Consider the following 57,052-nt stretch of genomic DNA (forward strand, 5'->3'; position numbering starts at 1 on the left):
GGCTGGGGGTGGACAACAGAGAGCGAAGACAAACAATCTGCCGGTCGGTAACCATTTTCGCGTGTATCTCACCGCACTATCATCGGCATGTCCGTGCGCGGATTCCTGCTGGTTCGCCGTAGCGCTGTGTGATGAGGTGCCGGGCTGCTGGTGCTGGCCGGGTGGTACAAGGTGCGCGCTCAGGTGGCGGGTTGTCAGCCGCGGGGCAGTGGTGGCCGGGTGCGGGTCCAGTCGGTGGCCCGTTCGTAGGCGCGAGCGGCTCTGAGTACGAGTGCGTCGGCGTGGCGAGGGCCGACGATCTGTAAGCCGGTTGGAAGGCCGCCGGAAGTGAATCCGCAGGGCACGCTCGCGGCCGGCTGCTGGGTCATGTTGAACGGGTAGGTATAGGGAGTCCAACTGGTCCAGTCCACCGAATGCCAACCGTGTGGGACGTCCCTACCTTTCGGGAACGCGGTGATCGGCAGGGTCGGTGTGAGCAGCAGATCGTAGGACTGGTGGAAGCGGCCCATCCGTACGCCGAGATCCGCCCGTAGCGCGGTCGCCTCTAGATAGTCCGCGGTACTGACGCCAGCAGCCCGTTCCACGCCGCGGCGCAGGCCGGGATCTACGCGCCGCGGGGCGTCCGTTCCGTAGGCCTCAAGGACCTTGGCCGCGCCCGCGAACCACAGCACATGGAAGGCCTCGACCGGATCCGCGAAACCGGGATCGGCCTGCTCGACGTGCGCACCGGCATCGGCCAGGACCGCGGCAGCGGCCCGCACTGCGGCCTCGACCTGTGGATCGTTGCGCGCGTAGCCCAGATCCGGTGAGAACGCGATGCGCACGCCGCGCACGCCGTCGTCCAGTCCGTCCAGGAACGACGCGGTCGGGGTGGGCAACGCCGACCAGTCCCTCGAGTCAAAGCCGGTGAGGATGTCGAGCATCAAAGCGGCATCGGCGACGCAGCGGGTGATCGGGCCGGCGTGCGAGAGGGTCCCGAATGGGCTCGCGGGCCATACCGGGACCAGCCCGTACGTCGGCTTGATCGTGACCGTACCGGTGAACGCGGCGGGAATGCGTAGTGATCCACCGCCGTCGGTGCCGACCGACCACGCACCCATGCCGAGCCCGACCGCCGCCGCGCTGCCCCCGCTCGATCCACCGCAAGTCAGCGCGGCATCCCATGGATTGCCGGTGGGGCCGTGGCGCAGCGAGTCGGTGACGCCCTTCCAGCCGAACTCCGGCGTGGTGGTCTTGCCCAGCAGGACAGCCCCTGTTTCCCGGAGCCGGGCCACCGCCGGGGCGTCCTCGGTCCATAACCCGCGCTCATCGATCAGGTTTGTGCCGCGCAGCGTCGGCCATCCACGGCAGTACAGGAGGTCCTTGATCGAGGTCGGTATGCCGTCACCCGGCCCGAGAACGCTGCCGCTACGCCAACGGGCCTCGGACCGCACGGCGGCAGCCACCGCACCGTCGGCATCGACCAGGACGAAGGCGTTGACGTCGTCGTTGCCGGCATCGATCGCGGCCAGCGTGGCCCGGGTCACCTCAACCGGGGACACGCTACCGTCCCGGTACGCGGCGATCAGTTCAGTGGCCGTCAGGCGGGTCAGATCGGTCATCGTCTACCTCACGCGTGGCCGATGATACGAACCCGAACCGGGCGACACGTCGCTGCCACCCGCCCAGTATCACCCCACCGACAGCCTCTTCCCGCGGCGCCCGCCCGCGCCGCACCACCATCACCAGGGTGTCTTCTGCGGTCGCACGCCTCCGGCGAAACACACTGCTCGCGGCATGAGAGTAAGCAGACCGCATCAAGCGCCGCGCACGATCTGATCAATCAAGGCACTCACATCGGCATGACAGCGCACTCGCGTACGAGAGACACTCACGCGGTGTAGCGATCATCCGCAGCCAAGCACCCACGGTCAATACTAATGACCTTGGTTGGGAAGTTAATGCACGATGCAGGGTGCCTCGAAGTCGCGGTTGTCGATGACGATGTCGGCTCGTTCGGCCGGGCGGATCTCGGCCAGGTAAAGCTCCTCGCCGGGGATGTAGTACGTGCGGTACCGCGCCGCCGCCGCCTCCGGCGAGTCCATCCACGCCTGATCGCGGATCGTGCCGCGGCGCAGCACCTCCGCCGTGTCAATGTGGAGGTAGACGCGCAAGTCCCAGTGTCGTGACAGGGCCGGCTTCTGCAGGAACCCGCCGTCCGCCACCAGGATCGCGTCGTCCGGGGCCACCTGGACGCCGGAGTCGATGGGCGTACGACCGCTGACGTCCATGATCTGGCTCCGGTAGCGGCGGTTGCCACCCGGACCGAGCGGCACCAGCAACTCGTCGCGGATGGCATCGACGTCGAACATCTCGAAGTAGTAGCTCTCCGGCGACCCGGGCGGATATTGCGTACGCAGGCCGACATGCCGTTTGAAGTGATCAATCGTGACCCGGAGCACGGGCCGCGTCGTCCTGCTACGCAGGATGGCGGCCAGTTCGTCGGCCAGGGTCGTCTTGCCGGCCGCGGAGTGGCCGTCGATCCCCACGCGTATCGGGTGATCCAGCCGCAGCGCGAGGATCCGGTCGGACACCTCGCCAAGCACCTGTTTCCGGATCGCAGTCATCGACGCGATGATGCCAGAGGCCGCATGGGACCGGCACACAATCGCGTCAACGGGCAGGCCCGCAAACGGTTCTGTCGGAGGCGGTTGTCGCCGTGCTTCTGCGATGACCCGGCACCTCGCGCACTCACATCGGCTATAGCTGGACGCCGGCCATGGCGTTGCCCACAGGCGCGGAGAGTGACCGCTGCGCGTCAAAGTCACGGACGAGACGACCGCGTCGGCACGCATCCAGGACCCCTCACGTGCGGCTGCGGCGGAGCCGGTCGGAGATGGACGCGAGCACTTCATAGGACAGCCGCCGATCCGCGTGGTGGTACACCGGTGTGGTCACCATTAGCTCGTCAGTGCCGGTGCCGTCGAGCACTTCTCGCAGGCGCTTGGTCAGCGTCTCCGGGCCACCGACGAGGACACCGCCGGCGCGGGCTGCGATCTCGACGCGGTCGTCGTCGGTGTAGGGATAGGCTGCGGCGTCGTGCGGGCTCGGCAACAAAATCCGATTCCCCCGTACGCGACTGAGCACCTTCAACCGGGTAGAGCCGGCAAGCCATTCGGCGCGCTCATCGTCCTCTGCCGCGATGACGGAGACGCTGACCAGCGTGGTCGGTGTCGCCGTGTGCTGTGAAGGACGGAATCGCTGCCGGTAGAGGCGTGTGGCATCCACCGCCGAAGCCGAATTGAGATGGTGGGCAAACGCGTACGGCAGACCGAACTGCGCGGCCAGTTCGGCGCTGGCGGTCGTAGAGCCGAGCAGCCACACTGACGGCACGTTTCCGCCGAGCACGGGGATCGCCGCGAACGGCGCGTCCTGAGCCGGTTCGAGGTGGGCCAGGAGCTCCTGCAACTGCTGGCGAAAGGGCTTCGCGGTCCGCTCCGCCTCGGAACGGACGGTCTCCACCACGGCCCTGGGCCCGCCCGGCGCGCGGCCGACGCCCAGATCGATACGTCCTGGATGGAGCGCGGCGAGCGTGCCGAACTGCTCGGCCACCACGATCGGGGCATGGTTGGGCAGCAGCACCCCGCCCGCGCCGACCCGGAGACGAGCCGTGACGTCGGCCAGGTGGCCGACGAGAACGGCGGGAGCGGAACTCGCCACGCCGCGCATGCCATGATGCTCGGGCACCCAGTAGCGGTGATACCCCAGCCCATCGGCCAACGTCGCCAGATCGACCATGTTCTGTAACGCCTGCCTGGGCGTCGACCCCTGGACGATCGGCGCGGTATCCAACACCGACAGCCGTACGTTCGAGGCCGGCTCAGGCCCTGCCGATCGCGACATCGGCAACAGCCTACTCACGGCGCCGAGACGGGTGGATTCGATGGTCGCGAGTTTCGGACCCACTCGGGCCGGTGGGAGTATCGCCGGGTCTGGACGGGAGCCCGCCGATGCCGTTGATGTCGAAGGTTGACCTGTTCGCGGCGATCCGCCGGGACTCGCGGACGGGGACGTCGGTGCGGGCGATCGCCGGCCGCTGACCGGGGAGTTGGAGTTTCTCGCCGAAGGGTCCGGCGGTGAGCCGGTTTGCGCGACTGCGGGGCGGGTGCGGCGGGGCGTGCTGGCTGTCTTCTGAACGAAACTGTTTCGTTCAGCAGAGCGCCGGGTGGGTGCGGCGGCGGCGAGGGCCTGACCGCCGCCGCACCCGGTGTTGATCAGGCCTGGGTGCAGACCGACGGCGCGGTGAAGTCGGTGGTGCTCTGGTAGCTGCCGCCGGGGAAGTCGGTCCACACGGCGATGTACTGCAGGTGGGCGCCCGTGCTGTCGCCGGGGATGCGCTGGATCGCGTGCTCGGTGGCGCCCGCCCCCGGCGACGGGAGACTGGTCAGGGCGTGGTCGGACGGGGTCGACGAGGTGAGGATCGTCAGGGCGTTGGTGTCCGAGTTGTTGGTGATGGCCCAGTCGACCACCCACTCGCCGGTGCCGGTGTCGCAGGTGCCGGAAACCGTGGTGGTGAACGTGCGGGGCGCGGCGGCCAGGGCGGGAGCGGCCGAGGCGGTCAAGGCCACGAGTCCACCGAGGACGGCGGCGGCAACAATGCGAGACTTCAAAATGGGTCCCTTTCTCCGGTAACGGACGGATATGCCCGCAAAAGCGAGCTGCGCTCACAATGTAGATGATCGGGACACACCACGCCCGATAACGCGGCACATGTCACAGTGTCACCGTAGGTGATCTTGAAAGTGGCATCCCATCGTTGCTCTCCGATTTACGGAGGAGACGTTGCCCCGGCTGATCGTGCTGACCTCAGGTTCTCGCCGCCGTCAGGTGTGGCGGCTCGACGAAGAAGTTGGTGCCCAGTCCGCCGGACCACCCGTAGCGGCCGCCCGCCCGCTCTCGGTGTCGACACCGACGCCGAAGCCCCAGCCGGTCCGATCCCAAAAGCCGGGGATGAAGCTGTCCGATGTCTTGGCGGTAGCCGGCACCTGGTCGCCGGTCATCAGCCGCAGGTGCTCCTCGGACACGATTTGCCGCCCTTCGAACCGGCCGCCATCGGCCAGCATCCGGGCGAAGCGGGTGTAGTCGGCCACTGTCGAGACGAGTTCGACGTGACTCACGTCGAACGGCGGGTGCCCGGCGTAGAACCCACCGGCGGCCGGTTCGAGTTGGACCAAACCGGAGTCGGTGTGCCGGTAGCTGGCCGGCAGCCGGGTGACGCTGCCTACGGCCACCGACAGTCCGGTGTCGCGCAGGTCGAGGGGTCGTGGGGCTGGCTGGGAAAGGTCGCAGGGCCCGCTCTCGACGCCGGGCCGTACGGCCAGATCGACGATGATGTCTCGTACACCCTGCCCTGGGGTTGCGATCCCGCCGCCATCGGCGCCCCGGTCCGGCTGCTGCACGGGACCGAGGACCGGATCATCCCAGCCAGTCACGGCTCGTGGCTGGCCGCGCACTGCCCGACGGCCGAGCTTCGGCTCTGCCCGGGCGACAGCCACTTCACCATCGTCAACCACGCTGAATCGGCCCTGGAATGGCTAGGCCGACAGGTCTGAACGCGAGCGCGGAGCACAAGAGGTGAGCGACATGCACGATCCTCGGGAGATCCGCCCCTTCATCATCGATGTTCCCGATGGCGACCTCGCCGACCTACGCGAACGGTTGGCGAGGACACGCCGGGCGCCCGCTCTGGCGGGTGAGGCCGGGCGGTACGGCGTCTCCGGCCTGGATACGTGAGCTTTCGGAGTACTGGCGCGACTCCTACGACTGGCGCACCTGGCAGGCACGACTCAACCGGTATCCGCAGTTCCACACCACGATCGACGGGACCAACGTGCATTTCCTGCATGTCCGGTCGCCGGAGCGGGGGGCGCTGCCGCTGATCCTCAGTCACGGCTGGCCGGGAACGGTGGTCGAGTTCCTGGACGTGATCGAGGCGTTGACCGATCCGCGCCGATACGGCCACGACCCGCAGGTCGCGTTCCATCTGGTCATCCCGTCCCTGCCGGGGTTCGCGTGGTCCGGTCCCACCCCGGACACCGGTTGGGGTCCACGCCGTATCGCCCATGCCTGGGCAGCGCTGATGGATCGCCTCGGCTATCGGCGGTACGGCGCGGCCGGCAACGACTGGGGATCGCACATCGCTCCGGAACTGGGCCGGGCCGCTCCGGACGCCGTCGTCGGCGTGCACGTGACACAGTTGTTCTCGTTCCCCGACGGCGAGTGGCTGTCCTACCCGCCAACCGTCGAGGCCGACCACGAAGACATGACGCCGGCCGACCGAGCCGCACTGGACGGGCTTCGCCATCTTCAACGCCATGCGGGCTCGTACGCCCACGTTCACGCCCAGCGGCCGGACACACTCGGATTCGCGCTCACCGACTCACCCGTCGGCCTGCTCGCGTGGAACGGCCAGGTGTTGCACGGCCTCGATCGGGAGACGCTGCTCACCCACGTCACGATCTACTGGCTCACCGGTACCGCCACATCAGCGATGCGGATCTATGCCGAACACGGCCGGGAGTCACCGCCCCCCGGCCCCACCACCGTGCCCCTGGCCCTGGCCCAGTTCCCGCACGACCTCCAAGCAATCCGGACGTACGCGGAGCGCGACCACGCCAACATCGTGTCCTGGAACACCTACGACCAGGGCGGCCACTACGCAGCACACGAGACGCCCGACCTCCTCGTCCGCGACATCCGCACATTCTTCGCCGGCTCGATCCTCAGGAGAACCTCGTAAACCTGCGCCCCGAACGGCAGAGGGTAGCTCTGACTGAACCGCCGGACACCTGTCTGGTTCCGGAGCCTTGGTGGCACTACATGGATCTACCGCGTTCTCTGATTCGTCCAGCGGTGTATGGCATATCTGCGCTCTTTGTCCTCAACGAACTCGGGTTCTTCATTGGTGGGACGGAATCCGGCTGAGCGTGCGACCGAAATACTTCCGACGTTGTCTGCTTCGATTTCGAGGTACGTCCGCTGCAGGCCGAGGACGTCATAGGCATGCGTGACGAGCCGGGCAACGGCACGTCTTCCCAGGCCCTGGCCTCGATACGAGGCTCCGACGACGTAGGCAATGCTGGCTGTGGCGAGGTTCAGCATGACTTCGCCCCGCGGTAGGTCGTCCACCGTGATCGCCAGGTGGAGTCGCGTGCCGGCCTGTCGCGCCTGACGAACGCTGCTCAGGTAGGCCTTCGCAGCCGCATTGTCGAAAGGGCTCGCAATCGGTGTTCGATACGCGATCTCCGGGTCGTCGAAGACCAGAATCATCTGCGGTAGATCGGCTTCGGCCCACTCGCGCAGCACGATGTCCCCGTCAAGAAGTGTCGTCTCATCGGTAGCCACGCCACCATCCTGTCATCGGCATGTCCGATTGTTGCCCGCGATGACAAGGCGTCACGGCATCGTTCCCGACCTCGTCCTGCGACACAGCAACGCCCGGAATCGGCTGCACACCGTCTCCGCACCCTCCAGCCCCGGCGAACTCAACATCGGCGTGTGCGTCCGACGTGCGGACCTCCACCGCCCACTGGTCGCCGCCGCATGGGCGGCCACCGGATACGACCAACTCAGGACAACGCCGAAGTACGAGGCTTAGCCGCCTGGGACTTGCTGCGTGCGCTGTCATCGGCATGAGAATGAGGGAGATGGGCTACCCGCTGCCGGGGAGTCGCGTGCCGGAGTTGCTGCGAGCTGGGTTCGGTGCCGGGCAGTTCTCGCTGACGTGCCGGACCTCATACTCGCGGTCGTCGGTGGTGATGCCCGATGGCCGGCCGGCGAAGTACGCCTCCACCTTCTGCCGGCCGATCCTCTGCTCGTAGTGCAGGTGCGCGGCGCCGGACCGGCCGGTGCTGCCGACCTTGCCGATCTGCTGACCGATCTGCACGCGCTGCCCCTGCTCGACCATCGGTGGCTCCAGCAGGTGCAGGTATTGCGTCTGCCACCGGCCGCCATGGTCGAGCCGTACCCAGTAACCGCCGCCGGTGCCTCGAGGACCTTTCGGGTTCTGTTGGGTACGGGCGCCGAGCGTGCCGTTGATGCCGGCCTCGATCACGGTTCCCGCGTACGAGGCCAGCACGGGCCGCCCCCACGCTGGTCCCCTGGCCGGGAAGAGGTCGATGTCGAAGTCGTCGTGGCCGGGGTAGGTGCCGAGCAGCCATGCCTCGCCGCAGGCCACCGGCAGTTGGAAGGCTGGTCGCGGTCCGGACTCGAAGATCCGCGGCGCGAACACCCAGCCGGCCAGGGCGAGGGCGGCGGCGATGCCACCAGCCATGAGCACAACGGTTCGGCGCTTCACTACCCGATCTTGACGGATGTCGGCTACCCACACCAAGTGGTACCCGACTGCGGGCCCCGCCATTGCCGTCAATTCCCCTTTGAGGCGACGTCGTGCGAAGAAACCCGTTGGCTTGGGCGTCAGTCCGGGTCTGGGTTGCGTGGCGGTGGCGTGCGGAGGGTGAGAGCGAGGATGGCGACGTCGTCGCTGCGCGGGTGGGGGCCGACGTTGGCGTTCAGGATGTGCTCGACCAGATCTGCGGGGTCGTCCGTGGGCCCGGACCGGATCGCTTCGGACAGTTCGGTCAGGCCGCGGTCGACGGTGTAGCGGCGGTCCTCGATGAGTCCGTCGGTGTACAGCACGATGCTGCATCCCGGTGGCAGCGGAAGTATCTGGTCGCGATAGGTGGCCCGCCGGGTGCCCAGCGGTGGTCCGGGTCGCACGTGCAGTGGCCCGGTGTGGTCGTCGGACCGCAGGACGGGCGGGGGATGGCCGGCGAGGACCGCGGTGGCGATGCCATGGGACAGGTGGAGTTCGAGGTAGCAGCAGGTCGCCATGGCCTGCGGTTCGTAGCGCAGCAGGTGCTCGTTCGCACGGCGTATCACCTCGGCGGGTGGGCTGCCGTCAGCGGCGTAGGCGCGTAACGCGCTGCGCAGCTGCCCCATCGTCGCCGCGGCTTGAGGGCTATGGCCGGCGACGTCACCGATCACGATGGCGGCCCGGTCGGCGTCGATGTGGATGGCGTCGTACCAGTCGCCGCCGACATCAGCACCGTGGGTCCAGGGTAGGTAGCGGACCGCGTGCTGGGCGCCGGGGATGCTGGGCAGGGCGGCGGGCAGCAGTGCGCGTTGCAGGTCCGCGGCGATGGACAGCTGGGCTTGGTAGAGCAGGGCACGCTGGAGTGCTTGGGCAGCCAGCCGGCTGAAGGCCGTCAGGTTGGCCCGTTCGTCGTCGTCGAAGTTCCGGGGCCGCTGGTAGCCGATCACCAGCGTGCCGAGGACCTGTCCAGCGGTGGTCAGCGGCAGGAACGCCCACGCTTTGCGGTTGCCACCGGAGATGGCTGCGGCGGGGTCGGGTTGGGCGGCGGCGAATTCCCGCGGGGAGCTGAGGTAGCGGGGTTGCCCGGTGCGGGCTACGCCGGCTGCGGGGTACGGGTGCGCCATCGGCACCTGTCTGAGCTGGTCGACGACGTGGATCTCGTAGCCGGCGGAGTACCGCAACGCCAGCCGGCCCTGCTCGATGAGCAGGACGGCGAGGCCGTGCCCGCCGGCGGAGGGCCGGAGGACGGTGCCCATGGCCCGGTAGACCTCGTCCGGGGTGTTGGCCGCGACCAGCGCCGCGGTGACGCGCTGCAGCGCCGTGGTCCGTTGCGCCGCAGTGCGGGCCTGCGCGGCGCTGTGTTCGAGTTGCCGCTGGTGATCGACCTGCTCGGTGACATCCCGATAGGAGACGGCGACGAAACCGGTGTCGACGCGGATCGCCTTGAGTTCCCACACCTGCGCGGTGCTCGACGAGGTCACCTGGTGATGCCACGTATCGCCGGTCTCGGCAACGGTTCTCAGGTGTGGCACCAGGTCGACCTCCGCGGCGCCGGACGACTGCGCGGCGATCCGCTTCCCGATGAGATCCTCGACGGGACGGCCGGCGAGTTTCGCACCGACCTGATTGACGTACTCGCGGGTGAAGTCGACGATCACACCGTCGTCGTCGCGGATGGCTCGCAGGAGCGCGAACCCGTCGAAGGCCGCATCGAGCGCGTCGTAGAGCCGGGCGCCGCCCTCGCTTTCGGATCCCATCGTGAGCTTGGAAAGATCGACGAACCGGGCGACGAACCCGTCGCCGAACGGCATGACCCGAATTTCGAAGTGACCGGCCACGGTCGCCCGGTCGTAGTAGACGGTGCGTACTGTCGGCACCCGCTCCTGCACCACCTGCCGGTACAGCGGGAGCGTCCCGTCGGTGACGGTCTCGGGCCACAGCTCCCGATATGTACGGCCGATGAGCTCGTCGCGGGGTCGTTGCAGGAACCGGCTACCGGCTTCGTTCAGGTAGGTGAGGGTGAAATCGATGATGTCGCCGTCCTGACCGCGGACCGCTGTCGCCAGGGCACATCCGTGCGGATCGCCTTCCAGCAGACCCACGAGCTCCGCCGACGGCCACGCGCTCATTGCATCCCCACTCATCGGCCGTCGCGATCACCTACCAGCGTAACCGCCCACCTGGGCCACCGGACGGGTGACTTTTCACGGCTCACGCCGGGATGCCGTGCCGCGGTGGCGCGGCTGGAGGTGACATGTGGTGCCGTCCCGGTCACGGCTCGCATCCCCCGAGGCGGGGCCGTCCGGCGCGCGGTCCGATGAAAGGCGGATGGGAATCATGGCGACACGGCCGCCTACGCGGCCGTCAGCCGCTCAGGGCGACGCCCCCGTCGAAGCGCCAGCGGTGACCTTCCGGATCCACCACCGTGAAGGTGTAGACGCCGTTGAACTCGTCCCCGTCGTCGTAGCCGCCCACCTCGACGTCGACGACCTCGGCGCCGGCCGCCCTCGCCCGGTCGACCAGCCGGTCCATCGCATCCGAGTTGGCGCCCATCAGGAACCGGCCCTGGTAGTGCTCTGACGGGGGCTCCACCCGGCCCGGCTCGGCCCGGGTGGCGATGAGCCGGTCGGAGGTCTCGAAGACGAGCTCGACCCGGTCGGGCTGCACCGACCGCTCGACGAAGCCGAGGGCCTCGGTGAAGAACCGGCGGCCGGCATCGAGGTCCCGGTAGGCGCAGGAGACGTCCCGGAAGTATTTCATCACCCGATGATGCGCCTGAGGCGCAACGAGAGCGGCCGGTCACCGCCTCGTCTCGCCGGCAGTGGGCCGGTCCGGAACGCCTGGGTGGGCGAGCACGGCGTCCATGTGGTTCTCGGCCCAGGACTTGAGGCCGCGGGTCAGCTCAAACAGGGAGAGGCCGAGGTCGGTGAGCTCGTAGGAGACCGTGACCGGCACGGTCGGCACCACCGTACGGAGGACCAGCCCGTCCTGTTCCAGGGCGCGCAGCGTCTGGGTCAGCATCTTCTGGCTCACCCCGGCCAGCAGCCGGGACAGCTCGGAGTAGCGCATCGGGCGCGGCTCGCCGGCGCAGTCGGGACCGCTGCCCAGGGCGGCCAGGATCAGCGTGACCCACTTGCCGGAGATCCGTTCGAGCAGTTTGCGGCTCGGGCACACGGCCAGGAAGGCGTCGTAGTCGGCCTTCGCCCGCGCCCGCTTCTGGGCTGCTGTCGCCATCGCCACTCTCCCGGGTCTGGTGCGTTACGCACCTTCAGGTGCCTACTTCCCAAAAGAAAGTTACCCCATCAGAGTGGAGTCCATGACCTCCACTTCTCTTCCCGGCGGCACCTGGACGCTGGGCGACCTGACCGTCACCCGGTTCGGCTACGGCGCCATGCAGCTCGCCGGCCCCTGGGTCATGGGACCGCCGGCCGACCACGACGGCGCGCTGGCCGTGCTCCGCGCCGCGGTCGAGCTCGGCATCACCCACATCGACACCGCCGACGCGTACGGGCCACACGTCACCAACCGGCTCATCCGCGAGGCCCTGCACCCGTACCCCGGGTCGCTGCACATCGTGACGAAGGTCGGCGCGACCCGCGACGAGCAGGGCGGCTGGCCCCCGGCCCGCGACCCGGCGAGCCTGCGCCGGGCCGTCCACGACAACCTCGAGACGCTCGGCCTCGACGGGCTCGACCTGGTCAACCTGCGGCTCGGCAACGCTGAGGGGCCGCAGCCCGGCTCGCTCGCCGAGGCGTTCGAGACCCTGGCCGACCTGCGGCGGGAGGGCCTGATCCGGCACCTCGGGGTGAGCAACGCGACGCCCGAGCAGGTCGCCGAGGCCAAGGCGATCGCGCCCATCGTGTGCGTGCAGAACATGTACAACCTGGCCCACCGCCAGGACGACGACCTGATCGACGGGCTCGCCGCCGAGGGCATCGCGTACGTGCCGTTCTTCCCGCTCGGCGGATTCAGCCCGCTCCAGTCGGCGGCCCTCACGGCCGTGGCCGACCGGCTGGGGGCGACCCCGATGTCGGCGGCCCTGGCCTGGCTGCTGCGACGGTCACCGAACATCCTGCTGATCCCGGGCACGTCGTCCGTGGCCCACCTGCGCGAGAACGTCGCCGGCGCCGGGCTCACCCTCTCCGCCGACGACCTGGCCGAGCTGGACAAGATCGGTTCATAGTGACCCGCCTCGCATTACTTGCCTCTGACGTCAATGTGAGGTTTTAGCCTGGTGGCATGCAGATCAACGGCTCCAAAGCCCTCGTAACCGGCGCCAACCGCGGGCTCGGCAAGGCCTTCGCCGAGGCTCTTGTCGCCCGCGGCGCCACCACCGTCTACGCCACCGCCCGCCGCCCCGAGAGCATCAACATCCCCGGCGTCGTTCCGCTCCGGCTGGACATCACCGACCCGACGTCCATCGACGCCGCGGCCGCCGAGGTGGGCGACCTCGATCTCCTCATCAACAACGCCGGCATCTCCACCGACGCGCCCCTGCTCGGGCCCTCCACGGACAACATCCGCCGCGAGTTCGACACCAACTTCTGGGGCACCCTCAACGTCACCCGCGCCTTCGCCCCCCGACTCGCCGGTGGCGCCATCCTCAACGTCATCTCGGCGCTGAGCTGGTACGCCTTCGCGCCCTCCAGCAACGGCTACGCCGCCTCCAAGGCCGCGGAGTGGTCGCTCACCAACGGCGTCCGGCTCGAGCTGGCCGACCAGAAGACCCAGGTCACCGCCCTGGCCCTGGCCATCGCCGACACCGACATGATGGCCGCGGTCGACATCGCCAAGCTCCCGCCCCACGAGGTCGTCGCCACCGCCCTGGACGGCCTGGAAGCGGGCCAGATCGAGGTGATCGCCGACCGTCCCACCGCCAACGTCAAGGCCTCGCTCTCCCGCGATCCCGCCGACTTCTACGCCGACATCCCCGGCGCCCTCTTCAGCTGACACCTGGGCCGTGTTTCAAAACCCGGGCTAGTCGTAGTGGATGAGCGACGGCCAGACGGCGGGCCAGCCGCCCGCCGGGCCGTCGCACACCTGCAGGAACGCGCCCTGCTCGTCGTTGTCCAGCCCGTACCCGTTGTCGACCCGACCGGCCGTCCGGCACCCCGGGAAGAGCCGGCTGGCGCGATCGCCCGGGGTGAAGCCGAGCAGGATGACCGGGCCGGTCGCCGACGCGGGCGGTGGCCAGAACGCGTACCCGTTGTGGCCGCTGTAGGCCGGCGGCAGGCCGCGGCCCAGCTCGACCGCGGCGGCCTCGGCGTAGTTGGACGCGAACACCACCGCGCGGGCCCGCTGATCCGGCGGCAGCGTCCGAGCCGCCGCCCGGACGGCCTGGCGGAACTCCGGCCAGCCGACCTGCTCCCCCGCCTCCTGGTTGAGCTCGTTGATGCCACTCGCTTGCAGGTCCGCGGCCGGGGTCACGGCGAGCCCGTTGATGGCGTTGAGCACCAGCGACACCGCGACCGCGACGCCCACCAGCGCGGTCCGGAGCCGCCGCCGGCCGCGGGCGAGCCAGCCGTCGGTCGCGATCCCGGCCGAGGCGACGATCACCGGCATCAGCCCGGCCGCGTAGTACCCCTTGCCGCCGGCCAGGAGCAACAGCACGATCAGCGCCGTGTACGCGTACCCGAAGGCACGCCCCGGCCCTGCGCCGCGCCGCAGCAGGCGCACCAGGCCGGCGCCCAGGAACGGCGCCAGGAAGATCGACACCAGCACGAGCTGGATCGGGATCACCGCGATCCGGTTGTCCTCGCCGGCGATGGACGCCGCGACCGCCGACTGGGGCCAGCCGTGTGCGGTCTGCCAGATCAGGTACGGCAGAGCGCCCAGCACCGCGAGCAGGCCTCCGGCCAGGGCCGGCCATCGGAGCAGCGGCCGTCGCGGCCCCAGGACCAGCACCGCCGCACAGATCAGCGCGGCCACGAACCCGACCATCAGCTTGTTCAGCAAGCCGGCGCCCAGCACCGCGCCGGCCGCGATCAGCCAGCCCGGCCGCCCGGAGGTCAGCGCCTTCAGCAGGCAGGCGATCACGCCGGCGGTGAACATCACGTCGAACGTGGCCGTGCTGACCAGATGGCCGGTGACCAGGGCGGCCACCCCGACCGCCCACATCACCGACGCCAGCAGCCGCGCCCGCTCCGACCCGCCGAGCAGCCCCGCGATCACGCCGGTCAGCACCACGGTCACGGCCGAGGCGAGCGCCGCCGCCGTCCGCAGGACGACCAGCGAACCGCCGCCGAGCCGGTACAGCCCGGCCGACAGCAGCGGGGTCAGCACCGGCTGGTCGGGGTAGCCCCACGCCGGATGCCGCCCGGCCACGACGAAGTACAGCTCGTCGCGATGCCAGCCGTACCGCGAGCTGGTCAGCACCAGCAGCACCAGCAGCGCGACCGCCGCATACCACTCTGGACGGACTCGGCGCACAAGGCAGATTAACCCCCTACCTGGCGAAGTGGGCCTCGCTCAGGGCCAGGAGTTTCCGCTGGGTGGCGGGGTCGTGGGTGACCGGCGGGGTGGTCGCCTCGTGGTCGCGGTTGAAGTAGCGGCCGGTGGTGTCGGCCAGGCCCGGGTCGGTCGCGAGGCGCAGCGCGGTGCTCGCCCCGTCGGCCGGGCTGAGCAGGCCGCGGCGGATCAGGGAGCGGAACGGGCGCAGGCCGGTCGGCACCAGGTCGTCGATGATGTCGGTGGCGACGATGCCGGGGTGCAGGGCGTTCACCGTCACCGAGTCGGGCGCGAGCTGCCGGGCGAGGGCGAAGCCGGCGGTGACGGTCATGAGCTTCGCGCGGGCGTAGGCCTCGAAGGGCACGAACCCCCGGGCCGGGTTCAGCTCGGCCAGGTCGCCGACGCCGGTCAGGTCGAGGGTGGCCGGGCGGGGCCGGCCGGCCAGCTTGACCTGGCGGGTGTCGTTCAGGGTGTCGCTGGCCACGTTCACCACCCGGGCCCGGCCGCGCCGCAGGGGTTCGGCCAGCAAGGTCATGAGGCCGTACGCCGCGAGGTAGTCGAGGGCGATGTGCATCTCGATGCCGTCGGGCGAGACGCGGTGCTCGCCGAAGTGGGCGCCGGCGTTGTTGACGAGGAGGTTGATCTGCTCGTGGCGGCCGGCGATGAGCTCGGCCGCGCTGCGGACGTCGGCCCGGCGGGAGAGATCCGCGGTGACGACGTCGACCCCGTGCTGGGCGCGCAGAGCCTCGGCGCGCGCGGGGTCACGGACGATCGCGACCACGTGGACGCCGGCCTGCGCGAGACGCTCGCCGATGACCCGGCCCATGCCACCGGTCGCGCCGGTGACGACCGCGACGCTCATCGGGTGATCCGGGGATGGGCGCGCACGTACCGCGGGCTCTCGGCCTCGTCCACCAGGAACGCGGCGAGCCCGGCCCGGCCGATCGAACTCCACAGCCGAATGGGCAGATCGACGCCGGTCCGGTGGTCGCCGGCTGCGTCGTGGTCGGACAGCGCGGGCGGCCGCACGATCGTCCACTCCAGACCGGAGACGGTGATCAGCGGCTCCATCGTCTCCTTGTCGCGCATCCGGTCGGCCACCCCGGCCCACACCGCACGCGAGTACAGCGACTTGTCGTGCGTCTCCAGCACGCCGTGCGCGCTGACGGCGATCAGGCGCGTCACCCCGGCCGACCGCATCGCCGTCACCGCCGAACGGATGCCGTCGGTGCACACCGTCGTCGGCCCCTTGCCCGCGCCACCCAGGGCGCTGATCACCACGTCGGCGCCGGCCAGGGCGCCGGCGAGAGCCGAAGCGTTGGTGACGTCGAGCCAGAGCGCTTCACCGGTTTCGAACGTGCCTGGCCGGCGCACCAGGGCGATCACCTTGTGCCCGCGCCGGCGCGCCGTCGACACCACCTGCCGTCCGGTCGCGCCCGAGGCGCCGAGCACGGCCACCGTCATCTTCTGCGATACATTCTGTCTCACAGTTCGAGGATGCCCCATGCCGAACTATGCGTCAAGCTGTCTCATAGATGCGGGCTTCTGAGACACCTGCCGCCGAGGTCTTCCCACTTCGCCCGATCGCGGAACAGCGGCTCCCGTCCGGGCCTTCGACCCGGCAGAGATCACGTTGCCGAGGCAGAGGAGCCGTTGATGTTCGCCGTGCAGTTCGACCGGTTCGGTGGTCCGGAAGTGCTTCACCTGGGTACGGCCGACGTGCCCGAGCCGCGTGCCGGTGAGATCCGGGTCCGCGTGCGGGCCGCCGGGGTGTCCCCGGTCGACGCCGGCCTCCGGTCCGGAAGCACGCCGATGAGCGCCCGGCTGACCCTGCCGCACATCCCGGGCGTCGACGCGGCCGGCGTGGTCGACGCGATCGGCGACGGCGTGGCCGGTGTGGCCGTCGGCGACGACGTGTTCGGCCTGGTGGACGTGGCGACACTCGGCGGCGCCAGTGCCGAGTACGCCGTGCTTCAGATGTGGGCCCCCAAGCCCGCCGCCGTGCCGTGGACCCAGGCCGGCGCGGCGGGCACCAGCGTCGAGACGGCCACCCGGGCCCTCGACCGGCTCGACCTGCGGCCGGGGATGACCCTCCTGGTCGACGGCGCGGCCGGCGGGGTGGGCAGCATGGCGGTGCAACTGGCCGCGGCCCGCGAGGTCCGCGTCATCGGCACCGCCCGGGCCGGCAACCACGACTTCCTCACCGGGCTCGGCGCCACGCCGGTCGCCTACGGACCCGGACTGGCCGGCCGGGTGGCCGCCCGGACGGTGGATCGGGCCCTGGATGTCGCCGGCGCCGGATCCCTGCCCGACCTGATCGCGCTGACCGGCGACCCGGCGGCGGTGCTGACCCTGGCCGACTTCACCGCCCGGGAGCACGGCGTGCGGCTGTCCATGGGCCGGCTGGCCGGCGAGCCCGACGGCCGGCACGGCCTGAGCGCCGCGGCCGAGCTGTTCACCCAGGGCCGGTTCGCCGTGCCGGTCGAGGCCGTCTTCCCGGTCGAGAAGGCGGCCGACGCCCACCGGGCGATCGAGCGTGGCTCCCGGCGCGGCAAGCTCGTGCTCAGCCTGGAGCAGGACCGCCAGGCAGCGCGTAGTAGTCCTCGGTGATCACCGGCCGGAAGCCGAGGGAGGTGTAGAGACGCAGGGCCCGGTCGTTGCCGGTGGCCACCTCCAGGTGTACGGCGGTGGCGCCGTCCCCGAGGGCCGTGCGGCACAAGCGGTGCAGCACGTCACGCCCGTAACCCTGTCCCTGGTGGTCCGGGTGGATGACGAAGCCGTAGACACCGGCCCGGTCGCCTTCGCGGATCAACCGGGCGGTCCCGATCAGCCGGCCGGCTCGTTCGACCACGAACGCGTCCGGGTCCGGGCCGGCGACCTCGGGAGGCTCCCAGCCGAATCCCAGGCGCAGGAGTTCCCGCACCGCCGGCTGGTCGGCGGCAGCGGCGGTGCGGACGGTGAGCCGGGGATCGGCGGGCACCTCGACCGGCGCGCCGAGCAACTGGAGCGCATGCTCGGAGTGCTCGAGGCGGCCGTGCCTCCGCTGCGCCAGGGAGCGTCCGGCAACCGAGTGCCGGGGCACGACCAGCAGGATGGAGGCGTGCTCGCGCTGCCGGCACTGACGTAACCCGGCGTCCAGCAGCGCCGCGCCGATGCCGCGCCGGCGCGCGGCCGGGTCGACCATGCCGGCCAGCTCGAGGTCGGGCGCACCATGGCGGTAGATCCCCAGGAAGCCCAGCAGCCGCTCGCCGTCCCACCACAGGACGTCCTCGATGTCCTTCCCGGACCGGCGGCGCAACGCGTTCCACTCCAGTTTCAGCCGCCCGCCGTCGGCCTCGACCACACGGCGTTCCAGATCTTCGATGGCGCTGAGGGCCGTCGGGGTGAGTCCTGCGGAGAGGGTGACCACGCCGCCACTCCATCACGCCGGTCAACCCGATTTCACCCCGGCCGGGCCGTACGAGAACGGGTCGTAGCCGTTGCTTGCCGGAGTAGGTTCGTGGGCGAGATGCTCGGACTCTTCCTCGTCGCCGCGGCGGCCGAACTGGTCGCGGTGGCGGCGGATCTCACCGTGCTCCAGTGGATCGCCAAGCCGTTGCTCGCGCTGTCCCTGATCGGCTATCTGCTCCGGGCCGGGCGACGCGACCTGGTGACCGTCGCGCTGGTCCTCGCCTGCGCCGGCGACGTGGCCCTGCTGGCCCGGGGCCAGACCTGGTTCCTGGTCGGCATGGTGTTTTTTCTGGGTACGCAGATCTGCCTGCTGGTGGCCTTCCTCCGCCGGTCGCGGCCGCGGTGGCCTACGTTCGTGATCGGCGGACTGTTCTGGCTGACCGCCAACGCGCTGCTGTGGAACCACCTGGGCGGGCTGCGTGTCCCGATCCTCCTCTACAGCCTGGCCCTGGTCGCGATGGCCGCCGCGGCCACCGGCCACGGTCGTCGCGTCGGGGCCGGGGCGGTCCTCTTCGTCGTCTCCGACCTGCTGATCGGCCTGCGGTCGGCCGGCTTCCCGCTGCCGGCGCACGACGTGCTGGTGATGTCCACCTATGCCGCCGCGCTGGCCCTGATCGCCACCGGCTGGGCGAACGCACCGGAACCGGCGAACCCGATCGACTGAAGCCCGGTCCGGATAGCGGCGGATTGTCGGGCCTGGCGGGTTTCACGAATCTGCGATCAAGCCCGTCGCTGTGACAGTTTCGGCCGGCCCGACCAGCCACCGGAGGACAGCTTGTTCGGACTACGCCGCGCGACCACCACCCGCACCGACCCCATGGTGGCCACGATCGCCACCGAGGTGGTGACCGCGGCCTACCCGGACGAACTCGACCTGCTGCCACGAGAGCTGGCGACCGGCGGCACCGACCTCCGGCGGCTGCGGGCGCCGGTCGGCACCGGCATCGACCTCGCCGCGGCCACGCCCCTGCTGGTCTCGGCCCTGTCGTTCGTGGCCGCCGCGGCCGCCACGAACCTGGTCGAGGGGGCCATGTCACGGCTGAGCGCCGCGGCGTACGAGAAGATCGCGAAGGTGTTCGGCCGCGGCGCAGCCGCGAACACGGTCGGCACGGACCCCGAGGCCGTCTGGGACGAGCTCACCTCGCTCTGGGTCACGCTGCTGGTCGAGCGCGGCATGCGGCCCGAGCTGGCCGAGGCGACCGCGACGCAGATCGTGGCCGCGATGCGACGCCGGGACCGGCCCGCCTGATGACGATGGCCGCGCCCCGGCTCCCGTCACCCGGCGTGGCCCGGTACGGCGCGATCCTGCTGCTGCTGGCCGCGGCCGGCCTGTTCGCCGGGCAGACCACGTTCAACGCGCTCCAGGGTCCGCGGTGGCTGAAGGTGGTCAAGGGGTGCGCCGCCGGACGCCCGCTCGACGCGGTGCCCGACGTCGCCACCAGCGCGATCTACCTGCGGTGCGTGAGCGCGGTGGAGCAGGACCGGGCCGGGTACACCTTCGCCGGGGCGCTGGCCGTGCTGCTGCTGGGGGCGATGCTGATGGTGCTCCTGCCGTACCGGCTGCTGCGGCGGGCCGGACCGTTACGCCCGGCCGAGGCCGAGATCGCCGGCCGGTTCGCCGAGGCGGCCCGGCGCCTCCGGCTGCCACGCCCGCCCGCGGTGTTCTTCGGCGGCGGGCAGTTGCAGGAGGCGTTCACCGTACGCACGCTCCGCGGCACCCGGATCATCCTTCCGCGGGGCCTGCGCCGCCTGCCGCCCGGGCAGATCGACGCGGTCCTCCGGCACGAGGCCGCCCACGTCCGCGCCGGCGACGTCACGCTGGTGTGGCTCACCCGCGGCATGTGGTGGGCGCTGATCCCGGCCCTGCTCACACCCCTGCTGCTGATCAACCTCCCAATCCTGCTGACCTATCGGGCCGAGCTGGCCGACGACCCGCTGGGCGCGCTGCGTAGCATGTTCGCCCGCGCCTTCTACCTGAACTACACGCTGCGCAGCCTGCTCCTGCTGCTCGTGGCGGCCACCGTGGCGGCGGCTGTGCTCCGGTCCCGGGAGCACGAGGCCGACCTGGCCGCCGCCGCGGGTGACGAGGCCGGGCTGCGGGGCCTGCTGGGCGACGCGCCGGCGCCGCGGCCCTCGTGGTGGCGCCGCCTCCAGGCGATCCACCCCTCGCCCCGGCGCCGCCTCCAGGCCCTCGACGACCCGCATCGCACCATGGAACTGCGTCCCCTGGACGCCGCGGCGGCCGGCCTGCTGATCGCGATGATGACGCCGGTCCTGCATCTCGCCCTGCCGGTGAACCCCGACAACGGCGTGCTCTCCCAATCCACCCACCTGACCGGCCTGGTCGCGGGCATCCTGTTCGCGCTGGCCTGGGGCACCGCGTTGTGGCGGGCCGCCCTGGTCGCCGAGCGCACCGGCCGGCCGATGCGGCTGCGCGCCACCTCGGTGGCCCTGGCCGCCGCGACCGCCGCCGGCCTGCTGGCCCACGTCGCCGGGACGCCGGCGGTCGGGCAGGGCGTGTTCGACAGCGCCCGGATGCTGGCCATGCTGCCGCCGGCGATCGGCGCGGCCGCCACCGTGGCCGGCCTGCTGGCCCGCGCCTGGGCCCGGCGCACGGCCGGCGCTCCCGTGGCCGGCCCGACCTGGGCGGCGATCGCGGTCCTGAACACGCTGCTGTTCACCGGCGCCCTCTGGATCAGCTGCGACATCTTCTCGCTGGTGCCCGCGTCCGGTGGCTGGGCGGCCGGGGTGCGGGACACCCTGGGCTACTACGCCATGAGCCGGCCCGGCGCGCTGACGGTGGTGGTGTTGGGGGTGCTCGCGTTCCGCTGGACCGCCGATCGGCCCGGCCGTTCCCGGGCCGCCCTGCTGGTCCTCGTGCCCGCGGCCGCCGCGCTGGCCGTCCGGTGGCTGGTCGTCACCAGCCCCGCCGACCAGGCGACCGTCCTGCACCGCGACCTGTGGGCGATGATGGCGGCCGGCGGCGCGGTCGTGGCCGTCCTGCTCGCCCGCCGCGGCGCGGCCGGGCTGGTCCCGGCGATGGCCCTCGCCCCGGCCGCCACCCTCCTGATCGGCGCGGCGATCTGGCTGCGCTGGGCCCAGGACTGGGGCCACCCCGGCGCGGCGGCCGGCCAGTACCTCACCTCGGCGCTCGCCGCGCTCGGCCCGGTCTATCTGGCCGGCGGGCTGATCGCCCTGCTCCTACCGGCCCGGCGCCGCCACCCTCAGTAGTGCCGCGTACGGCGGGAGGGCAATACTCACCAGCCCTCGCTGAGGACGCGGCCGAGGGTGTCGGCGAAGAAGTCGGCCTCGGCCCGCCCGATGCCCAGGGGCGGCTTGATCTTCAGCACGCACATCCGGTCCGAGGTCGGCTGCATGATGACGCCGAGTTCGCGCAGGCGTTCACAGATGGCGGCGGTCTCCTCCGGCGCCGGTTCCAGGGTCCCGCGGTCGCGGACCAGCTCGACGCCGAGGTAGAGCCCCATCCCGTGCACCGCGCCGATGATCTCGTGCCGGCCGGCCAGCGCGAGCAGCCGCTGCCGCAGGTGCTCGCCGACCTCGCGGGCGTTCTCCTGCAGGCCCTCGTCGCGCAGTGCGTCGAGCACGGTCAGGCCGACGACGCTGCTGACCGGGCTGCCGCCGGCGGACGAGAAGAAGTAGCCCTGGCCGCGGAAGCCGTCGGCGATGGCCCTGGTGGTGATGACCGCGCCCAGCGGGTGCCCGTTGCCCATCGCCTTGGCCACGGTCACGATGTCGGGCACGACGCCCTGCTGCTCGAAGCCCCAGAAGTGGGCGCCGAGCCGGCCGTACCCGGCCTGGACCTCGTCGGCCACACACAGGCCGCCGGCCGCCCGGGTCGCGGCGTACACCCGGGCCAGGTAGCCGTCCGGCAACGGCACTCCCCCGGCGTTGCCGTAGAACGGCTCGGCCAGGAACGCCGCCGGCGGCCGGCCGTCCGCGACCATCCTTTCGACGTACGCGACGGCGTCTTCCGCGTACCGGAAGGCCCGATCTCCGCGGTGTTCGCCGCGGAACGAGTTGGGCGCGGCGACCGTGTGGACCCAGGGCGGGCGGCTGCCGAGCGCGCCAGGGTTGTCGGCCACCGAGGTGGAGATCGCGTCGGTGGCGTAGGACCAGCCGTGGTAGGCCTCGCGCACCGCGACCACGTCCTGCCGTCCGGTGTTCGCCCAGGCCAACCGCAGGGCCAGGTCGACCGCCTCGGTGCCGCTGTTGACCAGGAACACGGTATCCAGCGGATCGGGGCAGAGCGCGGCCAGCCGCTCGGCGAACTCGACCACGGCCCGGTAGTGGAACCGTGAGTTGGTGTTGAGCAGCCGCCACTGCTGCTCGATCGCCTCGGCCAGCCGCGGGTGCCCGTGGCCGAGGATCGCCACATTGTTGAGCATGTCCAGGTACGACCGGCCGTCCATGTCGAACAGGTGGTGCCGCCAGCCGCGCTCGATCTGTGGCGGCGCCTCGAAGTAGTGCTCCTGAACCGTGGCGAAGGCCGCGTCCCGCCGGTCCAGAAGAGCGCCGTCCGATGGCGGAACTCCGCCGGCCGAACCGATCAGCGGCGTCGGATCAGGGCAGACGGCCGCCCACGCCCGCGCCATCGCGGCGGTCACGAAGAACGGCGGCCGCTCGGCCAGCGAACAGAGCTGGATCCTGGCGGGGCCACGCCCGATCGACTGCCCCGGAGAAACCGGCGCGCCATCAGCGAGATCCGCCCCGCTGAGCCACAACGTCGGGCGATCCGTAGCGCGGATCGCGACGGCGTCATCGTGTCGCTCGGCGACGCCCGCCCAGGGGGCATGCAGGCTCTCCCGCGCAACGACTTCGACGCCCAGCCCGACCGTCGCGGGCGTGGTGGCGGCGTTGAGGACCGTCCTGGTCAAACGCGGCTGGAGGTAGGGCACAAACCCGTCGGGCGGTGTGTACGAGAGGAAAGCACCGCCGTGCAGTGCGGGACTGGTCGTGGAGAGGTCGAGGGGCGCACCCCCGCCGACGATGCGGTCACCGGCGATCGGCGCCGGCGACTCACCGGGGCGAAGCGCACCGCGGATCAGGGCGGTCATCACCTCGATCGGCGCCGAGACCGCCCGCTCGAAGATGCGCCACTCGCGGTCCAGGTTCCCGGTCGCGTAGGCGTTCTCCCGGTCGATGTGCGCCTGGTGCTGCCCGCTGACCACGAGCGACGCGGCCCGCAGCACCACCAGCGGCCACAGCGCGGCCAGCTCGTCGTCGGAGATCGGCCGGATCCGGTCGTACGCGCGGACGGCCGGGACGACCACGCTCAGATCCGGCGCGTCGTAGGAGAGCAGGCAGGAGAGGGTCACGGCCAGCTCGGCGATCGCCCAGCTCCGGGTCAGGTCGCCGAAGTCGATGACACCGGCCGGATGCCGCCGTCCGGCCCGATCCGCGGCGGCGATCACGTTGTCGTCGGTGAGGTCGCCGTGGATCGCCTGCACCGGAAGGCTTTCCCGGTACGGGTCGAGCACCCGGCCGGCCCGCGACGCGGCGGCACGCACCAGGTCGGCGCCGCCCGGCACGGCGACGTGGCCGGCCAGCTTGATCACCACGCCGGCGGCATGGCGCAGATCCCATTGCAGGGCCCGAACCGGCACCTCGCCGTCGAATGTGGACAGCGCCCGGGACACCCGACCGGCCAGATCACCCAACGAGGAGACGACGGCCGGCGCCAGGTAACGGCTCTCGCTGAGCACTCCCCCGTCGAGGAAGCTCATCAGCCGGGCCACGGCCGGTCGGCCACCGACCGTCACCATCTGCAGCGCCCGGCCATCGAGACCCGGCCGCGAGGAGGGCACCAGCAAGCCGGGTTCACAGTCCGCGAGGTGCGCCGCGACGCTCTCCTGGGCCGCGGCATCGGCCTCGGTGAAGGCCGGGTTGGCGATCTTCAGGACGTACGCGCCGGCCGGTCCGCCGACCCGGAAGTTCGCGTCCTGCTGGCTGCCGAGCGCGGTGACCGTACCCTCGATCCCCCACCGGTGGGCCACCAGCGAGCGCGCCTCATCCACCGGCAGGTCGGGCGCGGGCAGCGCGTCGTGCTCGAAGAAGTCGAACGTGCTCGTCATGGCTCACCCGTCCCGGCCCCAAAGGTCCTCGTCATCTCCCACGCAACAAAGATGCTACTTGCGTTGTAGCATAGGAGCATGCTGTACGCGATGCCCACGCTGGACGCCGCCGACGCTCGGGTTCTGGACGAGCTGAGCGAGATGCGGTCCGAGCTTCGCGCCCAGCTGCGGTCCAAGCCTCGCTGGGAGGGCCAGCTGCGCCGAAGCCTCTTCGCGGCGGCGATCCAGGGCTCCAACACCATCGAGAACATCACCATCAGCGGCTCGGACGCCCGGGCCCTGGTGGAGCACGCGCCCATGTCCACCGAGGCCGGCGAGGAGACGCAACAGGCGGTCATCGGCTATCGGGACGCGATGACCTATGTGCGACAGACACCGGCGATGGGCTTCTTCGACTACTCGGAGACGCTGCTCTCGGCGCTGCACTTCATGATCACGAAGTATCAGCCCTCGAAGTGGCCGGGCCGCTACCGCGCCGGCGGGATCTATGTGAGCGGTGGCGACCCGCTGGAGCCGGCCTACACCGGTCCGGACGCCGAGGTGGTCCCGGGGCTGATGGGCGAGCTGGTCGAGTGGCTACGGAGTGGAGATCTCGACGCGCCGGCGTACGCGCGAGCGGCCCTGGCTCACCTGAACCTGGTGGGCATCCACCCCTGGCGCGACGGCAACGGCCGCACGGCACGAGCGCTGCACACCACGGTGCTGGCCCGCGTCGGAGAGCTGGCCCCGGAATTCTCCTCGATCGAGGAATGGCTGGGCGACCAGATCAACACCGTCCGGTACTACCAGGCGCTCCGGTCCGTACAGCAGGGACGTTTCCGGCCGGAACGCGACGCCCACCCGTGGCTCAGGTTCGTGTTCAGCGCCCATCATCAGCAGGCCCAGCGGGTGAAGCGGCGGTACGACTGGACCGTTCGCCTGTGGAACGACCTCGCGCGCCTGGCCGGGGACCAGGGGCTGCCCGAGCGTGTGGTGTCCGCCCTCTACGCCGCGGCGCTGGGCGAGGTCCGGCGGACCACCTATCAGCAGGACGAAGGTCTCAGCCGTGACCAGGCCATCCGGGACATCCAGGCGCTGACGCGGGCGAGGCTGCTGGCCCCGCGCGGCAACGCGACGACACGGGTCTACACGCTGGGCGGCGCGGCCGTCGATGTCGCGGAGGCGGCCGCCGCGGCCGTTCGCGGACCGGGGCGCGATCCGTACGAGGACGCCTAGCGTATTGCGGTCCTGGGCTCCGTGCCCTTACATCGATGAGCATGATGAAGACCATCCTGGCCGCCGTCGCGGGGGCGGCGACCGCGCTCGCCCTTGCGGCGGCGCCGGCGCAAGCAGCGCCCACCGCCCCGCACGTGCGCGGGACCAGCACAGTGCCGGCCTATTCGTACGAGAACGCCATCCGGGAGAGCGTCTGGGTGCAGACCACCCTGGACGGTGACCTCGACGGCGTTCCGGACAAGGTCGCGGTCGATCTCGTCCGCCCTCGGGAGACGGCGGCCGCGCACCAGCGCGTGCCCGTGGTCATGGAGGCCTCGCCCTACTACGCGTGCTGCGGCCGCGGCAACGAGGGCGAGCTCAAGGAGTACGACGCGAACGGAACCATCGCCAAGGAACCGCTGTTCTACGACAACTACTTCGTGCCCCGCGGGTACGCCTTCGTCGCCGTCGACCTGCCGGGCACCAACCGCTCCACCGGCTGTGAGGACGTCGGCGGCCGGAACGAGGTGCTCGGGGCCAAGGCGGTCGTCGACTGGCTCAACGGCCGGGCCCGGGCCACGTACGCCGACGGCAGCGCGGCGGTGGCCACCCGGTGGACCAACGGCAAGGTCGGCATGATCGGCAAGTCGTGGGACGGGTCGATCGCCAACGGCGTGGCCGCGACCGGCGTCGAGGGGCTCGAGACGATCGTGCCGATCGCCGGCATCTCCAGCTGGTACGACTACACCCGCTTCAACGGCGTCATCCGCTCCCCGGGCTACGCCACCTTCCTCAGCGAGTACGTCAGCAGCCGGCCCGAGGCGTGCACGGCCAACCTGGCGGAGCTGGCCACCGGGAGCGGGGACGACACCGGCGACCTCAACGCCTTCTGGGCCGAGCGCAACTACCGCCCGAAGGCGAGCCGGGTGAAGGCCAGCGTGTTCGTGGTGCACGGCGTCAACGACACCAACGTCACCACCTCGCAGTTCGCCCATTGGTGGAGCGCCCTGCGTACGCCGAAGAAGATCTGGCTCGCGCAGCAGGGCCATGTCGACCCGTTCGACTTCCGCCGCGCCGCCTGGGTCGAGACGCTGCACCGCTGGTTCGACTTCTATCTGCAGGGGCTGCGCAACGGCATCGACCGGGCGCCGCAGGCCAGCGTCGAGACCGCGCCCGGCACCTGGGTCGACCAGCGCACCTGGCCGGCCGCCGGCACCCGCCCGGTGCGGGTCGGCCTGGGCAACGGCGACGGTGTGACGGGCACGCTCGGCGGCTCCTCCGGAAACGCGAAGCGCACCTGGACCGACAACCCCGACCTGTTCGAGGCCGAGGCCACCGCCACCCCGAACACGCCGGTACCGGGCCGGGTCGCCTTCCTGTCCGCTCCCCTGCGTCGCGACCTGCGGCTCTCCGGCATCCCCACGGCCACGCTCAAGGTCAAGGTGGACCGGCCGACGACCGAGCTGACCGCGCGGCTGGTCGACTACGGCACCGCGGCCCGGGTGAACTACCAGGGACCCGAGGAGGGCATCACCACGCTGGGCACCGAGTCGTGCTGGGGATCGTCGACCGCGGCCGACGACGCCTGCTACCTCGACACGGCCGAGGACGTGGTCACCGATGACCACGCGGTGCTGACCCGCGGCTGGCAGGACGCGGCCCACCACGTGTCGCTGCGGTTCCGGACCCCGCTGACGCCCGGCCGCTGGTACACGATCGACGTTCCGCTGCAGGCCACCGACCAGATCGTGCGCACCGGGCACGTCCTCGGGCTGATCCTGCAGCAGAGCGACAACGAGTACTCGACCCCGTCGACCATGGGCGCGACCCTGAGCCTGGACCTGGCCGGCAGCTCGCTCACGCTGCCGGTGGCCAGTGGCTCACTGCCGCCGGCGGGCGCCACGGCGCCCCAGGTGAAGACCGCGCCGGCTCCGGCCACGTCGTCGCTCCGCCGCCCGGATCTGCGTCAGCTGCCCTGATGGGCGGTCCTACGAGGCGCAGATGTCGATCAGCTCCTGGCGGTCGACGACCTTGATCCGCTTGCGGTCGTGTGGCACGCCGAGGGCGATCTCATGCGCGTCCAGGCGCTGCCACCCGGCCCAGGTGGTGTAGCGCACGCCGCGGCGGACGAGATGATCGAGCACGGCCCCGGGGTCACGCTCCGGGGCCGGCTCGATCGAGGGCGCGTCGGCCAGCAGGCTCTTCACCGTCTTACCTACGAACAACCAGGGTGCGACGTTGCAATCTTGGTCACACCTCGATGTGCGAACCCATGATGACGGTGCGGTCCCGGGGGAGGCCGAAGTACTCGGCGGCGTCCGCGGTGACGTAGGAGGTGGCCACGAACAGCCGCTTCCGCCACGCCGCCATCGTCGGCCCGTGGCCCGACCGGAGCTCGATCTTCGACAGGAAGTACGACGCCTGATCCAGCTGCAGCGGCCCCTCGGTCGCCTCGGCCGACGAGGTCGCGAGGGTGCGCAGGGTGGCCGGCACGTCCGGGGTCTCCATGTACCCGAACCGGGCGATGACGTGGATGATGCCGTCCTCGTCGTACCCGAGGTCGTCGACGCTGATCCGGTCCTCGGCCGGCACCCGCGGCACCGGCTCGGTCTGCAACGACAGGATCACGACCTGGTCGTGGCGGACCCGGTTGTGCTCGACGTTGGCCCGCATGGCCAGCGGCGCGGTCAGCTTGCCGCGGTTCAGGAAGACCGCGGTGCCCGGCACCCGCGCGATCGACGACGCGTTGTCCCGCAGGTCGTCGATGAACTCGCGCAGCGATCCTTCGCGCCGCTCCCGCTCGGCCGTGACGATCTGCCGGCCGCGCTGCCAGGTCGTCATCAGGGTGAACGCGGTGAGCCCGATCAGCAGCGGCAGCCAGGCCCCGTGCGCCAGCTTGGTCAGGTTGGCCGCCACGAACAGCAGGTCCACCAGCAGCAGGGCGGTCGCGCCGACGCCGATCAGCCACAGCGGCGCGTTCCACTTCCACCGGGCGACATAGAAGAACAGCAGCGTGGTGATGGTGATCGTGCCGGTGACGGCCATGCCGAAGGCGTACGCCAGCGCGGCCGAGGAACGGAAGGCGAAGACCAGGGTGAGTACGGACACCAGCAGCAGCCAGTTGATCCACGGCACGTAGATCTGGCCGATCGACGACTCCGAGGTGTGCGCGATCCGCAGCCGCGGCAGGTAACCGAGCTGGGCCGCCTGGGACGCGACCGAGAACGCGCCGGTGATCACCGCCTGGGCGGCGATCACCGTGGCCGCCGTGGCCAGCAGCACCAGCGGCAGCCGGCCCCACTCGGGCACCAGCAGGAAGAACGGGCTGCTGATGTTGGCCGGGTCCTCGAGGATCAGCGCGCCCTGGCCGAGGTAGCTGAGGACACCGGCCGGGAAGACCAGCAACAGCCAGCCCCGGCTGATCGGGCGCCGGCCGAAGTGGCCCAGGTCCGCGTACAGCGCCTCGGCGCCGGTCACCGCGAGCACGATCGCGGCCAGCGCGAAGAACGCGATGCCGAAGTGGCCGGTCAGGAAGCCGATCGCGTACGTCGGCGACAGCGCCCGGAGGATCGCCGGATTTCCGGCGACGCCGATCGCCCCGCACAGCCCGATGACCACGAACCAGAGGATCATCACCGGCCCGAAGACCCGGCCGACCGCGGCCGTCCCGCGCCGCTGCACGGCGAACAGCACCACGATGATCACCGCGGTGATCGGCACGACCAGGGCGCCCAGCGACGGCTCGACGACCTTCAGGCCCTCGACCGCGGAGAGCACCGAGATGGCCGGGGTGATCATGCTGTCGCCGAAGAACAGCGAGGCGCCGAAGAGGCCGACCGCGGCCAGCACCACGGCGGTGCGGCGGCCCTGCTGGGCGCCCCGGCGGCGGACCAGGGCGATGAGCGCCATGATGCCGCCCTCGCCGTCGTTGTCGATCCGCATCGCCAGCAGGATGTAGGTGACCGTGACGATGATCATCATGGACCAGAACACCAGGGACACCACCCCGTACACGTTGCCCGTGCTCACCGGCACGGGATGGGGGTCCTCCGGGTTGAACACGGTCTGCAGGGTGTAGATCGGGCTGGTGCCGATGTCCCCGAACACCACACCGAGCGCCCCGACCACGACGGCCAGACGCACGGGGTCCCGCCCGCTCACGTTCATCCCGCCAGGATGCGCGACCCGGCCCGGGCCCGTCCGCCTCTTGACGCCTTCTTAACGCTAACGTGGGGCCGCGGGGTGCAGGACCTGGTCGAGGGCCTTCTCGAGGACGACCAGCAGGGCGTCGCGGACCGAGGTGCGCGTCCGGGCGTCGAAGGCCACCACCGGCACCCGGTCGTTGACGGCCAGGGCCCAGCGGACCTCGGTGATGTCGTACGGGAGCCGGCCGTCGAAGGTGTTCAGCGCGACCGCGAACGGGAGCCCGGCCCGCTCGAAGTAGTCGACGGCCTGGAAGCAGTCGTCCAGCCGGGAGCAGTCCACCACGACGAGCGCGCCCAGCGCGCCGTTGATCAGGTCGTCCCACATGAAGCCGAACCGGTCCTGACCGGGCGTGCCGAACAGGTAGAGCTTGAGGCTGTGGTCGATGGTCACGCAGCCGAAGTCCATGGCCACCGTGGTGGTGGTCTTCAGGCTCTCCGACCGCGTCCGGTCGACGCCGACCGACACCTCGGTCATCTCGGCCTCGGTGGTCAGCGGGGCGATCTCGGAGATCGACCGCACCGTGGTCGTCTTGCCGACGCCGAAGCCGCCGGCGACGATGATCTTGACTGGGACCGGCGGTCGCCGGGTCGTGACGGCCGCGTCAGGAGATCGCACGTAGTCCACGCATCACTCGCAGGATGAGTTCGGGGGAATGGGGGCTCATGGTGTCGGCCACGTGGACGTCGAGGTAGCCCGCGGCGCGCAGGTCGGCGACCAGGATCTTGGTGACGCCGAGGTGCAGGCGCAGCCGTGCGGAGATCTCGGCGACCGAGGTCGGCTCCTGGCACAGCGCGACCATCGCCTGCATCTCCGGGCCCAGCGAGGCGAGCGGCACCCGGCCGGTCCGCGGGTCGTAGGGCCGCAGCGTCACCTGGGTCTCGAACTCGATCTCGCGGTCGACCGCGTTGACCCGGCCCGAGGTCAGCACGAACGGGCGCTGCCGGACCTGGTCGCCGCCGGCGTGACCCGCGTCGTGGTGGATCGGGGGCGGAGGTGGGGCCGGCGCCGCGCCGGCCGGTGGGGTCCGCAGGTACGGGGGGATTCTCCCGATCGGCTCGCTCACATCTGCGCGGCTCTCTTCAGTTCCGCGATCAGGCCCGGCGTGAGGGTCGCTCCTGCCCGCGAGCCGAAGAGCGTCATCTCGTACGCCACGGTGCCGAGGTTGGCCGACCGGCTCGCGATCACGCCGAGCACGGAACCCCGGCTGATCGTGGTGGCGAGCAGGAAGCCGTCGGCCAGGTCGACCACGACCCGGTTCAGCGCGCCCAGCCGGTACCACTCGGCCGCGCCGCCCGCGAGGCTGGTCATGCCCGACACCACCGCGGCCAGGCGGTCGGAGCTGCCCCGGTCCCGCTTGGACGCCTTCGCCATGAGCAGACCGTCCGACGACACCGCGATCGCCTCCTCCACACCGGCCGTCCGGGTGGTGAAGGAGCCGAGGAGCCAGTTGAACGTCTTCACTTCGGCGCTGTACTCCACGACCGGGATGTTGCGGTCGTGAGTATGGATGCCGTCCATCGTGGTGCTCCCTTTTCACTGGTGGTTCCGGTGCGATGCGTCGTGGAGCGCGCGCGCCACCCCCGACTCGATCTGCTCGATGAGGCTGCGGGCCGCGTCCGGGTCCTGCTCGACCGAGGACAGACCGGCGGCCCGGGCCGGCGGAGGGTCGTGCGGGGACAGGGTGGCGCCGGGCACGCGCCGGCTGAGCGACCGGCCGTCGGCGTCGGCCACCGGCTGCGGCGCGGGCGGCTCGGGCCGTGCGGGTGGGGGCGGGGGCGCTTCCTGGCGCGGCGGCGCCGCGGGCAGGCTGCGGACGACCTCGAACGCGTTCCAGGAGAACTGCTCGCGCCGCATCAGGTCGCTGACCCGGGACAGCGCCTCGGTCTCGGTGGGCTGGAGCCCGCCGGGGCTCCGAGGCACGGTCCCGGCCGGGCCGGCGTCGTCCCACGGCGACGGTGACCACTCGGTCAGCGGGACCACGGCCGGGGCGGGCACGATCTGCCGTACCGGCACGGCCGGCGACACCGGCATCGCCGGGGCCACGGGATCGCCGGCCAGCAGCGCGTCACCGATGTTCACGCCGACGGTGACTCCACCGCCGGGCGTGTGCGCCAGCGCGACCTCGAGCCCGTGGCGCCGGGACAGCCGGCCGACCACGAACAGGCCGAGGACCTGGCTCGGCACCAGGTCGAGCCGCTCGCGGCGGGCGATCCGGGCGTTCTCCTCGGTGAGCCGCTCGTCGGGCATGCCGATGCCGTGGTCGACGACGACCAGCCGGACGCCGTCCGGCACGGCCCGGGCGCTGACGCTCACCCGGGTGTGCGGCGGGGAGTAGCTGGTCGCGTTCTCGAGCAGCTCGGCGCAGATCAGCACCAGGTCGCTGACCAGGGCGGGCGCCACCGACAGGTCGAGCGGGACGTCGACGTCGACCCGGGTGTACTCCTCGATCTCGGCCAGGGCCAGCCGCACCACGTCGACCAGCCGGACCGGGGACCGGTGGCTCTCCTCCCGCTCGGACCCGGAGATCACGACCAGGCTGTCGGCGCTGCGCCGCAGGCGGTTGGCGATGTGGTCGAGCCGGTAGAGCTTGGCCAGCCGGTCCGGGTTGGCCTCCTCGTTCTCCAGCTCGTCGATCAGGCTCACCTGCCCGCCGACCAGGTTCTGGGTACGCCGGCCGATGTGGCCGAACATCTCGGCGACGTTGCGCCGGCTGAGCACCTGGCGCTCGACCAGCTGCGACGAGGTGCTCTGCACCCGTTCGAAGACGCGGGCCAGGTCGCCGATCTCGTCGTTCGAGCTCACCTGGAGCACTTCGAGGTGCACCGGTTCGACCGTCTCCCTCTCGTCGTCGGCGACCCGCCGCAGTTCCGTCTCGCCGGCCTCGGCCACCTGGGCCGCCGAGCGGCTGAGCCGGATCAGCGGCACCGCCACGGCCCGGGCCACCGCGGCCACCAGGATCAGCACGGCGAGCAGCACGAACAGGGCCAGGGCGCCGATACCGTACGCGGTGGTCAGCTGCCGTTGCCGTTGGTCCGAGACCAGGGCGGTGACGTCGTCGACGAGGCGCTTCTCGACGAAGCTGCCGAGCGAGTTGAACGACTGGAGGGCCGGGAACAGCGTGCCGATCGGCAGCCCGGCCATCGTGCCGTTCGGATCGGCCTCGAAATCGTCCTCGAAGTTGTCGCCGACACGCTGGTCGAAGGCGGCCGTGACCAGGTCGTACAGGCGCTGCTGGGGCTCGGTGGCGAAGGCCGCGAACCGGGCCAGGTTGGTGTCGTACTCGGCCCGTTCCTCGTGGTACTTCACGTCCTGGCGCCCGACGTTGCCGCCGGCCATGATGGCTAGCTGGGCGGTGCTCTCGGTGCTGGCCTCGTCCATCCGCAGCAACGCGTCCAGCGCGATGAGCTGCCGGCCGGCGGCGGTGTCGGCGTCGGCGTGCCGCACCAGCTCGAGTGACTCGATGAGGCCGTCCAGCACCGGACCGAACCGGTCGAGGATCTCCTGCGGCGGGATCCGCTTGAGCCGCACCCGGCTGCGCATCGCGACCATCGGCGCCTCGGTCACCGCGCCCAGCGCGGGCGGCACCTCGTCGCCCAGATCCTCCCGGACGTCGAGGACCCGGTCGGTGACCAGCGCGGTCTGCAGGGTGAGGTCGTCCTCGTCGACCACACCGAGCACGAACCCGACCGAGAGCAGCCGCTCGCGCTCCAGGTCCTGGAGCAGCCCGCCGATCCGGCCGGCCACCGTGGCCGCGTTGTCGATCTCGGTCGCCTGCCCGGCGTCGGCGACCAGGCCGCGGACCACCGGCACGACCAGGCCCGCCATCGCCAGCAGCGGGATCATCACCAGCAGGGTCAGCTTGCCGCGGATGCGGAGCCTACTGAGGAGCACCGAAACGCTCCCATCGTGCGAACTCCGGGTCGGACGCGGCCGCGGTCCGGGCCGGGGGCCATTGGGCCGGCGGCGCGGCGGTCTGGTGCATGGCCGGCTGGCGCGCCGAAACCTGATGGGCCGGGGCCGGATGCGCCGGCGCCTGATGGGCCGGAGCCGGGCGCGCCGGAGCCGACCGGCCGGGACCCGGTGGCGGCGCCGGCCGGTCCGGCCGGCCCGCGGTCGTGCCCCGGTCGCGCCGGACCAGGCCCAGCACGATCGGCGCGAGCATCAGCAGCGCGGCCAGCACCAGCGTCCCGATGGTCAGCAGGCGGCGCTGGCTGAGCGACGAGAGCCGGTCGCGCAGCGCGATGTCGATCTGGTCGAGCAGCGCCGCCGAGAGATCCGCGGCCGCGGCCTGCATCTCGACGCGGGCCCGCCCGACCTGGGCCACGTCGATGCGGCCCCGGCCGGAGGTCAGCGGCGTCATCAGCGGCAGCAGGCTGTCGATCGACCGGTTGAAGCGGTCGAGCTTGTTCAGCAGGGCGCCGCCGAGGCTCCGGCTGCCGGTGCCCTCGACGGCCAGCCGGACGTCGTCGGTGAGGTCGCGAGCATTGCTGACCAGGTCGGAGCGCGCCGCGTTGATGTCGACCAGGGCGTCGGCCCGGGCCGACCCGGTCAGTCCGGCCGCGCTGATCAGGCGATCGGTGTAGCCGGCGGCAGCGGTGATGCCTTCCGGGAGCTCCTGGGCCGCGCCGTCACCCAGGTAGTAGCTGTCGGCGTCCGGGTCGCGGATCAGCTTCGAGTTGTTGCGTACCTTGTCGATCAGGGCCAGCAGCAGGTCGTTGGTTCCGCTGTAGGCGTCGATCATCGTCGCCGGGGTGCCGCTGGCCGGCAGAGACTCGATCTTGGTGCGAAGTCCGGTCCATCGGTCCTGGGTACGCAGCCGGCCACCGAGTTCGCTGTCGACGGCGGCGACCGCGTCGACCGCGCGGATCAGCACCTCGCGCTGGGGCGGGGCCCCGCTGACCGCGGCCGACTCGGCGTTGGCCAGCGCGATCTCCAGCGGCACCAGCGCCTGGATGTACCGGACGCCGTCACGCTCGAGGTCGGCGAACGAGACCTGCTCCCCCACCGACTGCCAGACCATGGAGAAGAGCAAGGTCACCGGAACAATCATGACAAGTGGGTACAGCCTCCGCGAGATCGAGCCGAACGGCCACCCACGCCGACGCTGACGCGTCCCTGCAGTCATCTTCACTCACCCTCGGCGCGAACACCGCGCTTGCTCCGAAACAGTCCGTCCTGGGAACAAACCGCAGGATGGTCGGGGTGAATTTACTCACGTTGAACCGCAACGAGTTAAGGAGCCTTGACCGATTGTTACGGAGATCCAGTTAGGAATGGTGGGCGTTCAGACAGTGATCATGTTCGAACCTTGTCCTGTGATCTTGCGAGTCGTATAATCACCGCTCCTCGCGGCCGGGCTCAGGTCGCGGCGGCCGGAAACCGGAGGGTGAACCGGGCCCCGGGAGCGTTGTCGACCTGGATCCGGCCGCCGTGCCGGGCCGCGATGTCCTGGACGATGGCCAGGCCCAGGCCGGAGCCGCCGCCGTCCCGGGCCCGGGCCTCGTCCAGCCGGGTGAACGGTTCGAACGCCCGCTCACGGTCGGCCGCCGCGATGCCGGCGCCGTCGTCGACGACCTCGGTGACCACCTCGGCGCCCCCGGCCGAGACCGTGATCGTCACCGCGGCGCGGGCGTGCCGGTCCGCGTTGTCCAGCAGGTTGCGCACCAGCCGCTCCAGCTGAAGCTGGTCCCCGGTCACCACCGCCGGACCGGTCACCACCGCGGTGAACGCGACCCGGCCACCACCCCCGTACCGCCGTTCCGCCACCTGCTCCTCCGCGATCGCCGCCAGGTCGACGTGGTGTTCCGGCCGCGTTCCCGGTCGTTCCAGCCGGGCCAGCAGCAACAGGTCCTCGGTGAGGTCCTGCAACCGCCGCGCCGACGCCAGCACGACGTCCAGGGCGGCCGGCCGGTCGGCGGCCAAGGCGCCGGCCCGGGCCACCTCGACCGTGTTGCGCAGGCCGGCCAGCGGGCTGCGCAACTCGTGGGCGGCGTCGGTGATGAAGCGGCGCTGCCGGACCGCGGCCTCCTCGAGCCGGTTCAGGGTGGCGTTGGCGGTCAGCGCGAGCGCCTCGATCTCGTCGCCGGTGTCCGGCACCGGAACCCGCCGGTCCAGTTCGGCCGAGGTGATCGCGGCCAGCCCGTCGCTCACCGCCTCGACCAGGGCGGCGACCGGCTTCAAGGCCCGCCCCGCGGTGAACCAGGCGACCGCGGGACCAGCAGCACCGCGACGGGCAACCCGGTGGCCAGGACCGGGTCGACCGCGTCGACGGCGGCCTCGGCCTCGGCCGGCGACACCAGCACGAAGTAGGTGACCCCGGTCCGGGCGCCGGCCCGGACATCCGCGGCGACGAACGTCCGGGTGCCGGCCGGGACGTCCGCGGCGACGAACGTGGCCGGTCGGCCGTCGAGCCGGACCGTGACCTGGCTGATCCCGCTCGCGAGGTGCCGGCGGCCGGCCCTCAGCCGCGCCGGGTCGACCTTCGCCGGCAGGTCGCCGTGGCCGGTCAGCCCGGCCGCCCGCCGCCGATCGGTGCTCTCGGTCGCCCGCACGTGATTGTCGCCGTCGATCGCGAGCCACCGGGTCGAGCCGTCGGCCGGCGGGCGCCCGATACCGGAGGCGTCCGCGTCGGCGAGAGCCCGCGCGCCGATCGCGGTCTGCGCGGTGGACGCCTGGAAGCGGTTGTCGTAGAGCTCGTGGCGCAGCCATAGGGCCCCGGACCCGAAGCAGATCGCGGCCGCCGCCGTCGCGGCGAGCGTGGTGCGGACCCGGACCGAGGTGAGCCTCGGCCTAAGCACGGCCGTCGACCAGCCGGTAGCCGACGCCGCGCACGGTCTCGATGCTGCGGCGCTCGAACGGCAGGTCGACGCGGCGGCGCAGCGCGGACACGTACACCTCGATGATGTTGATGTCGCCGTCGAACGCCATGTCCCACACCTCCTCGATGATCTCCGTCTTGCTGACCACCTCGCCCGGCCGGCGGGCCAGGGCGACCAGCACGGCGAACTGCTTGGCGGTCAGCGGGATCTCCTGCGGGCCACGCCGGCAGCGGCGCCGGACCTGGTCGATGATCAGGTCGCCGACCCGCAACTCGGTCGGCGCGGGTCCGGGCCGGCGGCGCAGGAGCGCCCGGAGCCGGGCCAGCAGGACGACGTACGAGAACGGCTTGGTCAGGTAGTCGTCGGCGCCGGTGTCCAGCGCCTCCGCCTCGTCGTACTCCCCGTCCTTGGCCGTGAGCACCAGCACCGGCGCGGTGAGGCCGGCCCGGCGGACGCGCTCGCACAGCTGGAAGCCGTTCAGGCCGGGCAGCATGAGGTCGAGGACGAACACGTCGTACCGGTACAGCCGGGCCAGGTTCCACCCGTCCCGCCCGTCGTGGGCGACGTCGACCGCGTACCCCTCGGCCTCGAGCCCGGCCCGCAGCGAGGCGGCCAGGTCGCGCTCGTCCTCGACCAGCAGTATGCGCACCGGCGACATGATGCCAGGCCGCGGTATCGCCGACCTGAAGCGAGCTTCAGGCTCGGCCGGCACCGTGAACGGCCCGGTCACCGCCGTGATCAATTTGATAGGTGCGCGGCCGACGAACGCGTACTAGGGTCGGTCGCACCAGATTGCAAGCATGTTTCATATGTGTCAAAACGTTCCCGGTCGTGGTCTCGGGTCGCCGAGTTCACCGGCCTCGAATCAGGCAGGGAGCTGGCCATGGAGGACCACGGAATCGATCGCCGACGACTCCTTCGAGGGCTCGGCCTCGGCGCGGCGGGTCTCGCCGCCGGACCCATCCTGTCCGCGTGCAGCGGGGGCAGTTCCGGCCTGTCCGGCGGCAGCAGCAGCGGTGGAGGCAGCGGGTCCAAGCCGCCGCTCAACGTCTGGTACCACCAGTACGGCGAGGCCGGCACCCAACAGGCCGTCGAGCGCTACGCCAAGGAGTACGACAAGGCCGCCGTGAACGTCCAGTGGACGCCCGGCGACTACACCTCCAAGCTCAACTCGGGGCTGCTGTCCACGTCGGGACCGGACGTCTTCGAGAGCACGCCCAACATCGACCAGGTCAGAAGCGGTCAGATCGTGCCGCTGGACGACATCATCGCCGACGTGAAGAGCGACTACACCGAGGCGGACATCAAGTCGTCCACCGTCGACGGCAAGATCTACATGATCAAGATGGTCGACGACATGGGCGTCCTCTACTACCGCAAGAGCGTCCTGGCCAAGGCCGGCATCCAGCCGCCGACCACCATCGACGAGCTGATCGCGGCGTCCAAGGCGCTGAACACCAAGGAGCAGAAGGGCCTGTTCATCGGCAACGACGCCGGCGTGACCCCGGCGTTCGGCGGCGGATCGCTGCTCGGCCAGATCCTCTGGTCGGTCGGCAGCGACTACCTCACGGCCGACAACAAGCCCGGCTTCACCAGCCCCGAGGCCAAGCAGTCGTTCGCCAAGATGCAGGAGCTCTTCAACTCCAAGTCGATCCTGCTGGGCTCGCCCACCGACTGGTGGGACCCCTCCTCGTTCACCCAGGGCCTGGCGGCCATGCAGTGGTGCGGCCTGTGGGCCATGCCCGGCATCCAGAAGGCCGTCGGTGACGACTTCGGCGTCGTACCCTGGCCGGCCTTCAGCAAGACGGTCGGCAAGCCGTCCACCTTCGCCGGTGGCTGGGGCGCGATGGTCAGCGCCAAGGCCAAGAACGTCGACGCCGCCAAGGCGTACATCAAGTGGCTCTGGATCGAGAACCTCAAGAACCAGGAGGACTTCAACCTCAGCTACGGGTTCCACGTCCCGCCGCGCAAGTCGCTGGCCGCCAAGGCGAGCAAGCTCCAGGCGGGCCCGGCCGCCGACGCGCTGAAGATCTTCAACGACTACGCCGTCGCCGCCAACCCGGCCTGGACGCCGAAGATGAACAGCGCCTACGCCGACGCCGCCACCGCGATCGTCCGCAAGGGCGCCAACATCGACAGCAGCATCGCCACGGCGGAAAAGGCCGTCAACGCTGAGCTCAAGCGGCTCTTCGGCTGAGGCATGGCCACCACCGAAGTGGCGGCGCCGCCGAGCCCGGCGCGCAACAAGGGACGGGTCCGCGGCGTCGCCCCGGCGTTCTGGGTGTTCGTCGGCCCGTTCCTGATCGGCCTGATCGTCTTCGTCTACGTGCCGATCATCTGGTCGGTGATCCTGAGCTTCTCGCGGGCCCAGAACACCGTGACCCCGGGCGACTGGGTCGGGCTGAGCAACTACATCGACCTGCTCAAGCCCGGCCCGTTCCTGGACAGCCTGGTCACCTTCACCGTCTTCGCCGCGTTCATCGTGCCGCTGACCTTCGCGCTGGCGCTGGGGCTGGCGCTGCTGCTCAACCGGATCCGGTTCATGCGCACGTTCTTCCGGTCGGTGTTCTTCCTGCCGACCGCCTGCTCGTACGTGGTGGCCTCGCTGGTCTGGAAGCTGTCCATCTTCAACGGGGTGCGGTTCGGCCTGGCCAACACCGTGCTCGGCTGGTTCGGCGTGGACAACGTGGCCTGGCTGGCCTCCAGCGACCCGCCCTGGTACTGGCTGGTGCTCGTCACCGTACGGCTCTGGCTCCAGCTCGGCTTCTACATGATCCTGTTCATCGCCGGGCTCCAGCGGATTCCCAAGGAGCTCTACGAGGCGGCCGACGTGGACGGCGCCGGCCGGGGCTGGCAGACCTTCCGCTACATCACCTTCCCGCAGCTGCGGGCGACGTCGGTGGCGGTCCTGCTGCTCCTGTTGATCAACGCGTACCAGGCCTTCGACGAGTTCTTCAACCTGCTCGGCAACTCGTCGTTCGCCCGGCCACCGCTGGTCTATCTGTACTACACGGCGCAGGGCAACCAGGACTACGGGCACGGCACGGCCGGCGCCGTCATCCTGGCGCTGCTGATCATGATCGTGACGCTGGCACAGGGCCGGATCTTCGGTTTCGGGAGGGCTGAATGACCGTCACCACGACGCCGGCCGTGGCCGCCGAGGACGAGGCCTCGCCACCGCCCAACCCCCGTCGCCGCACGCCGGCCGAAGCGCTCGCCACCTCGGCCCGCTACCTCGTCCTGACCATCGCGGCCGTGCTCTTCCTGGTGCCGTTCTATCTGATCGTCCGCAACGCGCTCTCGGTCGACACCGAGATCACCGCGGCCGACTGGAAGCTGTTCCCGACCACCCTGCACTGGGAGAACTTCGGGGAGCTGTTCACCGACCCGTCGGTCAACATCCTCCAGGCGCTGGGCAACTCGGCGATCGTGGCCGTCCTGCAGACCCTGGGGATGCTGCTGCTGTGCTCGATGGCCGGCTACGGCCTGGCCCGCATCCCGTACCGCTGGGCCACCCCGATCTTCTACGCGGTGCTGGTCACGTTGATGATCCCGCCGGCCGTGACGTTCATACCGACGTTCATCATCGTGTCCCAGTTGCGCTGGGTGGACACCTATCAGGGCATCATCGTGCCGGTCCTGTTCAGCGGCTTCACCACGTTCCTGTTCCGGCAGTACTTCCTCAACTTCCCGCGCGGTCTCGAGGAGGCGGCCCGGATCGACGGGCTGGGCTGGTTCGGCTCGTTCTGGCGGATCGTGGTGCCCAACTCGGGGGCCTTCTTCTCGGCGATCGCGGTGATCACGTTCATCACCAACTGGAACCAGTTCCTGTGGCCGCTGATCGTCGGCCAGGACTCGTCGAAGTGGACGGTCCAGGTGGCGCTGAGCACGTTCCTCACCGCCCAGACGATCAATCTGCACGAGCTGTTCCTGGCCGCCGCGGTCTCGATCGCGCCGCTGGTGCTGGTGTTCGTGCTGCTCCAGCGCTATCTGGTGCAGGGTGTGGCCGAAACCGGCATCAAAGGCTGAGTCCGGAGACTTGTCCTCGTAACATACGTTGATCATCCTGGGAACGCTCCCATCGATCGACGTATGCGAGGTTCTCGTTGTCTCTGCGCCTCCACGGGTTCGGGCTGGCGGCGATCCTCGTCGCCCAGGCCGTTGTCGCCCCGGCCTCGGCCGCAGCCGCCGCACCACCGGCCGCCCCCGCCGGAACCGCTGTCACGCTCATCACCGGGGACAAGGTCACCGGCGGTGAGTCGAACCCCGAGGTACGCGACGCCGAGGGCCGGCTGACCGGCTTCCTCCAGCATCGCGAGGGTGGTGACACGTACGTCTATCCGCACGCCGCGCTGCCCTATCTGGCCTCCGGCCGGCTCGACAAGGATCTCTTCAACCTCAGCGAGCTGATCGAGTACGGGTACGACGACGCCCACAGCGCCCGGATCCCGCTGATCGTCACCTACCGGTCGGCCGCCGCCCAGCGCACCGCCACCACCCTGCGTGGGGCCTCCGGCGTCCGGCCGCTGAACAGCATCCGCAGTGCCGCCCTGAGCGCCGAGCGTTCGGGCGCGTTCCTCGCCAACCTGAAGACCAGCGGCATCGCCAAGGTCTGGCTGGACGGCAAGGCCAAGGGCGCGCTGGCCGAGAGCACCGCGCAGATCGGCGCGCCCGAGGTGTGGAAGACCGGCAACACCGGCGCCGGCGTCGACGTCGCGGTGCTGGACACCGGCATCGACACCGCCCACCCGGACGTCGCCGGTCAGATCGCGGCGACCAGGTCCTTCGTGCCCGGCGTCGCGTCGGTGGAGGACGGCGCGGGCCACGGCACCCATGTCGCGTCCACCATCGCCGGCACCGGCGCCGCCTCCGGCGGCCTGGAGCGCGGCGTCGCGCCCGGCGCGCGGCTGCACATCGGCAAGGTCCTCGCCGACGACGGCTTCGGCCAGGAGTCCTGGATCATCAGCGCGATGGAGTGGGCGACCCGCGAGCAGCACGCCCGCATCGTCAACCTGAGCCTGGGCGCGGACCCGACCGACGGGACCGACCCGATGAGCATGGCCGTCAACCAGCTCAGCGCCGAGACCGGCGCGCTGTTCGTGATCTCGGCCGGCAACGACGGGCCGAGCGCGTACACGGTGGGCACGCCGGGCGTCGCCGACGCCGCGCTGACCGTCGGCGCGGTCGACCACGACGACCTGCTGACCTTCTTCTCCAGCCAGGGACCGCGGCTCGGCGACCGGGCGGTCAAGCCCGAGCTCACCGCCCCGGGCGCCGGCATCCTGGCCGCCCGCTCGCAGTACGCCCCGGAGGGCGAAGGCTCGTACCTGACGATGAGCGGCACCTCGATGGCCGCCCCGCACGTCGCCGGCGCCGCGGCGCTGCTGGCCGCCGAACACCCGGGACTGACCGCCCAGCAGCTCAAGGACGCGCTGGTCAGCACGACCAAGCCGACCCCGGACGTGTCGATCTACCAAGCCGGCAGCGGACGACTGGACGTGGCCGCGGCGACGGCGGCCCCGGTGTTCGCGACCGGTGTCGTCAACTTCGGCTACCCGGCCTACCCGACCGCCCCGGACGGCCCGGTCGACCGGGAGATCCGCTACACCAACACCGGCGACCAGGCCGTGACCCTCGACCTGAGGCTCGACGGGCTCGACTTCGTCACGCTGTCGGCGCGGCAGATCACGGTGCCCGCGCACGGCTCCGCCTCGGTCACCGCGAGCCTCGAGTTCGACCAGGTGCCCGCCGACCGGCTGCACTCCGGGTTCATCAGCGCGACGGCGACCGGCCACCAGGCGATCCGGACGTCGCTCGCGGCCGGCCGCGAGGGCGTACGCCATCTTCTGACCCTCAAGGCCAAGAACCGCGCCGGGAAGCCGACCGGCGGCCAGCTCGTCCTGCTCGGGCCGGGCCTCAACCGGACCGAGCAGATCGACGCCACCGGCACCCTGGCCCTGCGGCTGCCCGAGGGCGGCTACACCGCCTGGCTCAGCACCGACGTCGAGGGCGCGCACGGCCCGTCGTCCCGCGGCCTCGCCATCATGCCGGTGCCGGTCATCGAGCTCGACCAGGACCGTACGGTCGTCTTCGACGCGGCCAAGGCCAAGCCGGTCGCCGCGACCACACCGCAGCCGGCCGTCGTGACCGCGTCGCGTTACCGGATCGAGCGCGACTTCGGCGCCGGCTCGTGGGTGGACGCCTGGAACCCGAGCGCCGAGTACGACAGCGTGTGGGTCCTGCCCACCAGCCGGAAGGTGACCGAGGGAACCTTCGCCTTCGGCAGCCGCTGGCGCCTCACCCAGCCCGCCCTGACCGTGGCCTCCGGCGGCGAGACGTACGACGACGTACGCGTCCAGCGGGCCCGGACGCCCCTCCCCCGCGGGCACAGCCAGGTCGACGCCGTGCTCGGCGGGGACGCCCGCGGCAAGGCCCTGGTGGTCCGCCGCACCGGCACGGTCCCGCTCGAACAGCAGGCCGCCGAGGCCGCCGCCGCGGGCGCGAGCCTGCTGGTCGTGGTCAACGACGGCATCGGGCGGCCGGCGCCCTGGCCGGACTCGGTGTGGGCGCCGGCCGACCCGCCGCCGCTGACCGTGTCCACCCTCACCCGCGACGAGGGCGAGCGGCTGATCACCCGGATCCAGGCGGAGCGGCGCGTCCGGCTCGCCCTGACCTCGCGCCCGTCCACCGAGTACGTCTACGACCTGGTGCACGACTATCCGGCCCGGATGCCGGCCGACCTCACCTACCGCGCCACCGCCCAGAACCTGGCCCGGATCAACACGTCGTTCCGCAACTGGCGGCCGGCCCAGCTGCTGGAGAACCGCTCGGACGTCAACGGCCCGCTGGAGTACACGGTGACCCCGGCCATCGGGGACCGGGTCGACTGGGTGACCGCCGGGGTTCCCTGGACCACCGACGTCCAGATCCTGGATGAGCAGGGCCAGCGCAACGCCCCGACGGTGTATCCGGCCGGCTCGGTGCGCAAGGAGCACTGGTTCGGGCCGGTGCAACGGCCACGCCTCATCCCGGACGCCACGTCGAACCCGGTGTTCCGGCAGGAGGGCGGCTGGTTCTTCGCGGTCATCCCCGGCTGGGGTGACTCGGGCGCCGCGCACGAGGGCAACACGTTCACCTGGGACGCGGACAACACCATCCGGCTCTACCAGGGCGACCGGCTGGTCGGCCAGACCGATCGCTACGACCGGCAGCTGAAGGCCGGCAACCTGGCCGACGAACGGCTGCCCTACCGGCTGGTCTCCGAGAACAAGCGCGACGCGTGGGCCGGTCCGTACTCGATCGACACCCGCACGGAGTGGGGTTTCACCTCGGGTGCCGTCGCTCCGGGGGCTCCGATCGAGGTCCCGGCGCTGATCCAGCTCGACTACGCGGTGGACACCGACGTCGCGGGCAAGGCGGCCCGGGACGCCGGCCTGACGATCTCGGCGCTCACCCTGCCCACCGCCACGGGCGCCGGTCCGATCCGGTCGGTGGCGCTCGAGGTGTCCTATGACGACGGCGTCACCTGGCGGCCCGGTCGGCTGCGGGAGGGCAACCGCGGCTGGCGTACGCACCTCGACGCCCCGGCCACCGCGCAATTCGTCTCCCTGCGCACCACCGCCCGGGACACCAAGGGCAACACGGTCGACCAGCGGATCACCCGGGCATTCGGGCTGACGTGACGTGGCGCGGCCGGGGCCGGCCCAGTACCCTGCCTGCTGGCAGGCCCCGTCCGCGTCCACATGAGAGGCACCCCTCATGACCACCGCCACGCCGGATTCCAGCGCCCCCAAGTTCGACACCGGCGTGCCGCACAGCGCCCGGGTCTGGAACTACTGGCTGGGCGGCAAGGACAACTACGCCGCCGACCGCGAGGTCGGTGACGAGGTCAGCGCGGTCTTCCCGGCCATCGTGGAGAACGCCCAGGCCTGCCGCGCCTACCTCGAGCTGGTGGAACCCGGCGTGGTCACGATCTCGCGGTGGCGGCCGGAGCCCGGCGCGGACGACGCCCACCAGGATTCGTACGGCGGCGTCGCCCGCAAACCGTAGGCGCTACCGGGTGGCCGGGACGATGCCGCCGAAGTCGCGCCACGCCGTCCCGTAGTCCTGGAACCCGATCCGCGCCCCGGCCGTGCGCGTGGTCGTGCCCTTGGCCCGGATCTTGCCGTTGGCCGACACCGAATAGATCGGGCCGCCGCTGTCACCCGGCCGGGCCGCCGTCTGCCCCTCGGTCTGCTCCGCCTCGACCAGATCCTCCCGGTCGGCGTAGAAGAACAGCACCTTCAGGTTGCAGACCGGGCGGCCGAGCTGACGCGAGCTGGTGACGCCGGACTGGCACAGGTACTCGCCGACGAACGTCCAGCCCCATCCCTCGACCGACGCGGTCACGTTGTCGGTGGGCGTGCCCACGTAGACGTACCCGTCGACGCTGGACGTCGGCACCAGCTCGACGTCGTGGTCCTGGTTGCGCGCGCCGATCGTGCCGATGGCCTCGCCCCGGCCGTCGGTGAAGCGCTGGCCGGTCTGCCCGCAGTGCGCGGCGGTGAGGATGTAGCTGGCCGACCCGTTACGCACGCCGAAGCCCGAGGTGCAGGCGGTGCCCTGGTCGGTGTTCACGATCGTGGCCCCGCCCCGCCACGGCGCCCGGTCGTCGTCCCGGCTGGTCGGCTCGAGCGGCGCCTCCACGGCCACGTCGACCGGTACGCCCACGTCCGGCACCGCGGCCCACAGCGACGACGGGACGGACACGACCAGGCCGCCGCCGTCGGGCCGCAGCTTGATCGCCTGGACCGCGTCACCGCCGCCCGGCCAGCTCGCCCGCAGCCGGCCGGCGGCGGCGCGCAGCTCGGCCATCGAGTGGTCGGCCTCGTGGACCCGCACCGGCGCCGACCGGGAGGCCTGGGCGATGACCCGCCGCATGGACGCGGGCACGGCGCCCTTCCACCACAGGGCGACGCTCGATTCCTCGAGGACGATCCCGGCGTAGCCCGGGTAGGCGCGGTGTTCGATCTCCCATCGGACGGTGGAGGCGGCGGCGACCAGCGGACGCTGCCGGGTCATGCGCTGGAGGTCGGACAGCTTTGCTTCCGGATTTGCTTCCGCGGGCGAGGCGGCGAGGGCGGTCATGAGTACGGCGGCCGCGGCGGCGGCCAGCCATCGACGGTACGGTGACATCGATGTCATTGTGTTCAGCCTCCTGGGGATGACGACGTGAGGTCGGGAGCTTCCATCGATCGATGTAAATGGAAACTAACCTTCCAGCAGCCGCGACGCCACCCCCTCGCAGCATCTGCGGAACCCCTCAGTGCAGGGCTCGCACCGGGCCTTCCGTCTCCGGCTCGGCCGCGGCGAGCAGCTCCGGGACGGTGACCAGGCGGAAACCGCGCCGCCGGAGGCCGTCGATCATGGCCCCCAGGCCGCGCACGGTGATCAGCCGGCGATCGTCACCGGCGTCGTGGGCCAGCACGATCGCGCCCGGCCGCACCGAGTCCACGATGAACGCCGCCTGGGCGCCGGGGTCGCCGCGGAAGCTGCGCTCGTGCATCTCGTCCGACCACAGCACCAGGTCGTAGCCCATCTTGGCGGCGGCCAGCACGGTCGAGCCGCCGAGGTGGCCGAACGGCGGCCGGAACAGGGTCGGGGTGCGACCGGTGTAGCGGCGGATCACGTCGTCGGTGCGCCGCAGCTCGTCGTACACCCCGCGCAGGTCGAGCGTGGCCAGATCGGGGTGCGACCAGGAGTGGTTGCCGATCGCGTGCCGATCCATCCGGCCGCGGATCAGGTCGTGGTGGCGGGCGACGTTGCGGCCCTCCATGAAGAAGGTGGCCGGCGCGTCGGCCCGGTCGAGAACGTCGAGGACGTCCGGCGTCCAATGCGGGGCCGGCCCGTCGTCGAAGGTGAAGGCGACCAGCGGCTCCTCGGTCCGCCCCCGGTAGTGGATCTTCACGTCCGGGTGGGCGACCGCGCCCAGGTCGTCGGCGGCGGCCGCGTACCCGCCGGCCACCGGAGGCCGGTCCCACCCGCACCAGTGCCGCACCGCGGGCGCCGCGGCCACGCCGACCGCCACCCCGGCGCCACCCAGCAGAGCCCCCCGCACGACAGCACGCCGACTCAACCCCGCAGCCACCACATTCCCCCGTCTCGATGTGTGGCTCGCAGCATTGTGGATCATCGGTGGTCGGCGCTTCCCCCACACGGCGGAGTCGCGCCCGGAGAAAGCTCGGCCTATCGGCCTAGGGAAGGCCCCCTAATCAAGGTGTTGCAGGTTGTTGTCGTAGACGCCGTCGGTCGTGACCAGGATGCCGTTGAGGCGGGTCGCGATGAACGCCTGGATCTGGTCGAGCAGCTCCCAGGCGTCGTCGTCGAGGGTCTCCGGGAACAGCTCGATGCCGATGATCTGCCGGCCGGCGCGAAGCCGCCCGGCGGTCTCCTCGGTGACCTGGCGCTCGGCGATCGCCTCCGCCACCAGCTCGCTGATCGTGGCGGCGTCGACGTCGTGCTGGAAGATGATCGGCTTGGCCACGCCGGGCAGGCGCATCTGCATGCTCTTCCAGCCCGCGTCGTCGTCATCGCTGGGGTCGGGGCTGAACATCGGCTCCCCGTCGCCGTACCAGCCGTCGACCGCGTACTCGGCGATGTCGCGCCGGGAGATCGGCGCGTCCGAGGCGCAGAAGATGTTGTGGAACTGGGACATCACGCGGCCTTCCGCAGCAGGTCAGGGGGTGGGTCGGCGCTTGGAGTGCGGATCGTCACCTGCACTGTACTTGATCCAGTTCTCCTCTTCGGGCGCCTTCTTGTCGACGAACTGGAGGGTGTCGTTCGGCCCCAGGACGCCCAGTTCCTCGGCGATCTTCTTGCGTTCCCGGCTCTCCGGCAGGCCGCCCTGGGTGGTCGCGCCGACCTCGAAGTAGTCGGTGCCGCCGGAGTTGTTGTCGCGTACGCCGTCCGGGAACCGGCCGCCGAGGTTGACGTTCTCGACCTGGTCGACGCCGTGGTTCTCGGTCAGGTACCGCTTGGCCGCGACCTGTTCCGGCCCGCCGGACCGGCCCGGGCGCTGACCGGAGGCGGCCTGGTCGTAGTGCAGCCGCTTGTAGTCGTCGAAGGACAGCAGGTCGTCGGGCGACTTGCCGCTGTTGTAGGCCTTCTGCCGGTAGCGCTCGTACCGCCACTCGGCCGCGCCGGGCTGACCGGCGACCGGCTTGCGGCCGGTGGGCCCGGTCGGCGGCCAGGGCCGGCCGTCCGGTGTCGTCGTGCCCGGCGGCGTACGCCCGGGTGTCCCCCGCCCCGGCCGGCTCCGGGCGGGGCGGGGCGCGCCCGAGCCGACCTGCCCGCCTCGGGTGGCGTCACCGACCGCGGCCTCGGCCTGCCGCATGCTGCCCGCGGACCGCCCCGCGCGCGGCCGTAACGGCCGGAACTCCGGCTCGTCCCCGCCGCCGTCCGACCCGCCGCCTCGATTACGTCCCGCCACCGCTACCCCTCGAGCAGTGCGGTGAGGTTCCGCAGGCTCGTGACCAGCGCGGTCGTGTACGACAGGATCCGCCCGGCCCACTTGGCCACGGCCGAGACGATCTGGGCCGCCACCACCGGGATGGTGACGATCAGCAGCGACTCGGCGGCCCAGACGATCACCCGCGCCACCAGGTCGGCGATCAGGTCGCGGACGATGTCGCGGGTGAACTGCACCAGGTTGCCGGCGGCCTGGGTGGCCGAGGCCATCCCGGAGGCCAGCACGCTGAGCCCGCCCAGCGCGTCCACATTGCAGGACATCAGGCTGTAGTACGAGTCGGCGGCCGCGCCCTGCCAGTCCGGGAAGTCGGCGTTGAGGCCGGCCTGCAGGTCTTGGGCCAGGGCGGCCAGCTCGCCGGACATGTTCGACCACGTCTCGGCGTGCGCCGCCACCCGGTCCGGGATGCCGGCGAGCTGGTCGAGCATCTCGCGCAGCGGCTCGAAGTACTCCATCGCCCAGCTCAGACCCCCGGCCAGCAGCGTGCTGAACGGGTCGAGCACGGTCGCGGTGACCTCGAGCGCGAACGCGCCGCCGGCCAGCGCCCCCTCGACCCAGCTGCCGCCGCTGATCGCCTGTTGCAGGCCCTGGAAGCTGTCGGCCAGCGGCGCGGCGGTGGTGGCGGTGCGGGTCGTCGCGACGTCGGCGACCAGTGATCGGTCAGACATGGTGAGCTCCCCGGCGCTACCGGCCGCCGGCCTGGCGGACCCCGTCCGCGGCCTCGCTGTCGGCCTCGTCGTAGTCGTCCGCGGTCTGGATCAGCGCGTCACCGGCCAGGCTCAGGTTCTCGGCCACCTGCGCGAAGAATTGTTCCTGGGCCTGGTGCCGGCGTTCGAGAATGCCCGACATCCACCCGCAGAGCAGCCCGTACGCCTCGTCGTCCTGGGCGATCGACGCGCTGGCGCTCCGGATCGCCGCCACCCGGTCGCGCAGGCCGTCGAGGTTGCTGACATGTGACCGGATCTGCTGCCCGTCCACCGAAACCGCGTCCGTCATGCCTCTGATCCCCCGTTCAGCTGCTGTTCCATCCGCTCGGCGATGGTGCGGCCGGCGATCGAATCGGGGCCGACGGTCTCCTCGATGATCTGCCGGGACCGCTCGGCCGCCTTGAGCCGGGCCGCGCGCAACGCGGTCAGCACCGCCCGGGACGACGCGTCCGGGGCGATCCGCTGGACGCGCTCGGTGAACCGCAGGTCGGCCAGGACACCGGTCGAGTCGATGGTCACCGCGACGATGCCGTCGCCGTCCTCGGCGGACACCCGCAGCTCGCCGAGCCGGTCGCTCATGGCCTGGGTGTCGGCCGCCATCCGCTCGATGCGCCCCTGCCAGTTCTGCAGGTAGTCCAGCGCCGAGTCAGGGTCGAGCGGACCTCCTGCGGCCGTCATGACACCCCCGTCGAGAGACGTACGCCGATCGATCGAGGAGTCTAGCAATCGCAGGTCAGGCGCGCTTGACGGCGACCGTGACCCGGTGGGTGGTGGCGAAGATGGCGCCCGCCCAGCCGTGCGCGTCACGGAAGGACAGGCTGGTCGCGTCGTCCTCGGCCCGGTCGGCGACGATCGTGAACGCGGCGCGGGGCAGCTCGCGGCGGTAGAACGACAGCACCGCGGCCGGGTCGGGCGCGGTCAGCGTGAACGAGGCGCCCGACTCGGGGTCGGACAGGTCGGCCACCCGGCTGCCCGCCGGCAGCGGGAACGCGGACGGGACATTCCGGACGACCGTCGAGGTTCGCGCCACCGCCCGGACGCCGGACGCGGCCCGCCGAGCCTCGGGCGCCGGCGCGATCGCGGCGGGCTGGTCGTTACGCCGAGCCTCGGCCGTGGTGGCGCTGCCACAGGCGCCGACCCCGGCGCCGGCCAGCAGGGCGGCAACCACGGCGGCGATCCGTCTCGCGATCATGCGTCCCATTCTCGGCCATCCGGTCAAGATCGGCGTGAAATGGGACGGGTGTCACGCGCCTTGACCACCGCTGTCCTTGGAGAAACCGCCGGTCAGGAGGCGGTCAGACGCTTCTTCAGGTACGCCGCCAGCGGGCGCTCGACGAGCCGGTGCACCGCGTACGCCAGGGCCAGCATGGCCGCGATGACCAGGACCACGGTGACCGGGCGCGGCATCTCCGGCAGGTGCTGGATCAGCGTGCCGCCGATGTGCTGGTGCAGCAGGTAGAACGGATAGGTGAGCAGCCCGGCGGTGACCAGCCAGGGCCACCGGACGCGGGCCGTCCAGCCCAGCGCCACCGCGGCCACGATCAGGAAGAACATGGTCACGATCAGCATGGCGACGGTCAGCGAGAGCTCGCGGTGCTCGGTCTTCCCGGTGGCCGCGACCCGGGCGCCGAGCGAGTACATGCCCATCGCCCAGGAGAACACGATCAGGCCCCAGTGGCGGATGTCCGAGCCGAACTTGTGGACCAGGAAGAAGCCGATCCCGGCCACGAAGTACGGCGCGTACGCGGGCTGGAGCAGGATGGTCAGCACCGGCAGCCCGGCCTTGACCGAGACGGCCGCGGCGATCAGCCAGGCGTACCCGAACCAGAGCACCCGCCGGCGGGTCACGCCGAGCGCGACCACCACGGCGAAGAGCAGGTAGAACCGGGCCTCGGCCCAGAGCGTCCAGTACGACAGATCCACCGCGGGGATGCCGAGCGGCTCGTTCAGCATGGTCAGGTTGACCACGACCTGCTGCGGGTTGACCGGCTTCTCGAAGGACGGCCAGATCGTCACCACCGCCGCGGTGAGCAGCACCGCGGCCCAGTAGGCCGGGAACAGCCGGATCAGCCGCGACCGCGCGAAGGCCCCGACGGTGCGTCCCCAGCAGCTCAGCGAGATGACGAACCCGCTGATCATGAAGAAGAGCTCGACACCCAGCCAGCCGTACGAGGTGACATGCACCGCCCGCTGGAACGGCGCCTCACCCGGCCCCCACAGTTTGTCGGCGTTGATCGCGGTGAAGTGGAAGAAGGCCACCGCCAGCGCGGCACACAGCCGCAGCCCGTCGAGCACGGCGAGCCGCCCACCGACACGCGGCGTCGCCACGACGGGCACGGGCTTATGCAGCTCGAGGCCGGTCGACACAATGAGTTCCCCCGAATTCCCACTGCGACATCAGAACCGCGAGCACAGTACGGTATCCGGCTCTTCGAACCCCAGCGGCCCCTTGACCGGTCGTCGAAGACCGCAAGAACCGTCAAGTCGTGGCGCCGTTCGAGCTGCATGGCGCCGGGCCCTCCAGGAGGAGTATGACTGTCGAGATGGTCGCGCCGGCCTGGATGCATCAGCAGGTCACGGCCGAGCAGTACGCGTCATGGACGGAAGAGCAGTGTGCGGGTATCGAGATCGTGGACGGCATGGCTCTCGTTTGTCCGAGCGCGTCCAGGCGGCACAACCGCCTGGCCCGGCTGCTGGCGAACGCCCTGGATGCGGCCGCGGGGCCGGACTGGACCGCTGACACCGACTTCGATGTCCGGCTTCAGGATGTGCCGCTCAACAACCGTCGTCCGGACGTGACGGTGTACCGGGCGGAGACCATCGATGTGACTCCGACACGACCCGAGCATGTGCTTCTGGTGATCGAGGTGGTCTCTCCGGGGTCGGAGACGACCGACCGGGTCGTCAAGACCGATCAGTACGCGAGGTTCCGGGTCACGGAACGACCTTGGACCCCTTGCCCGGCTGAGCAAGGGGTCCGGGGACCGGCCGCGGGTTCAGGCGATCTTGCGGCGGTAGGCGGCCATCGCGAAGGCGTACGCGACGACCAGGATGCCGGCGCACCAGGCGAGGGCGATCCAGATGTCGTTGCCGACCGGCTGCTGGTCGAACAATGCCCTGATCGCGTTGACGATCGAGGTGACCGGCTGGTTCTCGGCGAAGGCCCGCACCGGGCCGGGCATCGTGCCGGTGGGGACGAAGGCCGAGCTGACGAAGGGCAGGAAGACCAGCGGGTAGGAGAAGGCGGACGCGCCGTCGGGGGTGGTCGCGGTCAGGCCGGGGATCACGGCCAGCCAGGTCAGGGCGAGCGTGAAGAAGCCGAGGATGCCGGCCACGGCGAGCCAGGACAGCACCCCGGCCGGCGAGCGGAAGCCCATGATCAGCCCGACCAGGACGATGACCACCACCGAGATGGCGTTGGACACCAGTGAGGTCAGCACGTGGCCCCACAGCACCGAGGATCGGGCGATCGGCATCGAGTGGAAGCGTTCGAAGATGCCCGACTTCATGTCGTTGAAGAGCCGGAACGCGGTGTACGAGATGCCGCTGGCGATCGCGATCAGCAGGATGCCGGGCATCAGGTAGTTGGTGTAGTTGCCGCCGCCGGTCTGGATGGCGCCGCCGAACACGTAGCGGAACAGCAGCAGCAGCGCGATCGGTGTGATGGTGACCGTGATGATGGTGTCCAGGCTGCGGGTCACGTGTCGCATGGACCGCCCGAGCATGACGCGGATGTCGTTCATCGCTGCCCCACAATCGCCAGGAAGATCTCTTCGAGGGTCGGCTGCCGTTCGACGTACTCCACCTTGGCCGGTGGTAGCAGTTCTCTCAGTTCGGCCAGCGTTCCGGACCGGATGATCGTGCCGTTGTGCAGGATGGCGATCCGGTCGGCCAGTTTCTCGGCCTCGTCGAGATATTGGGTGGTGAGAAGAATGGTCGTCCCGTGGTGCGCGAGTTTCTGGATCACCTGCCACACCTCGAGGCGGCCTTCCGGGTCGAGCCCGGTGGTCGGCTCGTCGAGGAAGATGATCGGCGGGTCGCCGATCAGGCTCATGGCGATGTCGAGCCGGCGGCGCATGCCACCGGAGTAGGTCGCCACCCGCCGGCCGCCGGCCTCGGCCAGCCCGAACCGTTCGAGCAGCTCGTCGGCCACCCGACGCGGGTTCTCGACCCGCCGGAGCCGGCCGATCATGACCAGGTTCTCGCGGCCGGTGAGGATCTCGTCGACCGCCGCGAACTGCCCGGTCAGGCTGATCGACTCACGCACCCGCGCCGCCTGCGACACCACGTCGTACCCGTTGACGCCGGCCGCGCCGTCGTCCGGTCTCAGCAGCGTGGACAGGATCCGCACGATCGTGGTCTTGCCGGCGCCGTTCGAGCCGAGCAGCGCGAAGATGCTGCCCCGCGCCACCTCGAAATCGACGCCCTTGAGCACGTCCAGCTTCTGGTACGACTTCCGCAATCCGCTGACCCGGATCGCCGGTCCCTGCTTCTCCATCATCGCGTCTCCCGTTCGGTGATGCCGGTGTGGCACCACTATGACACCACAGTGATGCCATGGCAAGCCACATTGATGCCATAGGGCTCGCGGCGGCCGGGTGTTAGATGCCGGTATGGCAACCTTGCGGTCGGTCAACGTCGGCATCCCCAAGGACGTGCTCTGGCACGGGCAGACGGTGCACACCGGGGTCTGGAAGGCGCCGGTCGACGGGCCCGCCATGGTGCGGCGGCTCAACATCGACGGGGACGGACAGGGCGACCTCGGCGGGCACGGTGGCGAGCAGCGGGCGGTCTTCGTCTACCAGCTCGGCTCGTACCGGCACTGGCAGGACTTCCTCGGCCGGGACGACTTCACGTTCGGCCAGTTCGGCGAGAACTTCACCGTCGAGGGACTGCCGGACGACGAGGTGTGCATCGGCGACCGGTACCGGGTCGGTGAGGCGTTGTTCGAGGTGACGCAGCCACGGGTCACCTGTTATCGGGTCGGGATGCGGATGGACGAGCCGCGGATGCCGGCGCTGCTCGTGCAGCACCACCGGCCCGGCTTCTACCTGCGGGTGCTGCGCGAGGGGCCGGTGCGGGCGGGCGACGAGATCGTCAAGGTCGCCGACGGACCCGAGCGCATGACCGTGTCCGAGGTGGACGCCCTGCTCTATCTGCCCGGCCATCCCCGCGACCGGATCACCCGGGCGCTGCGGATCCCCGCGCTCAGTCCGGGCTGGCAGGGGTCGTTCCGGGCCATGCTGGCCGAGCCCGAGTCGGCGAACGGCAACGCCGGCCTGGTCGCCGCCACCCCGCCGCCGGCCTGGCCCGGGTTCCGCCCGCTGCGGGTGACCGCGATCGAGCCCGAGAGTACGACGATCTCTTCGGTACGGCTGGCCGACCCGGACGGCCTGCCGGTGCCCGCGGCGCTGCCGGGCCAGTTCCTGACCGTACGGCTGGAGCCCGGCCTGGTCCGCAGCTACTCGTTGTCGGGGCCGCCCGGCGACGCCGGCTACCGGATCAGCGTCAAGCGGGAGCCGCACGGCGTGGCCAGCGCGTACCTGCACTCCCGGGTCCACCCGGGCGACCTGATCGACGTGGCCGCGCCCCGGGGCAGCTTCGTGCTGCGACCGGCCGACAGCCCGACCCGCACCCCGGTCGTGCTGATCAGCGGCGGTGTCGGCGCGACACCGGTGCTGGCCATGCTCCACGCGTTGGCCGCGCAGAAGTCCGCGCGGGAGGTGTGGTGGATCCAGGCCGCGCGCGACGGGGCCGAGCGGCCGTTCACCGCCGAGGTGGCGGGGCTGCTCGCCGCCCTGCCGAACGCGCACGCACACGTCTTCCTCAGCCGGCCCCGCCCGGACGATGTCTACGACAGCGCGGGCCACCTGTCGGGTGCTGTGCTGCGTACCCTCGGACTGCCGTCCGACGCCGAGGCGTACGTCTGCGGTCCGGCCGCCTTCCAGACCGTCGTCCTCGCCGCGCTGACCGAGGCCGGCGTGCCGGCCGGCCGCGTACACACCGAGATCTTCGGGGCCCAGCCCGGGCTCACCCCGGGCATCCGCGCCAAGCCCGGCCGCCCGCCGCACGCGCCGGAGGGTGCGACCGGCGACGGGCCGGCGGTGTCCTTCGTCCGCAGCGACCTCACCGTCCCGTGGCCGTCCGGCTGCGCCAGCCTGCTCGACCTGGCCGAGGCGTGCGACGTGCCGGCCCGCTGGTCCTGCCGCTCCGGGGTGTGTCACACCTGCGAGACCGGCCTGCTGTCCGGCGCGGTCGACTACACCGCGGAACCGGTCGACCCGCCGGCCGACGGGGCCGTGCTGATCTGTTCGGCCCGGCCCACCGGACCGGTCGTGCTCGACCTCTGAGCCTCAGCCGGCGTTGACCAGCTCGAGGCTCAATGGATGCTCCAGCCGCCGTCGATCATCACCGACGAGCCGGTCATGAACGAGGCCGCGGGGAGACAGAGGTAGGTCACGGTCTCGGCGACCTCCTCGGGCTCGATCAGCCGTTTGAGCGCCGCCGGGGCGAGCATGATCCGCTCCACCACCTCGTCGGGGGCGATGCCGTGGGTGGCGGCCTGGGCGGCGATCTGCTTGTCGACCAGCGGCGTCCGCACGTACGCCGGATTGACGCAGTTCGAGGTCACGCCGTACGCCGCGCCCTCCAGCGCGACCACCTTCGACAGGCCCTCCAGGGCGTGCTTGGCGGTCACGTACGCGACCTTGAACTCCGAGGCGCGCACGCCGTGCACCGACGAGATGTTGACGACCCGGCCCCAGCCGCGCGCCTTCATGCCGGGCAGGAAGCGCCGCACCAGCCGGAACGGCGACTCGACCATCAGCCGCATCATCATCGAGAACACCTCGGCCGGGAACTCGTCGATCGGCGCGACGTGTTGCATGCCCGCGTTGTTGACCAGGATGTCGGCCTCGATGTCGAGCGCGTCGATCGCGGCCAGGTCGGTGAGGTCGAGGGTGATCGAGCGCCCGCCCACCTTCCCGGCCACGTCGGCCGCGCCGCCGGCGTCCCGATCGACCACCACGACCGCGGCGCCCTCGGCGGCCAGCCGCTCCGCGCAGGCCCGCCCGATCCCGCTCGCTCCCCCGGTCACCACCGCGGTACGCCCGTCCAACGTCATCGGACACCTCCCTCGTCACACCTTATGGATCGCGGCCCGCGGCCGGGGCAGGATGAGGGGATGGCATCCGACGCCCGGACCGAGTTGCTCCGACTCGAGCGGAACGGCATCGAGGTGATCACCGAGGCCGAGCGGACCGGGCGGCCCCGGTCGCTGTTCTGGCCCTGGTTCGCCTCCAACATCTCGGTGCTCGGCGTCAGCTACGGCGCGTTCACGCTGGCCTTCGGCGTCTCGTTCGCGCAGGCGGCGATCGCCGGCGTGATCGGGGTGGTGATCTCGTTCGCGCTGTGCGGCGTGATCGCGCTGGCCGGCAAGCGGGGCTCGGCGCCGACCATGGTGCTGTCCCGGGCCGCCTTCGGCGTCAACGGCAACCGCCTGACCGCGGCGCTGTCCTGGCTGCTGACCGTCGGCTGGGAGACGGTCCTGGTCATCCTGGCCACGCTGGCCACCTCGACCGTGTTCACCCGGCTGGGCTGGGGCGGCGGCACCGGCACCAAGGTCGTCGCGCTGATCGTCGTCTCGGCCGTCACCGTGCTGGCCGGGGTGGCCGGCTTCGCCGTGGTGATGCGCCTGCAGACGATCATCACCCTGGTCACGGCCGTGCTCACGGTGGTCTACATGGTGCTCGCGGCCGGGCACATCTCGTGGCCGGCCGTCTCGTCGCTCCCGGCCGGCTCGGCCCAGCAGGTGATGGGCGCGCTGGTCTTCCTGATGACCGGCTTCGGCCTCGGCTGGGTCAACGCGGCGGCGGACTACTCGCGCTACCTGCCGCGGAGCGCGTCGAGCCGGGGCGTGTTCGGCTGGACCACCTTCGGCGCCGCGCTGGGCCCGGTCCTCCTGCTGGTCTTCGGGCTGCTGCTGGCCGGCTCGTCCACCAGCCTGTCCGACGCGATCGGCGCCGACCCGATCGGCGCGCTGACCACCCTGCTGCCGACCTGGTTCCTGGTCCCGTTCGCGATCGGCGCCGTGCTCGGCCTGATCGGCGGCGCGGTGCTCGACATCTACTCGTCCGGCCTGGCCCTGCTGACCGCCGGCGTGCGCATCCCGCGCTACCTGGCCGCCGCCGTCGACGGCGTCATCATGATCGCCGGAACCATCTACGTGGTCTTCTTCGGCAACAGTTTCATCGGCGCGTTCCAGGGCTTCCTGATCACCCTCG

The 57,052-nt window shown here is 71.1% G+C and carries 52 protein-coding genes and 2 pseudogenes (1 of these 54 cut by a window edge); 17 read left to right on the forward strand and 37 right to left on the reverse strand.

Translation table 11 applies throughout. The features are described 5' to 3' along the window. Positions 1-194: 194 nt before the first annotated feature. The 5 genes from AB0M54_RS34680 to AB0M54_RS34700 all read right to left on the reverse strand — a co-directional run bounded on the left by AB0M54_RS34680 (position 195) and on the right by AB0M54_RS34700 (position 5,471). A complete protein-coding gene (locus AB0M54_RS34680; protein WP_364476008.1) occupies positions 195-1,601 on the reverse strand; it encodes an amidase in 1,407 nt (468 codons plus the stop codon). A gap of 336 nt (positions 1,602-1,937) precedes the next feature. Then, positions 1,938-2,606, reverse strand: coding sequence for a uridylate kinase (locus tag AB0M54_RS34685; RefSeq protein WP_364329806.1), 669 nt, complete (start codon positions 2,604-2,606; stop codon positions 1,938-1,940). A 238-nt stretch (positions 2,607-2,844) separates the two neighbouring features. Continuing rightward, entirely contained in the window at positions 2,845-3,882 is a 1,038-nt protein-coding gene (locus tag AB0M54_RS34690; protein WP_364329809.1) for an LLM class flavin-dependent oxidoreductase, read from the reverse strand. 371 nt (positions 3,883-4,253) lie between these two features. Then, positions 4,254-4,649: a hypothetical protein gene (locus tag AB0M54_RS34695; protein WP_364329812.1), complete on the reverse strand. Its 396-nt coding sequence runs from the start codon at positions 4,647-4,649 to the stop codon at positions 4,254-4,256. A 213-nt stretch (positions 4,650-4,862) separates the two neighbouring features. Next, positions 4,863-5,471 carry a hypothetical protein gene (locus AB0M54_RS34700; protein WP_364476009.1) on the reverse strand — a complete coding sequence of 203 codons (609 nt, stop codon included), beginning with the start codon at positions 5,469-5,471 and terminating at the stop codon, positions 4,863-4,865. A gap of 197 nt (positions 5,472-5,668) precedes the next feature. Between AB0M54_RS34700 and AB0M54_RS34705 the strand changes: the two genes are divergently transcribed. Next, complete coding sequence (locus AB0M54_RS34705) at positions 5,669-6,778, forward strand: epoxide hydrolase family protein (RefSeq protein WP_364476010.1); 1,110 nt, start codon at positions 5,669-5,671, stop codon at positions 6,776-6,778. 86 nt (positions 6,779-6,864) lie between these two features. Here AB0M54_RS34705 and AB0M54_RS34710 read toward each other — a convergent pair whose 3' ends face one another. The 5 genes from AB0M54_RS34710 to AB0M54_RS34730 form a co-directional block, all read right to left on the reverse strand. Next, on the reverse strand, positions 6,865-7,383 hold the full coding sequence (locus AB0M54_RS34710) for a GNAT family N-acetyltransferase (protein ID WP_364329821.1): 519 nt from the start codon (positions 7,381-7,383) through the stop codon (positions 6,865-6,867). 307 nt (positions 7,384-7,690) lie between these two features. Continuing rightward, the gene (locus tag AB0M54_RS34715) at positions 7,691-8,311 is read right to left on the reverse strand and encodes a M23 family metallopeptidase (RefSeq protein ID WP_364476011.1); all 621 of its coding nucleotides are present in this window, start codon (positions 8,309-8,311) and stop codon (positions 7,691-7,693) included. 143 nt (positions 8,312-8,454) lie between these two features. Beyond that, positions 8,455-10,482: a SpoIIE family protein phosphatase gene (locus AB0M54_RS34720; protein ID WP_364329827.1), complete on the reverse strand. Its 2,028-nt coding sequence runs from the start codon at positions 10,480-10,482 to the stop codon at positions 8,455-8,457. A gap of 235 nt (positions 10,483-10,717) precedes the next feature. Then, the gene (locus tag AB0M54_RS34725; protein ID WP_364476012.1) at positions 10,718-11,113 is read right to left on the reverse strand and encodes a VOC family protein; all 396 of its coding nucleotides are present in this window, start codon (positions 11,111-11,113) and stop codon (positions 10,718-10,720) included. Positions 11,114-11,152: 39 nt separating this feature from the next. Further along, the gene (locus tag AB0M54_RS34730; RefSeq protein WP_364329832.1) at positions 11,153-11,593 is read right to left on the reverse strand and encodes a helix-turn-helix domain-containing protein; all 441 of its coding nucleotides are present in this window, start codon (positions 11,591-11,593) and stop codon (positions 11,153-11,155) included. Positions 11,594-11,669: 76 nt separating this feature from the next. Here AB0M54_RS34730 and AB0M54_RS34735 point away from each other — a divergent pair, with 76 nt between their 5' ends. Together AB0M54_RS34735 and AB0M54_RS34740 are read left to right on the forward strand one after the other, a co-directional pair. Continuing rightward, the gene (locus tag AB0M54_RS34735) at positions 11,670-12,536 is read left to right on the forward strand and encodes an aldo/keto reductase family oxidoreductase (protein WP_364476013.1); all 867 of its coding nucleotides are present in this window, start codon (positions 11,670-11,672) and stop codon (positions 12,534-12,536) included. 56 nt (positions 12,537-12,592) lie between these two features. Further along, positions 12,593-13,303, forward strand: coding sequence for an SDR family oxidoreductase (locus tag AB0M54_RS34740; protein WP_364476014.1), 711 nt, complete (start codon positions 12,593-12,595; stop codon positions 13,301-13,303). A gap of 27 nt (positions 13,304-13,330) precedes the next feature. Here AB0M54_RS34740 and AB0M54_RS34745 read toward each other — a convergent pair whose 3' ends face one another. Genes AB0M54_RS34745 through AB0M54_RS34755 form a run of 3 tightly spaced genes read right to left on the reverse strand, consistent with a single transcriptional unit; the run spans position 13,331 to position 16,288 of the window. Next, a complete protein-coding gene (locus tag AB0M54_RS34745; protein WP_364476015.1) occupies positions 13,331-14,782 on the reverse strand; it encodes a glycosyltransferase family 39 protein in 1,452 nt (483 codons plus the stop codon). 16 nt (positions 14,783-14,798) lie between these two features. Continuing rightward, positions 14,799-15,662: an SDR family NAD(P)-dependent oxidoreductase gene (locus AB0M54_RS34750; protein ID WP_364476016.1), complete on the reverse strand. Its 864-nt coding sequence runs from the start codon at positions 15,660-15,662 to the stop codon at positions 14,799-14,801. Beyond that, complete coding sequence (locus tag AB0M54_RS34755) at positions 15,659-16,288, reverse strand: NAD(P)H-binding protein (RefSeq protein WP_364476017.1); 630 nt, start codon at positions 16,286-16,288, stop codon at positions 15,659-15,661. Before AB0M54_RS34755 ends, AB0M54_RS34750 begins: the two co-directional genes overlap by 4 nt. 168 nt (positions 16,289-16,456) lie before the next feature. Between AB0M54_RS34755 and AB0M54_RS34760 the strand changes: the two genes are divergently transcribed. After that, entirely contained in the window at positions 16,457-17,410 is a 954-nt protein-coding gene (locus AB0M54_RS34760) for an NADP-dependent oxidoreductase (protein WP_364476019.1), read from the forward strand. Here the strand turns inward: AB0M54_RS34760 and AB0M54_RS34765 are convergent. Beyond that, the gene (locus AB0M54_RS34765; RefSeq protein ID WP_364476021.1) at positions 17,364-18,209 is read right to left on the reverse strand and encodes a GNAT family N-acetyltransferase; all 846 of its coding nucleotides are present in this window, start codon (positions 18,207-18,209) and stop codon (positions 17,364-17,366) included. The genes AB0M54_RS34760 and AB0M54_RS34765 overlap by 47 nt on opposite strands. Positions 18,210-18,308: 99 nt before the next feature. On the opposite strand from AB0M54_RS34765, the gene AB0M54_RS34770 reads away from it, so the two are divergent. The 3 genes from AB0M54_RS34770 to AB0M54_RS34780 all read left to right on the forward strand — a co-directional run bounded on the left by AB0M54_RS34770 (position 18,309) and on the right by AB0M54_RS34780 (position 21,481). Continuing rightward, positions 18,309-18,914 carry a lysoplasmalogenase gene (locus AB0M54_RS34770; RefSeq protein WP_364476152.1) on the forward strand — a complete coding sequence of 202 codons (606 nt, stop codon included), beginning with the start codon at positions 18,309-18,311 and terminating at the stop codon, positions 18,912-18,914. A 111-nt stretch (positions 18,915-19,025) separates the two neighbouring features. Continuing rightward, the gene (locus AB0M54_RS34775; protein WP_364329853.1) at positions 19,026-19,499 is read left to right on the forward strand and encodes a hypothetical protein; all 474 of its coding nucleotides are present in this window, start codon (positions 19,026-19,028) and stop codon (positions 19,497-19,499) included. Then, positions 19,499-21,481 carry a M48 family metalloprotease gene (locus AB0M54_RS34780; RefSeq protein WP_364329856.1) on the forward strand — a complete coding sequence of 661 codons (1,983 nt, stop codon included), beginning with the start codon at positions 19,499-19,501 and terminating at the stop codon, positions 21,479-21,481. Before AB0M54_RS34775 ends, AB0M54_RS34780 begins: the two co-directional genes overlap by 1 nt. Positions 21,482-21,507: 26 nt before the next feature. Here the strand turns inward: AB0M54_RS34780 and AB0M54_RS34785 are convergent, their stop codons facing one another. Continuing rightward, on the reverse strand, positions 21,508-24,342 hold the full coding sequence (locus AB0M54_RS34785) for an aminotransferase (protein ID WP_364476023.1): 2,835 nt from the start codon (positions 24,340-24,342) through the stop codon (positions 21,508-21,510). Between the two features lie 78 nt (positions 24,343-24,420). Between AB0M54_RS34785 and AB0M54_RS34790 the strand changes: the two genes are divergently transcribed. Then, positions 24,421-25,557 carry a Fic family protein gene (locus AB0M54_RS34790; RefSeq protein WP_364476025.1) on the forward strand — a complete coding sequence of 379 codons (1,137 nt, stop codon included), beginning with the start codon at positions 24,421-24,423 and terminating at the stop codon, positions 25,555-25,557. A gap of 35 nt (positions 25,558-25,592) precedes the next feature. After that, positions 25,593-27,515, forward strand: a complete 1,923-nt coding sequence (locus AB0M54_RS34795) for a Xaa-Pro dipeptidyl-peptidase (protein WP_364476026.1) — start codon at positions 25,593-25,595, stop codon at positions 27,513-27,515. Positions 27,516-27,524: 9 nt separating this feature from the next. Here the strand turns inward: AB0M54_RS34795 and AB0M54_RS34800 are convergent, their stop codons facing one another. From AB0M54_RS34800 to AB0M54_RS34845, 10 genes are all read right to left on the reverse strand, one after another. Continuing rightward, positions 27,525-27,743: a hypothetical protein gene (locus AB0M54_RS34800; protein ID WP_364329865.1), complete on the reverse strand. Its 219-nt coding sequence runs from the start codon at positions 27,741-27,743 to the stop codon at positions 27,525-27,527. A 43-nt stretch (positions 27,744-27,786) separates the two neighbouring features. Continuing rightward, complete coding sequence (locus tag AB0M54_RS34805; RefSeq protein WP_364329868.1) at positions 27,787-29,703, reverse strand: KUP/HAK/KT family potassium transporter; 1,917 nt, start codon at positions 29,701-29,703, stop codon at positions 27,787-27,789. Between the two features lie 57 nt (positions 29,704-29,760). Continuing rightward, entirely contained in the window at positions 29,761-30,366 is a 606-nt protein-coding gene (locus tag AB0M54_RS34810) for an ATP/GTP-binding protein (RefSeq protein ID WP_364329871.1), read from the reverse strand. Next, positions 30,344-30,805: a DUF742 domain-containing protein gene (locus AB0M54_RS34815; protein ID WP_364476028.1), complete on the reverse strand. Its 462-nt coding sequence runs from the start codon at positions 30,803-30,805 to the stop codon at positions 30,344-30,346. Before AB0M54_RS34815 ends, AB0M54_RS34810 begins: the two co-directional genes overlap by 23 nt. Beyond that, positions 30,802-31,260, reverse strand: a complete 459-nt coding sequence (locus tag AB0M54_RS34820) for a roadblock/LC7 domain-containing protein (protein ID WP_364329877.1) — start codon at positions 31,258-31,260, stop codon at positions 30,802-30,804. Before AB0M54_RS34820 ends, AB0M54_RS34815 begins: the two co-directional genes overlap by 4 nt. A 15-nt stretch (positions 31,261-31,275) precedes the next feature. Further along, entirely contained in the window at positions 31,276-33,633 is a 2,358-nt protein-coding gene (locus AB0M54_RS34825) for a nitrate- and nitrite sensing domain-containing protein (protein WP_364476030.1), read from the reverse strand. Continuing rightward, complete coding sequence (locus tag AB0M54_RS34830) at positions 33,620-34,780, reverse strand: hypothetical protein (protein ID WP_364476032.1); 1,161 nt, start codon at positions 34,778-34,780, stop codon at positions 33,620-33,622. The genes AB0M54_RS34825 and AB0M54_RS34830 overlap by 14 nt, the downstream gene beginning before the upstream one ends. A gap of 320 nt (positions 34,781-35,100) precedes the next feature. After that, positions 35,101-35,922, reverse strand: a complete 822-nt coding sequence (locus tag AB0M54_RS34835) for a HAMP domain-containing sensor histidine kinase (protein ID WP_364476033.1) — start codon at positions 35,920-35,922, stop codon at positions 35,101-35,103. Next, positions 35,919-36,539 (reverse strand): hypothetical protein, encoded by a 621-nt coding sequence (locus AB0M54_RS34840; protein ID WP_364476035.1) that lies wholly within the window; start codon positions 36,537-36,539, stop codon positions 35,919-35,921. Before AB0M54_RS34840 ends, AB0M54_RS34835 begins: the two co-directional genes overlap by 4 nt. Then, positions 36,532-37,209, reverse strand: coding sequence for a response regulator transcription factor (locus AB0M54_RS34845; RefSeq protein WP_364329889.1), 678 nt, complete (start codon positions 37,207-37,209; stop codon positions 36,532-36,534). Before AB0M54_RS34845 ends, AB0M54_RS34840 begins: the two co-directional genes overlap by 8 nt. 234 nt (positions 37,210-37,443) lie before the next feature. Here AB0M54_RS34845 and AB0M54_RS34850 point away from each other — a divergent pair, with 234 nt between their 5' ends. The 5 genes and pseudogenes from AB0M54_RS34850 to AB0M54_RS34870 form a co-directional block, all read left to right on the forward strand. Then, positions 37,444-38,757: a sugar ABC transporter substrate-binding protein gene (locus tag AB0M54_RS34850; protein ID WP_364329892.1), complete on the forward strand. Its 1,314-nt coding sequence runs from the start codon at positions 37,444-37,446 to the stop codon at positions 38,755-38,757. A gap of 3 nt (positions 38,758-38,760) precedes the next feature. After that, entirely contained in the window at positions 38,761-39,690 is a 930-nt protein-coding gene (locus AB0M54_RS34855; protein WP_364329895.1) for a sugar ABC transporter permease, read from the forward strand. Continuing rightward, positions 39,687-40,589, forward strand: coding sequence for a carbohydrate ABC transporter permease (locus tag AB0M54_RS34860; RefSeq protein ID WP_364329898.1), 903 nt, complete (start codon positions 39,687-39,689; stop codon positions 40,587-40,589). Before AB0M54_RS34855 ends, AB0M54_RS34860 begins: the two co-directional genes overlap by 4 nt. A 77-nt stretch (positions 40,590-40,666) precedes the next feature. After that, on the forward strand, positions 40,667-44,242 hold the full coding sequence (locus AB0M54_RS34865; protein ID WP_364476037.1) for a S8 family serine peptidase: 3,576 nt from the start codon (positions 40,667-40,669) through the stop codon (positions 44,240-44,242). 76 nt (positions 44,243-44,318) lie between these two features. Further along, a pseudogene (locus tag AB0M54_RS34870) lies at positions 44,319-44,504 on the forward strand (SAM-dependent methyltransferase); the annotation flags it as partial. Positions 44,505-44,612: 108 nt separating this feature from the next. On the opposite strand, the gene AB0M54_RS34875 reads toward AB0M54_RS34870, so the two are convergent. The 9 genes from AB0M54_RS34875 to AB0M54_RS34915 all read right to left on the reverse strand — a co-directional run bounded on the left by AB0M54_RS34875 (position 44,613) and on the right by AB0M54_RS34915 (position 51,098). Next, positions 44,613-45,734 carry a peptidase gene (locus AB0M54_RS34875; protein WP_364476039.1) on the reverse strand — a complete coding sequence of 374 codons (1,122 nt, stop codon included), beginning with the start codon at positions 45,732-45,734 and terminating at the stop codon, positions 44,613-44,615. 127 nt (positions 45,735-45,861) lie between these two features. Then, positions 45,862-46,656: a polysaccharide deacetylase family protein gene (locus tag AB0M54_RS34880; protein ID WP_364476040.1), complete on the reverse strand. Its 795-nt coding sequence runs from the start codon at positions 46,654-46,656 to the stop codon at positions 45,862-45,864. A gap of 150 nt (positions 46,657-46,806) precedes the next feature. Further along, positions 46,807-47,253 (reverse strand): hypothetical protein, encoded by a 447-nt coding sequence (locus tag AB0M54_RS34885; protein WP_364476042.1) that lies wholly within the window; start codon positions 47,251-47,253, stop codon positions 46,807-46,809. 21 nt (positions 47,254-47,274) lie between these two features. Beyond that, positions 47,275-48,027, reverse strand: coding sequence for a hypothetical protein (locus AB0M54_RS34890; RefSeq protein ID WP_364329911.1), 753 nt, complete (start codon positions 48,025-48,027; stop codon positions 47,275-47,277). A gap of 2 nt (positions 48,028-48,029) precedes the next feature. Beyond that, the gene (locus tag AB0M54_RS34895; protein WP_364476044.1) at positions 48,030-48,731 is read right to left on the reverse strand and encodes a hypothetical protein; all 702 of its coding nucleotides are present in this window, start codon (positions 48,729-48,731) and stop codon (positions 48,030-48,032) included. A 16-nt stretch (positions 48,732-48,747) separates the two neighbouring features. Beyond that, complete coding sequence (locus tag AB0M54_RS34900) at positions 48,748-49,059, reverse strand: type VII secretion target (protein ID WP_364329916.1); 312 nt, start codon at positions 49,057-49,059, stop codon at positions 48,748-48,750. Then, a complete protein-coding gene (locus AB0M54_RS34905; protein WP_364329919.1) occupies positions 49,056-49,448 on the reverse strand; it encodes a YbaB/EbfC family nucleoid-associated protein in 393 nt (130 codons plus the stop codon). Before AB0M54_RS34905 ends, AB0M54_RS34900 begins: the two co-directional genes overlap by 4 nt. A 55-nt stretch (positions 49,449-49,503) precedes the next feature. After that, a complete protein-coding gene (locus AB0M54_RS34910; RefSeq protein ID WP_364476046.1) occupies positions 49,504-49,962 on the reverse strand; it encodes a hypothetical protein in 459 nt (152 codons plus the stop codon). Positions 49,963-50,054: 92 nt separating this feature from the next. Then, positions 50,055-51,098, reverse strand: coding sequence for an acyltransferase (locus AB0M54_RS34915; RefSeq protein ID WP_364476048.1), 1,044 nt, complete (start codon positions 51,096-51,098; stop codon positions 50,055-50,057). Between the two features lie 233 nt (positions 51,099-51,331). On the opposite strand from AB0M54_RS34915, the pseudogene AB0M54_RS34920 reads away from it, so the two are divergent. Then, positions 51,332-51,700: pseudogene (locus tag AB0M54_RS34920) on the forward strand (Uma2 family endonuclease); the annotation flags it as partial. A gap of 66 nt (positions 51,701-51,766) precedes the next feature. Here AB0M54_RS34920 and AB0M54_RS34925 read toward each other — a convergent pair. Both AB0M54_RS34925 and AB0M54_RS34930 read right to left on the reverse strand, forming a co-directional pair. Beyond that, entirely contained in the window at positions 51,767-52,513 is a 747-nt protein-coding gene (locus AB0M54_RS34925) for an ABC transporter permease (RefSeq protein WP_364329927.1), read from the reverse strand. After that, positions 52,510-53,271, reverse strand: a complete 762-nt coding sequence (locus tag AB0M54_RS34930) for an ATP-binding cassette domain-containing protein (RefSeq protein WP_364476050.1) — start codon at positions 53,269-53,271, stop codon at positions 52,510-52,512. The genes AB0M54_RS34925 and AB0M54_RS34930 overlap by 4 nt, the downstream gene beginning before the upstream one ends. A gap of 112 nt (positions 53,272-53,383) precedes the next feature. Here AB0M54_RS34930 and AB0M54_RS34935 point away from each other — a divergent pair, with 112 nt between their 5' ends. Next, complete coding sequence (locus AB0M54_RS34935; protein ID WP_364476052.1) at positions 53,384-55,120, forward strand: MOSC and FAD-binding oxidoreductase domain-containing protein; 1,737 nt, start codon at positions 53,384-53,386, stop codon at positions 55,118-55,120. Between the two features lie 29 nt (positions 55,121-55,149). Here the strand turns inward: AB0M54_RS34935 and AB0M54_RS34940 are convergent, their stop codons facing one another. Beyond that, positions 55,150-55,893: a 3-hydroxybutyrate dehydrogenase gene (locus AB0M54_RS34940; RefSeq protein WP_364476054.1), complete on the reverse strand. Its 744-nt coding sequence runs from the start codon at positions 55,891-55,893 to the stop codon at positions 55,150-55,152. Between the two features lie 60 nt (positions 55,894-55,953). Here AB0M54_RS34940 and AB0M54_RS34945 point away from each other — a divergent pair, with 60 nt between their 5' ends. Next, a protein-coding gene (locus AB0M54_RS34945) for a cytosine permease (protein ID WP_364476056.1) crosses the window boundary here: on the forward strand, positions 55,954-57,052 show its 5' portion. The gene runs 383 nt beyond the window's last position; only the first 1,099 of its 1,482 coding nucleotides appear in the window; its start codon is at positions 55,954-55,956; the stop codon falls past the right edge of the window.

It is taken from the genome of Actinoplanes sp. NPDC051470 (assembly GCF_040682035.1).
In the GTDB taxonomy this organism is placed as follows: Bacteria; Actinomycetota; Actinomycetes; order Mycobacteriales; family Micromonosporaceae; genus Actinoplanes.

Excerpts from the sequence above, each read along its gene's own strand:
- AB0M54_RS34770 (WP_364476152.1), top strand. The coding sequence starts at position 18,309 with ATGCTCGGACTCTTCCTCGTCGCCGCGGCGGCCGAACTGGTCGCGGTG.
- AB0M54_RS34860 (WP_364329898.1), top strand. The coding sequence starts at position 39,687 with ATGACCGTCACCACGACGCCGGCCGTGGCCGCCGAGGACGAGGCCTCG.
- AB0M54_RS34930 (WP_364476050.1), bottom strand. The coding sequence starts at position 53,271 with ATGATGGAGAAGCAGGGACCGGCGATCCGGGTCAGCGGATTGCGGAAG.
- AB0M54_RS34685 (WP_364329806.1), bottom strand. The coding sequence starts at position 2,606 with ATGACTGCGATCCGGAAACAGGTGCTTGGCGAGGTGTCCGACCGGATC.
- AB0M54_RS34885 (WP_364476042.1), bottom strand. The coding sequence starts at position 47,253 with ATGTCCCAGTTCCACAACATCTTCTGCGCCTCGGACGCGCCGATCTCC.
- AB0M54_RS34720 (WP_364329827.1), bottom strand. The coding sequence starts at position 10,482 with ATGAGCGCGTGGCCGTCGGCGGAGCTCGTGGGTCTGCTGGAAGGCGAT.
- AB0M54_RS34735 (WP_364476013.1), top strand. The coding sequence starts at position 11,670 with ATGACCTCCACTTCTCTTCCCGGCGGCACCTGGACGCTGGGCGACCTG.
- AB0M54_RS34715 (WP_364476011.1), bottom strand. The coding sequence starts at position 8,311 with ATGGCTGGTGGCATCGCCGCCGCCCTCGCCCTGGCCGGCTGGGTGTTC.
- AB0M54_RS34780 (WP_364329856.1), top strand. The coding sequence starts at position 19,499 with ATGACGATGGCCGCGCCCCGGCTCCCGTCACCCGGCGTGGCCCGGTAC.
- AB0M54_RS34725 (WP_364476012.1), bottom strand. The coding sequence starts at position 11,113 with ATGAAATACTTCCGGGACGTCTCCTGCGCCTACCGGGACCTCGATGCC.
- AB0M54_RS34680 (WP_364476008.1), bottom strand. The coding sequence starts at position 1,601 with ATGACCGATCTGACCCGCCTGACGGCCACTGAACTGATCGCCGCGTAC.
- AB0M54_RS34690 (WP_364329809.1), bottom strand. The coding sequence starts at position 3,882 with ATGTCGCGATCGGCAGGGCCTGAGCCGGCCTCGAACGTACGGCTGTCG.
- AB0M54_RS34910 (WP_364476046.1), bottom strand. The coding sequence starts at position 49,962 with ATGATCGCGAGACGGATCGCCGCCGTGGTTGCCGCCCTGCTGGCCGGC.
- AB0M54_RS34795 (WP_364476026.1), top strand. The coding sequence starts at position 25,593 with ATGAGCATGATGAAGACCATCCTGGCCGCCGTCGCGGGGGCGGCGACC.
- AB0M54_RS34895 (WP_364476044.1), bottom strand. The coding sequence starts at position 48,731 with ATGTCTGACCGATCACTGGTCGCCGACGTCGCGACGACCCGCACCGCC.
- AB0M54_RS34940 (WP_364476054.1), bottom strand. The coding sequence starts at position 55,893 with ATGACGTTGGACGGGCGTACCGCGGTGGTGACCGGGGGAGCGAGCGGG.
- AB0M54_RS34850 (WP_364329892.1), top strand. The coding sequence starts at position 37,444 with ATGGAGGACCACGGAATCGATCGCCGACGACTCCTTCGAGGGCTCGGC.
- AB0M54_RS34750 (WP_364476016.1), bottom strand. The coding sequence starts at position 15,662 with ATGAGCGTCGCGGTCGTCACCGGCGCGACCGGTGGCATGGGCCGGGTC.
- AB0M54_RS34935 (WP_364476052.1), top strand. The coding sequence starts at position 53,384 with ATGGCAACCTTGCGGTCGGTCAACGTCGGCATCCCCAAGGACGTGCTC.
- AB0M54_RS34900 (WP_364329916.1), bottom strand. The coding sequence starts at position 49,059 with ATGACGGACGCGGTTTCGGTGGACGGGCAGCAGATCCGGTCACATGTC.
- AB0M54_RS34785 (WP_364476023.1), bottom strand. The coding sequence starts at position 24,342 with ATGACGAGCACGTTCGACTTCTTCGAGCACGACGCGCTGCCCGCGCCC.
- AB0M54_RS34790 (WP_364476025.1), top strand. The coding sequence starts at position 24,421 with ATGCTGTACGCGATGCCCACGCTGGACGCCGCCGACGCTCGGGTTCTG.
- AB0M54_RS34905 (WP_364329919.1), bottom strand. The coding sequence starts at position 49,448 with ATGACGGCCGCAGGAGGTCCGCTCGACCCTGACTCGGCGCTGGACTAC.
- AB0M54_RS34855 (WP_364329895.1), top strand. The coding sequence starts at position 38,761 with ATGGCCACCACCGAAGTGGCGGCGCCGCCGAGCCCGGCGCGCAACAAG.
- AB0M54_RS34805 (WP_364329868.1), bottom strand. The coding sequence starts at position 29,703 with ATGAACGTGAGCGGGCGGGACCCCGTGCGTCTGGCCGTCGTGGTCGGG.
- AB0M54_RS34875 (WP_364476039.1), bottom strand. The coding sequence starts at position 45,734 with ATGTCACCGTACCGTCGATGGCTGGCCGCCGCCGCGGCCGCCGTACTC.
- AB0M54_RS34705 (WP_364476010.1), top strand. The coding sequence starts at position 5,669 with ATGGCGACCTCGCCGACCTACGCGAACGGTTGGCGAGGACACGCCGGG.
- AB0M54_RS34740 (WP_364476014.1), top strand. The coding sequence starts at position 12,593 with ATGCAGATCAACGGCTCCAAAGCCCTCGTAACCGGCGCCAACCGCGGG.
- AB0M54_RS34760 (WP_364476019.1), top strand. The coding sequence starts at position 16,457 with ATGTTCGCCGTGCAGTTCGACCGGTTCGGTGGTCCGGAAGTGCTTCAC.
- AB0M54_RS34820 (WP_364329877.1), bottom strand. The coding sequence starts at position 31,260 with ATGGACGGCATCCATACTCACGACCGCAACATCCCGGTCGTGGAGTAC.
- AB0M54_RS34925 (WP_364329927.1), bottom strand. The coding sequence starts at position 52,513 with ATGAACGACATCCGCGTCATGCTCGGGCGGTCCATGCGACACGTGACC.